Raw genomic sequence first — 57,671 nt, 5'->3', positions numbered from 1 at the left:
ATCGATTGAAAGCTTGGACGAGGCACGCTTTGCCGCTATCGATGCAGCCGTCGCGGCCTCAACAGGCGGGGTAGAGGATCGCCAGACGTTCTCCGACCGCATTGATAACGTGGTTCTTCATCCGGTGCTCGGACCGATTGTGTTCCTGGCGGTCATGTGGGCAGTCTTCCAAATCACGACCACGGTAGCGGCTCCGCTCCAGGACGGTTTGGAAACCCTTATTACCGGTAACTTCGCAGATTTGGTTACCCGCGGCTTGGAAGCGATGGGATGGAATCATCCGATTGTCACGGGGCTGCTTGTCAACGGCATTATTGGCGGTGTCGGTATGGTACTGACCTTCATTCCGCTGATGGCGCTGATGTTCCTGTGTCTCGCGGTGCTGGAGGATTCAGGATACATGGCGCGTGCGGCCGTGGTGGCCGACCGTTTCATGCGTGCAATTGGGCTTCCGGGCAAGGCATTCATTCCGCTCATCGTCGGCTTTGGTTGTAACGTGCCGGCGATTTCGGCGACACGTGTGTTGAGTAACCCGCGCCATCGTATCTTGACGGCGCTCCTGGTGCCGTTCACTTCCTGCTCGGCGCGCCTAACCGTGTATGTCATGTTGGGTGCGGTGTTCTTCCCGGATCACGCGGGCACAGTCGTCTTCGCAATGTACGTAATCTCGATTCTGCTGATTATTCTGACCGGCCTTGCACTGCGTAAGACTCTGTGGCGCACCATGCCATCGGAACCGCTGGTCATTGACCTGCCGACCTACCAGTTGCCGACCGCACGACTGGCACTATCTGTGATGTGGATGCGACTGAAGGGCTTCCTGCAGACCGCTAGTGGAATTATCGTCAGCACCGTTATCGTCGTCTGGTTGTTGATGTCTATCCCGGTTGTCTCTGGACATACGTTTGCCGATGAGGACTTGGCACCACAGGACTCCGCATATGGTGCGGTCAGCACAACTATCGCTCCGGTGTTCAACCCGGCCGGTTTCGGCACATGGTCCCTGACAGGTCCGTTGGTGACGGGCTTTGTGGCCAAGGAAGCCGTCATTTCTACCTGGGCGCAGACCTACGCAGTGGAGGACGTCACCGATTCTGAGTCGAGCGAACAGGCATCCAGCCCCCTGGCGGACAATATTCGACGTGACTTCGACAATGCATCGGATGGGCATGGTCTGGCGGCGGTGTGGGCATACATGATTTTTCTGCTCGCCTACACACCTTGTGTGGCCACGCTGGCGGCGCAGCGCCGAGAGATTGGCCTGAAGTGGACCGGCTTCGGCCTAGCTGCGCAGCTGTTTGTCGCATGGGCGCTGGCCGTGGTCGTGTTCCAGGCACTGAAGCTGTTCCTGTAAAACCTCGTAGATTCCTCGTGGTTTCGGTAAGACTGCTAAGTCATATTTGCTAACTAGAAAACCAAGCCAATTAGAAACCCGAGCTAACTAAAAACCAGGCACTGAAAGGAGCTATCGCCATGGGACTCTTTAATGCTGGGAAGAAAGCTACGGTTACTCGTCAGCCTTCGGAGGCGGTTCAGGACGCAATCGCGCAGGGTATTAGCTCCCGACGCAAGATTTGCGAAATCACAGGCCTGCAGCGTGCAACGGTAGACCTCATTCTCGACCGCATGGAACATACCGGCCAATTGCGGCGGGAGTCCCTCGGCGGTATGTGTCCGGGTGGTGGCTGTTCCAACTGTGGAATGTCCGACAGCGGTACGTGCACCGGTGGTAGTTCAAATAGTGGCCCAGTTGCGCTAGTACTGACACGCAGGCCACATTCGGCAGCCTAGTTCTCAGCCTGGGTTCGGTGTTCTCCGCACGCAATGCGGAGAATTTGGCTTGTCATGCGACAATGGCAGCTAGTATGACGAATTTTTCCAACAACTTTGATGAGGTCAGCGACGAAATGTCGCAGCAAGCAAGCACCTCGCACGAGATGGACGATTTTTTCACTGACGCTATCGATGCTGGCAAAGCCACTGATAGTGCCTCGGGGGATGGGTTCGCGGCGAACGTCGGCACGCATGGGGAACCTACTGTCGGTGATTTGGATCTGGAAGCGCGTTCCTCTCTGCGCCGCCTGACCAGGTCAGCAACACATACCGAGTCCGAAGAGGTGATGGTCGAGTACCGTCAGCTCCGACTGGAACGCGTTGTGCTGCTAGGTGTCTGGACATCCGGGACCCTGCAGGAAGCCGAAGTGGCGATGGAAGAACTCGCTGCACTGGCGGAGACCGCAGGTTCGGAAGTTTTAGAGATGGTGCTGCAGCGCCGCGATAAGCCAGATCCTGGTACTTACGTTGGATCTGGTAAGCTTAATGAGCTGCGCGATATTGTGGCCTCCACCGGCGCCGATACGGTCATTTGCGATGGTGAGCTGTCACCTGGCCAATTGGTGGCGCTGGAGGACCGGCTTGATGCCAAGGTCATTGACCGCACCATGCTGATTCTGGATATCTTCGCTCAGCATGCGAAGTCCAAGGAAGGTAAGGCACAGGTCTCGCTGGCACAGATGCAGTACCTGTACACGCGTCTGCGCGGTTGGGGTGGCAACCTGTCGCGTCAGGCTGGTGGTCGCGCGGGTTCCAATGGCGGCGTGGGGCTGCGTGGTCCGGGTGAAACTAAGATCGAAACCGATCGTCAGCGACTACGCCAAGATATGGCGCGGATTCGCAAGGAATTGGCTGGCATGAAAACTGCGCGTGAGATTAAGCGCGCACGTCGCAAGGCTGGTCACCTGCCACGCGTGGCAATTGTCGGCTACACCAACGCGGGGAAGTCTTCGTTGCTCAACGCACTGACAGGCGCTGGTGTGCTGGTGGAGGACGCGCTGTTTGCAACGCTAGATCCGACGACTCGTCGCACCAAGCTTCGCGACGGTCGCACGGTGATTATGACCGATACGGTCGGATTTGTGCGTCACTTGCCGACCCAGCTCATTGAAGCTTTTCGCTCGACCTTGGAAGAGGTACTCGAAGCCGACGTCATCATGCACGTCGTAGACTCCTCTGACCCATTCCCGCTGGAGCAGATTAAGGCTGTCAACAAAGTCATCAACGAAATCGCGGAGGAAGAAAACGCCGAGATTCCGCCCGAACTGTTGGTAGTCAACAAGGTTGACAAGGCCGATGGCATCACTCTGGCCCAGCTACGCCACCAGCTCGATGATGCGATATTTGTCTCTGCGCGAACGGGTGAGGGGATTGGTGAACTGGAGACCCGACTCGAGCTTGCTCTCAATGAGCTGGAGTCTCACGTTCACATGTTGATCCCCTATGACAAGGGCAATATTGTCTCCATGCTCCACGAAGATGCGACCGTGCTGTCGGAAACATGGACGGAGCAAGGCACCCAGATGGACGTGCGTTTGCCCACTAGCCTCGCGGATGAACTGTCGGCATACCACATCGAACCGTAGCGGGAACTGCGGTGGGCATCCACTAGCATTACAACCATGAATTCTACTTCTGACGCGGAGACCCAACAGGGAACCTCCGCAAATCCGCCTGCTGAAAATGCCGAACGTGGCCGTCTTTTCGGTTGGGATATTCACGGTGACGGTCGAAAGATTGCACCGGGAGCCGTGGTGGCTCCCAACGAACGCCTCGATTGGCCTCGCACGATTGGCATTGGCGCACAGCACGTCATTGCCATGTTCGGTGCAACTCTTCTGGTGCCGCTGTTGACCGGCTTTCCAGTCAACACCACACTGTTGTTCTCGGGTATCGGCACGATTGTCTTCCTGCTGATCACCCGAAATCGCTTGCCCTCTTACCTGGGCTCGTCGTTTGCCTTCATCGCGCCACTGACCGCGACACAGGCGCAGGGTATTGGTGTTCAGCTCGGTGTCGTGCTCTGCGCCGGCATCGCGCTCATGCTCGTTGGCTTCGTAGTAAAGTTCGCCGGCAAGCGTGTCCTCGATATGATCATGCCCCCTGCAGTAACAGGAAGCATCGTCGCTCTCATCGGACTTAACCTGGCGCCTGCTGCCACGGAGAACTTCGCCACTCAGCCGTTGGTCGCATTTGTCACGATGGTATCCATTGTCTTCGCAACCGTCGCTGGCCGCGGTATGGTCAGCCGTCTGGGTGTTCTCATCGGCGTACTAATCGGCTGGGTCTTCGCCGCTGCCACCGGAAATCTCTCGCCCGAGGCTACAGAAACCGTCGGCAATGCCGCCTGGATTGGTCTGCCCGCATTCCACGCGCCGGAGTTCCACTTCAATGCGATGCTGATTGGTCTGCCCGTCATCGTAGTGCTCATCGCCGAGAATGTCGGTCACGTTAAGGCTGTTGCTGCCATGACCGGCCGAAACCTCGATGACATCGCTGGCGATGCTCTTATTGCAGACGGTCTAGCCACCACCATCGCCGGTTCAGCTGGTGGTTCTGGTACCACTACCTACGCTGAGAATATCGGGGTTATGGCCGCTACCCGTGTCTATTCGACTGCCGCTTACTGGGTGGCAGCTTTCACGGCCATTGCACTGGCTTTCATTCCAAAGTTCGGCGCACTCATTTTGACCATTCCTACAGGCGTGCTCGGTGGGGCAACGATGGTGCTCTACGGCCTGATTGGTCTGCTCGGTGTGCGCATCTGGATGGACGAAAAGGTCGACTTCAACAACCCGGTCAATCTCACCGCTGCCGCCACCGCGCTGATTGCGGGTATCGGCAACCTCACCCTCGACATCGGTTCGCTGACGCTGGAGGGCATTGCTTGGGGTTCGGTCGGCATTATTATCGGCTATCCAATTTTAAACTGGCTCTATAACCGCATCGGCGAGAACCGCTCGTAGGCCACCCGTCCAGGGCAGGATCTTGTACGAATGCTTTACGACGGAACCCCCGTGACCGTTGCCACGATGTTCCGTCGTTAAGCATATTGCTTTTAATCGCTCAAATCTTGGGCGATCAGCTGTGCAATCTGCTCCACCGCAACTGCGTTTGTACTGGTGATTGTGACTTCATCGCCATATCCTGCGCCGAGTGCCATCAGCATCAGGGTTGAGGAAGCATCAGCCGGTTCGTTGTCGGGTTCGGGTGAATCAATGAGTTCGATCAGTATTTCTTCCTGAAATCGGGAGGCACGCTCAGCGATTACCGACGCGGGGCGGGCGTGAATACCCACCTTGGAGCCGACGTGGACGTGTTGCGTAGCCATGGGGCGGCACCTTGCCTTTCTGCTTATCGATTTCCTCGACACCTGTTCAGAGCTTAATCGCTTGGCAGGTTGGGATGGGGCATGTTTGGTGAAGTTTGCAGGAACGCTTCTGCGGACGCAGCTGGGTTTAGCGAAAGAATTTAGGCGTCCGCTGAAATGTCTGCTTCTAGGTTTTGATTATCGGTACTGACTTGCCGCGGACACAGGCTTTTAGCTGCCACAACGAGAATTGCTGCCACTATGCTGCCCAAGACGATTGCAGCAAGCCATGCGACAGGATTGTCGATTGCAAACAGCACGAAAATACCTCCGTGCGGAACGCGTGTGGCCGCACCCAAAGCCATTGAAGTGCCACCGGTGACGGCCCCGCCAATCACGATCGACGGAATCACTCGCAGCGGATCTGCGGCGGCGAAGGGAATCACTCCCTCTGAAATGAAGGCCGCACCGAGCACCCAGCCCGCTTTGCCGTTTTGACGCTCAGCTGAACTGAACAGCTTTGGTCGGAGTACAACTGCCAGCGATGTCGCCAACGGAGGTACCATGCCCGCCGCCATCACAGCGGCCATAATCTTCCATGATGCTGGATCTTCCGAGGCGATGTTTGCGACGGCAAAAAGATAAGCAGCCTTGTTAATCATTCCGCCCATATCCACGCACATCATTGCGCCGAGAAGACCACCGAACAGGAACGCCGCTGTCGTATCCAGTGATTGCAGCCACTGCTGCAGGGCCGTCATCAGCCATGCCAGCGGCATCCCGAGAAGCAGGTACATGGTGAGCCCAACGGCCATAGCCCCGAGCATAGGAATCACGACAACCGGCATCAGTGGTCGCAGCCAGTCCGGGACTTTCATCCTCAACAGTAGGGCTACAACTAGTCCCGCCAGAATGCCCGTCACCAGGCCCCCAAGGAAGCCGGCGCCAACCGTGACCGCGATGGCACCGCCAATGAAGCCTGGTGCAATACCGGCTCTGCCAGCCATGCCAAAGGCGATATAAGCACTCATTACAGCCACAATGACCTGCATGCCGTGGTTGCCGATTGCAAAAAGCACCGAGCCGAGATACAGCCACAGCCCACTACGGTCAACTAGCACGGTGCCGAGATTTTCTGTCGGCACAGCAATCGGGGCATCGAGTCCGATAACCTCCGGCAGCCGCAAATCCCTAGTCACGGCGTCAGCTACTAGACCAACCTGATGACCGCCGACGAGGAACCCCAGCGCAATCAACAACCCCGAAGCGGCCACGAACGGCACCATATAGCTGACACCGGTCATAATGGCGTCACGAACCCAGTGTCCGAAGGCTTTATCGCCGCTTAACGACGATTTACGCGCCCCCACCTTCGTCGTTGCTCGTACCCTCTCAGATGTAAGGTCTGCACCTGCATTACCGGTTTGCGAAGCGGCCTCTTTGTCGTGGTCATCCTTAGATTGCGGCGCCTTTCGGTCGTAGGCGCGAACGCGTGATTGTTCTGCTACCGCCTTCGCTTGTTCAATAACCGCAGTGGGTTCATTGACTGCCTTACGAATTGGCACTTTGACCTGTGGTTTATCGCTGAAGCGCTTAAGCCCCGTAACTCCAATATCGGCTGCGATTACTAGCACGTCGGCCCGGTCAATTGTTTCTGCGGGGGCTTCCTGGGTTCCTGCCGAGCCCTGAGTCTCTACAGTTAGCGTGACATCAGCCATGCTTTCTGCCGCGCCAGTAAGCGCTTCGGCTGCCAAATAAGTGTGAGCGATGCCCGTGGGGCAGGCCGTAATGGCGACAATATTGGTCTTCGCCGGAGGTTTTTTCGCTTTCCGACGAGGCGCCTTGGTGATGTGCTCGCTAATAATCCGGGCGGCCTCTTCATCGCTTTCAGCACCTCGAAGAGCTGCTCGAAACCCCTTATCGCGAAGTGCTTTTGCGAGTGCAGCCAGAATATCGACGTGGACATCGCTGTTGCTGGCTGGGACACCAATGAAAAAAAGCAGGTCCGCCGGCCCATCAGGTGTGGTGAATTCCGTAGCGCTTGTTAAGCGGGCAAACATCAGGGTCGGCATCGACCAGTCCTCATGGCGGCAGTGGGGGATGGCTATTCCGCCCGGCAGACCTGTCGGGGCCTTCTCTTCGCGTTTCAGGGCTGCTGCGACGATGCCGTCGCTGTCGGTGGCGCGGCCGGTCCCTACAGCTTTAGCAATGAGGTAGTTAAGGATCTTCTCCTTTTGTGGACCGACATCTAGGTCAAGGAACACTGTCGACTCATCGGCCAGGTATGATGCAATAGCGGAAAAATCTGCCGAAGAAGACATGGTTTTTTTAATGTTCCTTATCTAGGCATCGAAAAGCTAAGCGTTGAGCTGCCATAACCGGCCAGCCTCGGGGTGAACCTGTTCTGGATAGGGGATGGTCGTACCGGGAAGACTGGTTGCCGCCGCCCCATAAGCCACGGCGGTGGTTAGTGCATCTTGGTAGCTATCACCGCGTTCGCGGGACATAACGTAGCCGGCCAAAGCACAGTCTCCAGCACCGACCGTGGACTGAGCGACTATCGAGGGTGAGGTAGCAGCGAAACAACCGCCTGACTTCACTGAAAGTACCGCCCCTGCCTCGCCGAGAGTGGCAAGGACTTCGGAAACACCAAGTTCGTTCAGTGCACGAGCAGCTTGTGCTACGGGAAGATAGTTCCCTTCGGCTGCAGCGGCCTCAAGTTCTTCGCCGTCCTGATCAATGATTTGGCCAAGTTCGTAGGCGTTTGGCTTCATCAAAAAAGGCCGCACCTTCGGAAATGCGCGAACGACCTCAGACAGTGGGCCGTCGCTAGTGTCCATAGCAACACGAATATTCGGGTTGACCGAATACACCGCTTCGGTGCATTGAACGTAAAAATCCCGGGGGACGCCAGGGGGCAGTGAACCTGCGAAAACTACCCACGTGGCGCGTTTAGCATGGTGGATAAGCTTCTCCAGGACACGCCTACGGTGCGCTTTTGTCAATGTCATACCAGGGGAATTGAGCTTGGTGGTCGTCCCATCTGGCTCTGCGAGTGTGAGATTAACGCGGGCTTCGTTAGTCGTGTTGATGGCTTCATGGGGTATGCCAGAGACTTCCAACAGACGTGTGAATTTTCCGGAGTCTGATGCAGGGTAGAGCGCGAGCGTCTTTTCTCCCGCGTAGTGCAACGCCTTGGACACATTAATTCCCTTGCCGCCAGCCATGTCCTCAGCCATTGGTAGGCGGAACACTCCACCTCGTTTGAGCTCCGTATCGAGGCGAGCAAGTCGATCGATTGACGGATTTACAGTCAAGGTCAGGATCATGAAGCAACCACGACCTCGACACCTTGCTCCCTGAGATCGTTCACAAATTGCTCCGGGGCAGAGGAATCTGTAATCACGACGTCGATATCTTCCAATGCCGCAAAACTGACAAGGAAGTCACGGCCGAGTTTCGTCGAGTCCGCCATAACGATGACCTTGCGCGCATTCGTGATCATCGCGCGCTTTACCGCTGCTTCCTGCGGATCAGCAGTAGAAAGACCGTGGTCAATTGTCAAGGCATTAGAACCAATGAAAGCGACATCGGCACGCATAACCGCAAGAGTACGGAGTGCTGTATCGCCAGCAACCGCCTGAGTAATGACGCGGACTTGGCCGCCAAGGAGTTGAAGCTCAATGCGGTTCGATCCTGCGAGTGTGATGGCGTTGGGAAGAGAGTTTGTGACAACTGACCAACGGCGGTTATCAGGGGAGTGGACCATCAGCTCTGCAAGAGCCTCGGTGGTAGTTCCGGCATCGAGAAAAATTCCACCACCAGAGTCAGGTAGAAAATCGGCAGCACAGCGGGCAATAGAGAGCTTCGCGTCTTTCTGCGCGTTCTTTCGAGCGGCAACTGAAAACTCAACAGTCTGAAAAGAACGAGTAGCTACAGCGCCACCGTGTACACGGTGAACTGCGCCCTCTGCATCCAACTGAGCTAGGTCACGGCGAATCGTCTCTGCTGTGACATCGAAAGCTTCCGCAAGATCAGCGACCGTCACGCGCCCTTCGACTGCTGTCAAAGACGCAATCTTCCGGCGGCGTTCCTCTGCGTACATTCCCCGCTCCTTAGCTGTTAAGAATTCTCAGCTTTACTACCTGTTTCCAGTATGCCCGTTTGTGTCTGTTTCGGGCAACGAAAATGTGGGAAATTAGAGACTGCGTAGGACGCTGACAATCTTGCCGAGGATCTTGGCGTGCTCTGCGGGGAGCGGGTCAAATGCGCGATTATGGGGCATTAGCCACTTGCCAGCAGCGTCTTCGTGCCATTCCTTGACTGTTGCTTCATCTTCAAACAGGGCCGCAACAAAGTCGCCCTGTTCGACCACGTCTTGGGAACGGACTACCACCCAGTCTCCGTCGAGAATGCCTGCGTCAACCATGGAATCACCCACGACCTTGAGTAGGTACAGCTGACCAGAGCCCGTAATCTCCATCGGAAGTGCCATATGACTTTCCACATGCTGTTCCGCCAAAATGGGGTTGCCAGCCGCAATCTGTCCAACGATAGGAACGAAGATTGGCTCTGGCATGTCCTCTGGCATCTCGGGAGTTTGGGTGCTGCCAGTGGCCTTTGGTCCAGGCTTTACCGGAGTGAAAGTGCCAGCTGAGGATTTCGAATCCCTTACGTTTACCGCACGGGGTTTGTGTGGGTCGCGGCGGAGAAAGCCCTTCTTTTCCAACTCCTTGAGTTGGTACGCCACCGACGAGGTGGAATTCAAGCCCACGGCATCTCCAATTTCTCGAATGCTCGGTGGGTATCCGCGAAGTACGACGGCATCCGAAATGACATCAAGAATGCGACGCTGCCGATCGGTGAGTGTTTTAGGGTTCGCTTTCTTCTTTTGAGCCATGGAACATCCCTTCTCAAACTCTTTCGAATGAATGATAACTCAAAACTGTTCGAATCGTCGAGTATCGAACACCGCGCGTCCTTGAATTCTTTGGAGAAGGTCTACATAATCCGTGCTCGGAGGCCGTGGCGGTTTCGAAAATCGAAAATAAAACCGGATAGCGGTAGACAACGTTCGAACATGGTGTTATAAATCGAACATGACAAGTTGCTCGAACAGTCGTTTGATGAAAAGGTCTAGACGGATTCTCTGCATCCGCCCTTGGACATAGTCTCCACAGCGTCGGGAAACGGTCGTACAACTCTTATTCTCTCCAGGCCGGCAACGGTGGGAGAGTCAACGTTGGAAAGGGAGAAAACATGATGTCTACGGTTTCAACCGCACTAGGTGTTAGCAGCGCATCTGATATTGACTTTTCTCAAGTTTCCGAGCCCTCTGCTCGGACGACACGGAAAGCCCCGTTGGTGTGGGGTGAGCGTAGTGCGTCTTGCACACAGCACATCGTTCGGCCCGGTCAGCGTGCACGTATTGCACAGCGCAATCGCGATGGGGCTTCATCGGCGCGAATGCGGAGGGACAGGTCGCGGCCTAGTCATGGCTCGGTCAACTACGGGCGCCCGTCTCTATCCGTTAGCAGGGCGCAGCAGTCCAATCGTAGTGATGTATCCTCAGGCACTAACCTGACTCGTTTGATGGCGGTATGGGCTCTAGGGCTTGGTGCTTTCTTCGGAGTTTTCGGCAGCGTGGTCTTTGAACAAGGAGAAAGTGAGACAGTCGAAAGCACCTTTACGTCTACGTACGCTTCCTACTCCGCGCAATAATCATTCCGGTTTCCGGCGTTGGGGTTGGACGTAGACTGGAGGCTGTGTATTGCCAGTTTTGTCACCATGATCAGACACGAGTCTTGGACTCACGGTTAATAGATAACGGTATGGGGATTCGTCGCCGAAGAGAATGCCTGAATTGCGGTAAACGTTTTTCTACGATTGAACGCTCGCAGCTGATGGTCGTTAAACGAGATGGAATCCCTGAGGAGTTCAACCGTGAAAAGGTTATCCAGGGTGTTCGACGTGCGTGCCAGGGGCGTGAAGTATCAGAGTCTCAGCTGAAGAAGCTTGCACAAAAAGTGGAGGAGAGCCTCCGCGAGAAAGGCACGCCTCGGGTGGACTCAAACGATATCGGCCTTGCCATCCTTGAGCCGCTCAAAGAACTGGACGAAGTTGGCTATCTCCGCTTCGCTTCAGTGTACAAGTCCTTTTCCTCCGCTGACGATTTCGCGCAGGAAATTTCCAGCATGCGTAAGGGGAAAGGACCGCAGGCAAATGGCAACGAGGTTAGAAAGAACTAACGCAGTTTATCCACACGTTTCTTTACTCGGGTTAGGGATACGCTCTGGGCGGTACCCAAGCGTTGTGCGAAAAGGCTGACGCGCAGCTCTTGGATGAGCCACTGAATATCCCGTACCTCCGCGGAATTCGAACGTGCCTTAGGTAGCTGCTTAAGCTTTGCCGCCAAGTATTCGCGGGCCTCAGTCACCTCATCCTCACGTTCAGCATCACGATTCGGGTCACGGTTCATTTCCTCAAGTCGAATCTCCATCGCTTGGAGATAACGCGGCAAATGACGTAGGTGCTGCCAACCGTGCCTTGCCACAGCGCCCTTAGGGAACATGAACTCCAGCTGGCGACGCATATCGTCAATGGCATCGCCTTCCCACTTGTTTAGCTGATTCACCACCGAGACATAGCGAGGCATAGCCTGGGCTACGCCGACGACCAATTGGCGCACCTCTGAGGCAACACCAGAACGAACGCGTTCGAGTAGTTTATCGAATTCCTTCGGATCGCGGACGGGGCCACCGGCAGCCATCATACGGTCGCGGATCACGGCGACACGGCAGTCCTCGACAAGTCCATCGGCGCCCCCATGTGGCCATGCGTCCACGCCAACACGTTGTTGGAGTGGAAGCCCCTTAGTCATTTGTGCACCATTTACTGGGCACTCCCGCAGTAGCATTGTCAGATTTGTGGTCGCCAACGTCGCCTCTGCCTGCGCCTTAGTTGGTTTGACCTCGATGGCCACGCCATCCTTAGTGGTCACCAGCGTCGGATACATCGTGACGGACTGACCGTCGACAGTACTTTTGACCGTTTCTGAGACGGCGCCCAAGTTGTCTGAAGTCCACTTTTTCACAGCTTCGCGAGCTGCAGACTTCGAACGTTTCGACACAGCCGTTGAGACGGTCGTGGCATGCTTGTCTCGAAGCCCAGCAAGATCCCGGCTCTGATCGACGATCTTTCCATGGCGGTCTACCACTGCGTAGTTAAAGCGCAAGTGTGCTGGCAGCTTCGAAGGGGTAAAGTCTGCACCATTGATGCCCGAGCCTCCGAGTCGTCGTAAAGCATCGGCAAAAACATCGACGAAGCGGCCTGAGTACGGAGTCATCGTCTCCAGCGCTCGGCGTGCGAAATCCGGTGCGGGGACAACGGACTTGCGCATTGCCTTCGGCAGAGTGCGAATGTAGGCTTCTGCGAGCTCAGCGCGAAGACCTGGCACCTGCCAGTCGAAGCCATCTTCACGCAAACCCGCAAGAAGAGGCACGGGGACACGGAGAGTCACACCGTCATCAGGGGCGCCCGGTTCGAATTTATAGGACAGTGAGAAATCGACCGAGCCCTGCTGCCACATTTCGGGGAAGGCATTGTCATCGATGTCGCCGGCTTCGGGGTTGAGAAGCTTATTGGGATCAAAGTCCAGTAGATTCGGCTGTTTGGGTTTAGTTTTCTTCCACCAGCGGTCAAAATTGGCGGCCGTGGTGATAGAGGCGGGCAGCTTGGAGTCGTAGAACGCGTAGAGCACGTCGTCATCGACGACAATGCCGCGCGAACGCTGCTTTTCCTCGATCTTCTCGGCCTCGGCCAGTTTGTCTTGGTTGTTCTTGAAGAACTCGTGATGTGTGTTCCACTCGCCGTCGACAAGCGCAGAGCGAATGAAGATCGAGCGGGCGGCATCGGCATCGACTCGGTGATATGGCACCAGGCGATCAACCACCACAGGCACGCCGTAGAGCGTCGACTTCTGGTAAGCCATCGCTGCACCGCGTTTAGTCGACCAGTGAGGCTCTGAGTACTGGTGCTTGAGCAGATGAGGGGCTACTTTCTCTATCCACTGCGGCTGAATCGTGCCTACGTTGCGCGAAAAAGTGCGCGAGGTCTCGACGATTTCCGCAGCCATCACCCAGCGAGGCGGCTTCTTTGCCAACGCGGACGAGGGGTGAATGAGGAACTTCGTGTTTCGGGTGCCAGTAAATTCCTTGCCCTCGCCCTCGCGCGTACCAATCATCGATAACAGACCCGGTAACAGCGACTTTGCCACCTCGTCGGGATCGTCGACACCGCTTGTTGAGCTGCGGGCCGAAAGACTCCAGCCCAGCTCAGCCGTTGCCTGGTGGAGTTGACGCACCAAGTCCTGCCACTCGCGAACGCGCAAATAGTGGAGGTACTCGCGCTTGCACATCTTGCGGAACTGGTTACCGCTAAGCTCGCGGCGCTTTTCTTCCAGATACTCCCAGAGTTTCAGAAGGGAGTTGAAGTCGCTGGTGGTGTCTTTAAATCGGGCATGCAGCTGATCTGCTTGAGCCTGGAACTCCAGCGGACGTTCTCGGACATCCTGCAGCGACAAAGCAGCGACGATGACGGTCACAGCACCAAGCGTGGTGTTTTCGTAGCCCTCAACCAGCATGCGGGCAAGCCGCGGGTCGACTGGAATCCGGGCAATCTGTCGGCCAATATCGGTCAGCTCGGGAGCACCAGAGCTGGTGCGTGAACCAGATGCACGTCCTCTTCCAGACCCCGACGAAGTGGTAATAGCTTGCAGTTCAGTAAGCAGGTTGATGCCATCACGTACTGCTTTATGCTCCGGCGGCTGCACAAAGGGGAAGTCCTCAATCGCGCCTAGCCGCAGCGAAATCATCTGCAGCACAACCGATGCGAGGTTGGTGCGCAGAATCTCCGGATCCGTAAACTCGGGGCGAGAGAGAAAATCCTCTTCGCTGTAGAGACGAATCGCCACACCATCAGCCACGCGACCACAGCGGCCCGAGCGCTGATTAGCGGACGCCTGACTGATGTCCTCGACTGGCAAGCGCTGCACCTTCGTGCGGGTGGAGTAGCGCGAAATGCGCGCGGTGCCAGTATCGACGACGTACTCGATACCCGGCACCGTCAGCGACGTCTCCGCGATATTGGTCGCCAGCACAATGCGGCGCCCGGAGTGCGGAGTGAAGATTCGATGCTGCTCTGCATTAGATAGCCGACCGAACAGCGGGACGGCTTCCACACCCTTCCAGTGTTTACCCTCGATGGCTTCGGCAGCTTCCCGAATTTCTCGCTCACCCGAAAAGAACACCAGGATATCGCCGTCACCAAGCCGCATGAGCTCTTCACACGCAGCGATAACACCATCGATCTGCTCGATGGCGACTTCCTTTTCTTGCCCATTTTTCGCAACAACAGTCCGCACCAGTGGGCGATAGCGAATTTCCACCGGGTAGGTGCGCCCTGACACCTCGATGATGGGCGCAGGGTGCTCGTCGTCAGGCGCGAAATGACGAGCGAACCGTTCCGGATCAATCGTCGCCGAAGTGATAATGATCTTCAGATCTGGGCGCTGCGGCAGAATATGCTTTAAATATCCCAGCAGGAAGTCGATGTTGAGGCTGCGTTCGTGCGCCTCATCGATGATGATGGTGTCGTACTCACGCAATAGTCGGTCGCGGCCAATTTCGGCCAGCAGGATACCGTCGGTCATCAGTTTAATGCAGGTATCCTTGCCCACGCGGTCATCAAAACGCACCGCATAACCGACGTGCTGTCCAATCTTCTCGCCCAGCTCATGGGCGATGCGCTCCGCCACCGAACGCGCCGCAATACGACGTGGCTGAGTGTGACCAATCTTGCCCCGCACCCCGCGTCCCAGTTCTAGGCATATCTTCGGGATCTGCGTAGTCTTACCAGAGCCAGTCTCACCAGCAATAATGACGACCTGATTGTTCTCAATCGCCTCTGCAATATCGTCGCGGCGGGCGGACACCGGCAACTGCGCCGGGTAGGTGATGCGAGGAATCGCATTACGACGATCTTCTAACCGCTCCAGAGCAAAGTCGAGGTCTGCAGAGATTGCAGACAGCGCCTTCGGCGCGGATGCTCGCTTTAGCCGACGTCGGAAGGACTGGGCCTCCCGAATAGGTAATTGATCAGCGAGCTGGTAGAGCTCCTTTTTACGCGTGTCCTTAGCAGGCTTGCCAGAGCGCTGCGGCCTGGCGGAATTGCGATGGCGTGAGTGGTGGTTTCCCGACTGGACACGTGGAGCTGGTTTATCAGAACGGCTAGGAGTAGTCATGGTTGCCTACTAGATTAGCCGTGTCTTGGTAGACAACCCACATCTGTGCTGATTGGAGACGCTCAAGATGGTCCGATGGCAGCAGGAAGCGTCCTACTTTGCGGCTGCTAGCTCTTCGGCAACTTCCTTGCAGTCCTCGCGCCCACAGTGCTGTGTCTCGGTATCCTCCCAGCAGTCATCGCAGATAAGCACCTGTCGACGGCAGGTGTCTTCGTTGATGCAGTTCTGGAAGGTGTTTGTGGGCTTGCCGCAGTGGACGCAGTGGCCGAGTTGCACGTAGTCTTCGTCTTCGATGCCGTCGCCGAACTCCATGTGCATGCGCTTGTCGAAGACATAGAGAGAGCCTTCCCACAGACCCTTATTGCCAAACTTTTCGCCGTAGCGGACAATACCGCCGTCGATTTGGTAGACCTCTTCGAAACCGCGGTTCTTCATCAATGCGGAGAGAATTTCGCAGCGAATGCCGCCGGTGCAGTAGGAAATGACGGGCTTGTCCTTCATCCAGTCGTATTTGCCGGATTCCAGCTCGTCGATAAAGTCGTGCGTGGTCTTTACATCCGGAACGACGGCGTTTTTGAATTTGCCAATTTCGGCTTCCATCGCGTTGCGACCGTCGAAGAAGATGACATCGTCGCCGCGCTCCTCGACCAGTCTATTGACCTCTTCAGGCTTCAAATGTGTGCCGCCGCCAATGACACCTTCGGCATCGACTTTAAGCTCGCCCGGAGCACCGAAAGCGACGATTTCGTCGCGAACCTTGACGGAGAGTTTCGGAAAGTCATCAGCGCTGCCTTCGCTCCACTTGAACTGCATGGAGTGAAAAGCGGGGTACTGCTTGGTTTTCTTGATGTACTTCTTACAGGCATCGAGATCACCGCCGACGGTGCCGTTGATGCCGTGCTCGGACACCAGAATGCGACCTTTAAGCCCTAACGATTCGCAAAGATCGCGCTGCCACAGCATGATGGCACGCGGATCGGACAGCGGGGCGAACTGGTAGTACAGAAGAATCTTGCTGATGCTCACGGGGACTATTCTAGTCTGCTCTCCCAGTTATCCTATTTTCGGCGTGAGCTGGTGGTCTGGTTTAGTGCTTCTGATAGAGAGCCTTCTTCTGGTACTTGGGCTCGGAAGTAACTAGGACACCGAGGTTGCGGAAAATTGTTTCGTCCACGCTGCCCAGAATGGTGGTGGTGTGGACATCGCAGTTTCGAAGGTTCTTCAGCTCGGCGAGGGCTGCGCGGGCGTCGTCGCTGGTGGCCGCCGACACAGAAAGGGCGATAAGGACCTCGTCGGTATGCAAGCGGGGGTTGCGGCTGCCCAGGTGATGCGTCTTAAGCGTTTGAATTGGCTCGATGGCAGCAGGGGAGAGCAAGTGTAAGTCCGGGTCGATATTGGCGAGCTTCTTGAGAGCGTTGAGCAGCATTGCTGCTGAGCATCCGAGCAGCTCAGAGGTCTTGCCCGTGATGATTGTGCCATCGTGCAATTCGATTGCACTGCCCGGCGCCCCGGTAGATTTCTCAACCTCAAGTGCTGGTGCGACGACTCGGCGGGCAGCTGTCGACACGTTGGCCTTGCTCATAATCATGGCAATGCGCTGCGAAACTTCGTCGTCTGCGCTGTTCTTGTGTTCGTCGACAAGAGCCTTGTAGTAACGGCGAACGATTTCTTGGTTGGATGCCTCTCGGCACACTTCGTCATCGTCGATACAGTAACCGGCCATATTGACGCCCATGTCGGTCGGTGACTTGTACGGCGACTCGCCCGCGAGCTTCTCCAACAGGGTGCGCAGCAGTGGGAAGACCTCGACATCGCGGTTATAGCTGGTGACCTTGGTGTCATAGGCGGCCAAATGAAAAGGATCGATGAGATTGATGTCATCGAGATCAGCCGTTGCCGCCTCGTAGGCCAGATTTACCGGGTGTTCGAGCGCTAGGTTCCAGATAGGGAAGGTCTCAAACTTTGCGTAGCCGGAACGAATCCCGTGTTTGTGGTCGTGGTAAATCTGCGATAGACAGGTCGCCAGCTTTCCGGAGCCCGGGCCCGGCGCTGTGACAACGACCAAGTCCCGCGTCGTTTGTGCCCATTCATTCAGTCCGAAGCCGGCTTCGCTGACAATTTTCTCGGTGTTTGTTGGGTAGCCCTCGATATTGCGATGGCGGATTACGCTCAATCCGAGTCGCTGCAGGCGCTCAATGAAGTTCTTTGCCAGGGTGTTGTCGTCGGAAAGCTGTGTGACGACGACGCTGCCGACAACAAACCCGCGTTCACGAAAGACATCGACGAGGCGGAGCACATCGTCTTCGTAAGTGATGTCGAGGTCAGCGCGGACCTTGTGACGCTCCAAATCCTTGGCATTGATGCACACCATGATTTCCAGATCGTCCTTGAGGCGATCGAGCATAGCGATTTTATTGTCAGGTGTGAAGCCGGGGAGAACACGCGAGGCATGCATATCATCAAATAGCTTGCCGCCCATTTCGAGGTAGAGCTTGCCGCCTTCACCTGCGATGTCTGCGCGCCGCTTCTTAATATGAGCGGATTGCATTTCGATGTACTTCTCGCGGTTAAAACCGACAGCCTGACCCATGGTGCCCTTTCTGAAGTTGTGTCTGCGGGGAGCGCGCTAAATATTGCGAAATTCTACTGTGCCCATGGTAGTGATACCGCCTTGCGAATGTCGTATCGGTTACTGCTGTCGCGGGGGGGGGATTTTGGAAACTTTGGTTAATTAGGCCACGTGTAGGGGATTGTCTGATTAAAGTCCAGCATATTGATATTCAAAAAGAAATATGAAGAGGATGTGACATGCTCGATCGCCAGATGGCATCATCGTCGAATTCGGCAGAACCAACCGCACGCGCCCCGTACCAAGTGGGCAGGCGAGGCTTCCTCGTCGGAGCAACTGCCGTGTCAGCTGCGAGTATGATGCCTGCCGTAAGTGGTGCACCTAAGGCAAACGCCGCTCCTGCAAACGGGGCTTCTGCCGCCGCGGGGAATTCGACCACCAATTTGAATGTTGGTCGAGGAATGGCCGATATGACAGGCGAGCCACTCGGCGCTGGCATGAACGGGTATGCGGTCATGGATCAGACCACCTCGGGTCTGCGTCTTCGCCAGATGGCGCGTGCATTCATCTTCGGCGATGACAACGACAACCGTGTCGTCCACGTCACCGCAGACATGGGGCTCATGTTCCAGTCCATCCAGATGGAAGTTCTGCGGCGTCTCCGAGCTCTTTTCGGAGACCTCTACCATGAGGGCAACGTGCTTATCTGCGCATCTCACACGCATGTTGCGCCGGGAGGTACGTCGGGCCATCTCATGGTTGACCTGACTACCCTCGGATTCCGTCCCGTCACTTTCGAAGCTGTAGTCGTCGGTGTGGTCAAGGCTATTAAACGTGCACACGCTGATTACCAGCCGTCGACTATCCACCTGACCAAGGGGATTGCCAAGGATGCGGGTGTCAACCGCTCCCTGCAGGCATTTAAGCGTAACCCTGAAGAAGAGCTGCGTCGCTTCCCCGACGGAGTCAACCCGGAAAGCCATACACTGCACGTGAGTCGCGGTGGCCGCGAAGTCGGATTCATTAACTGGTATGGAATTCATCCGACCACCTTCGGTCCCGAGCACACCATCATCGACGGCGACAACAAGGGCTACGCAGCATGGAAGGTTGAGGTCGACCGCGGGGTTACCCACCGTGAGCCGGCCGATGCCCCCTTTGTCGCCGCATTTACCATGTCGTGCCCGGGTGACATCAGCCCGAACATGGGGCTCGTGCCAAATTCGGGCCCAGGCAACGGAGACGAAGCAGAGTCCGCCCGCATTCTCGGTCAGCGTCAGATTGACGCTACCCAGGGCCAGACCATTGCACTGCCAGGAGGCGGTATCTCCACTGTCCACAAGTGGGTCAACCTGGGCGATGTCGACATCGACGGCCAATTCACGCCCGACGGCCAGCCGCACCGCACTGGACCTGCAATCCTCGGTGCGGCCTTCGCAGCCAGTAGCCAGGAGGATGGCGGTGGAGAACCAGCCCTCGGGTTCAACGAAGGCGAGCGCGGCGGTACGCCGTGGGTGCACCAGCTCAATAACGTCGTACTCCCGAAAAACATCGGGGAGATTCAGGGCAACAAAGAGTGCCTGCTGCCAGTCGGCTACATCGATGGTCTTCTCCAGCAGACCCACATGTTCTCCATCACCCGCATCGGTGGCTTCACCTTGATCACCAATGGCCTTGAACCCACCACAATGTCGGGCTACCGCATGCGTCAGCACGTCGCTGAAGTCCTCGGTGTTCCAATCGATACTGTCATCTGCCAGGGCTACACCAACAGCTATGGCCACTACGTCGCTACCCCAGAGGAATACGATCAGCAGGACTACGAGGGCGGCGCAACGGCTTTCGGCAAGTACACGCTCAGTGCGATGATTTCCATTTATCACAATCTCGCTCACGCGCTTGCCGACGGCATTGCGGTCGAGCCAGGCCGTGCGGCAGGCGATCTCACCGGCATCATCCCGCCGTCGCCAGCAGGAGGAAAGGTTATCGATTCCGCTCCAATGGGCAAGAATTTTGGTGACGTGCTTGAATCCACGGCAAGCGTCACGGTAGGGCAGAAAGCCGTTGCCCAATTCGTCGCGGCAAATCCGAATAACGACTTGCGACTGGAAAAAGGCTACCTACTTATCAAGAATGACCGCGGTGAGATTGTTTCCGACGACTGGGACCAGGCAACTGTCATTGAATTTGCCAAGGACGGTATTTATACCACCGCCAAGGTCACTTGGGAGACCGGAGGAGTCGCGCCGGGCAAGTATGACATCATCGTGCGTGGTAGCGCGTTGGGTGTCGGTGATTCATTGAACGAATTCGAGGGAGTCGCTTCGGTGGAGCTCGTGTAAGAACGTCCAATTAAATACATTAATGCGCACAATGTGACTTATACTTTGGCCCATTAAAATCTCATCAAGGGCTTGTCTCACGTATAGTCCGTTGTGCGCATTATTTGTATGTATCCGTCAATTTGGCAGGAGCAGTCTGCTTCATGAATACCCCAAACAATCCATACAGCAACAACGATCCTTACGGTGACGGCAGCCGGGACAATGAGTCCAGTAACTATGACTCCCAGAGCCACGGTTTTCCCAACAATGGTTCGCAGGACTACAACCCTTACGGGTTCGATTCGGACGCACAACATGGCTCGCGTGGACCAGAGGATTCGCCACAGTGGAATCAGGCTTACGGTAGGGAACAGGCCTATGGCGATATTCCGTCCTACGGAACTGGTGAGCCAAGCGAGAACTATGGTGGCCAGCCCTATGGTGCGGGATCAAGCTACTGGCAGCAACCGGCAGGGGGGAATCCTGCAGCCGGTGCACTTGCTCCCGGAGTCAACATGCCAGGTGGCAATGAGCCACCGGTGAAGCCTGTGGCACAAGGGCCGACGAAGGTCGACATTGGAAGTGCCTTTTCCGCGGCGTTTCGTAGTCTAAATAGCAATTTTGCTTCTTGGCTTGGCGTCATGCTGACGTTCTTCGCCGTACTATTCGCCCTGATTGTTGGCGCAGCGGCAATTCTCTTTGCCTCTGGTGACTTCGATCCGGAATTTGAGCCGAACTATCCAGGCGATGTTCCGTTTGAGGATCTAGGGTCAATGTTCGCGACTGTCGGCGCGATGGCACTCCTATTTGCCGTGGGCATGTTCGCGATGCAGGCATTTATGTTGCGCGGTGCATTCGACGCTGTCGATGGGCGAGTACCGAACTACGGTACTTTCTTCCGTGTAAACCGGTGGGGGTCTCTTATCGGTGTCTACATTGTCACGTTCCTGGTGGGGTTGCTCGCCATGCTGCCGGGGATGGCACTCTTCATCGCTGGAGCATCCCTGTCTGCCAACGGCAGTGAAGCTGCCGCGGCAATGATCCCACTGGGCTACTTGGTTTTGTTGTTGACGTCGATATTCATCATGCCAATCACAGCGATTATGCCGCTCCTTGTTTTCGATGGTCGAGCAACAGCACTTGAGGCTCCGGTCGTCGCATGGCGCTTGGTGAAGCCTCAGTATTGGACGATGCTCGTTGCATTCATTCTGACGTCGATTGTTTCTTCCGCAGGTGCAATGCTCTTCTATATCGGCATGTTGTACACAGTCCCGCTTGCTCTCCTCGTGCAAGTACATATCTACCGTCAGCTCATCGGTGGCCGTCGAGTAGTTAATGAAGCCCAGGAGAATCCGGGTTATTACCCGCCACAGCAGTAGCCAAAAACGAACAAGAAAAAGCGCCCAAGGAACCGGTACAAATTGGTTCCTTGGGCGCTATTTCGTTAGCAGGTAATCCTGCGGGGGAGCGTTCGGCTATCAAAAGCCGAACCTATGCTCCGAATATTTAGCGGGCAGCCTCAGCGAAAACAGCCTGCGCAACACCAGAGACGGTGCCGGCAATCTTCACAGCTTCCCAGACCTGCTCCTTGGTCAGACCAGCATCGCGGACGACCTTTGCGTGAGAAGTCACGCAAGCTTCACAGCCGTTGATGGCAGAAACTGCCAGAGACCACAGCTCGAAGTCTTCCTTCTCGACACCTGGATTAGAGATGATGTTCATGCGCAGGCCAAATTTAACCTGTGCGTAGTCATCACCGAGCATGTGGCGAGTGCGGTAAGCAACGTTGTTCATGCCCATAACGGTGGCCGCACCAAGTGCAGACTCGAAAGCCTCGTCAGACAAGTGCTCCTTGGCTTCCTCAGCAATCTCGGAGAAAACGGTCTCGTTGCGGGTGGCAGCAGCGGATGCAAGCAGGGTACCCCACAACTGCTGCTCGGAGAGTTCCGTGGAACGGGTGAGAGTACCAAGGTTCAGCTTCATGTCCTTGGCGTACTCCGGTAGACCGGAACGAAGGTTATCGATGCTCATATGAGTTACTTCAGCTCCTGCTTCAGAACATCCATCTTGTCGATGTTCTTGGTCGGGTCATTCTTCTGCCAGTTACATGCGCAGACCTCTTCAGACTGAAGAGCGTCGAGAACACGCAGAACCTCGTCAACGTTACGACCGACAGCGTCCGGGGTAACGGAGACGAACTGAATGATGCCGTCCGGGTCAATGATGAAGGTTGCGCGGTCTGCAACACCGTCAGCGTTCTCGACGCCGAGTGCACGCATCAGGTCGTGGCGGATGTCGGAGAACATCGGGAACGGGATGTCCAGCAGTTCCTCGTGGGTTGCACGCCAGTTGAAGTGGGAGAACTCGTTGTCGCCAGAGCCACCGAGAATAACGGTGTCGCGGTCTTCGAATTCCTCGTTCAGCTTGCCGAATGCAGCAATCTCAGTCGGGCAGACAAAGGTGAAGTCCTTCGGGTAGAAGAAGACGACTTTCCACTTACCCTCGTAGGACTCATTGGTTACCTGCTCGAAGTAGTCATCCGGAGAAGAAGCGTTTGCATCACGCAGGTTGCCGCCCTTGAGAGCGGTTAGAGAAAACTCGGGGAACTTGTCGCCAACAGTCAAAATTGCCATGGAATCCTCCTGAATGTATTCCTTCTGGGGTCACACGCCATTATGCCTATGGATTCCCAAACCGTCAAGAGGAAAAAGTTAATAAGCTCGTGTAGGCTTATAGGTATGCGTAATAGAGATTATCGGCCCACTTTGCCTCAGTTACGTGCCTTTGTCGCGATTGCCGATACCGGTCACTTCGGTCAAGCCGCTGCCCGCCTCGGCATTTCACAGCCCAGCCTGTCACAAGCGCTTTCCACCCTTGAGCAGGGACTGGGGGTGCAGCTTGTAGAGCGTTCGACTCGCCGAGTGCTGGTGACGCCACTCGGTCGCGGTCTGATTCCTTATGCACGCCAAGCATCTGAAATTGTTGACGAGATCGTTGCTCGCGCATCTGGCCGTACAGATGATTTGTCCGGACCACTATCCATTGGTGTTATCCCTACGGTTGCTCCATACGTGCTGCCCAACTTCCTCCAGTTGGTTCGTGACGAGCTGCCAGATCTAAAGCCTAGGATCGTCGAGGAGCCGACCGAGCGCCTCATCGAATCACTTCGTTCCGGCACCATTGATGCAGCCATCATGGCACTGCCGTCCGATGTGCCTTCCTTTGAAGAGATTTACCTCTACGACGAAGAGTTCTACATCGTCGTGCCAGACGATCATCCGCTGGCAGGTAAGGAAGACGTAAAGCTTGAGGCAATCAGGGACTTGGACTTGCTCCTGCTTGACGACGGTCATTGCCTGCGCGACCAGGTGTTGGATATCTGTCGCAAGGTCGATGCTGTTCACGGCGAGACATCCAGCTTGGAAACACGGGCGGCTTCTCTATCCACCGTCGTGCAGTGTGTTGCCGGTGGGTTGGGGCAGTCGCTTGTGCCGGAATCGGCTGTCAAGATTGAGGCGCACCGTCCCGGCCTGGCTGTTGCGCGATTCGAAGGTCCGGCACGGCCGGGACGCACCATTGGGCTGGTTCACCGCGCATCATCGGTACGCGGCGGCGAGTTCAATCGAATTGCCGAACTGGTACGGCAGGCATACATAGACGCTATTGCCTAAAGCTCTCTTGGCGCATGTTGCGGTAGCGTACGAAGTAAGCCAAACCGGGCTGGCAGTTCCAGCCCGGTTTGGCGTTTATCCCTGAATAATTCGTAGCGATGCCAACCTGACTTCGCCGTATTCATCAGATGCAGCCAAATCAACGTTCGCTTCAAAGCGCCAACCGTGGTCACCCTCAGGATCATCGAGTATCTGGATCACATGCCATAGGCCCTCACCAGCCTTGCGGTCAATCGAAATCATATCGCCGCCGCGTGCCTTTGCATCGATGCCTAGGTCATCGTATTCATCGAAGTAGTCATCCATCGCGGCAGGCCAATCTGGTGCGTCGTCGAGGTAGTTGTCCAGGTCGGCCAGCTCCTCCTCCTTTTCAAAGGCAAAGAGCTGCACGTGGCGGAACATGAGATTGCGCACCATACGGGTAAATGCACGCTCATTGCCTGTAAGGGGCCGCGACTCGTCGGTGCCAAAAGCCGCTTCCTGGAGAGTTTCTTCGTCCAATGGCTTGTCCGGATCGGCCATCTGCGCCCATTCATCTACCAGGGAGTTATCCACCTGCACAACGAGCTCGCCGAGCCATTCCACAATGTCCCGGAGTTCCTCGTTAGCGGCTTCCGGTGGGAGAGTGTGTCGCAAAGTGCGCCAGGCATCGGTGAGGTAGCGCAAGAAAATACCTTCAGAGCGGGCAATTCCGTACTCAGATACCACGTCTGAGAAAGTCATGGCCTTTTCCACCATCTCGCGCACCACAGACTTGGGCGACAGCGAAAACTCACGCACCCACGGGTGACCTTGAGCATAGGTGTCGAATGCGCCCTCCAGCTCGTCGGCAAGCGGCATCGGCCATGTGATGTCTTCGACGATGTTCATACGTTCGGTGTAATCAACACCCTCGGCCTTGAGCGCGGCGATTTCTTCACCGCGTGCCTTTTTCTGCTGCGCGATGAGCAGTGGGCGAGGGTCTTCCAGAATTGACTCAAACACACTGATGACATCGAGTGCGTAGTTCGGGCTGTCCTTATCCAACAGTTCGAGCGCGGCGATGGCGAAAGGCGACAGCGGCTGATTGAGCGCGAAGTCACGCTGCAGCTCCATTGTCAGCTCGGGGCGGCAGTCATCGCCCTCGCCATGCGTGACGACGATACCCGCGGTGACCAAACCGCGGTAAAGCTCAATAGCGGTCAGAATAGCCTCATTTTGCTGGTGGCGGGTGTCGTGATTGGTGCGCAGCAGATGACGCATGTGTTCGTAGGTATCGCCACCACGTGCAATGACGTTGAGCAACATACCGTTGGTCACTGCAAAGTGGCTAGTCAGCGGCTCTGGTGGCTGAGAAACGATTTTGTCGAAGGTCTTCTCCGACCATGTCACTTCGCCCTTGGGAACGGACTTTAGCCGCAACTTCTTCAGTTTGGCCTCATCCTGGCCGGCACGGCGCCGCAGCTTGGCGTTTTCGATTTCGTGTTCAGGTGCTTCGACAACTACGGTGCCCTCGGTGTCGTAGCCAGCACGGCCGGCGCGTCCAGCAATCTGGTGGAACTCGCGTGACTTGAGAATACGGCTACGACGGCCATCGAACTTGGCCAAACCGGTAATCAGCACCGTGCGAATAGGCACGTTGATGCCGACGCCGAGGGTATCCGTGCCACAGATGACCTTCAGCAGACCAGTCTGAGAGAGGCGCTCAACCAAACGACGGTACTTCGGCAGCATTCCCGCGTGGTGGACGCCAATGCCCTGGCGCACCAACTTGGAAAGAACTCGACCAAAGGCCGTGGTAAACCGGAAATCGCCAATCTCTTCGCGAATCCGTTCCTTCTCCTCCTTCGTCAGCAGCTTCAGACCGGTCAGTGCCTGGGCCTGTTCAGCTGCTTGGCGCTGGGAGAAAAAGACGATGTAGATTGGGGCTTTGCCGGATTCCAGCAACTCCGCCAGCGTGTCATGAACTGGTGTGTAGACATAGTGGAAATCCAGCGGTACCGGGCGCGTCGTACCTGTAACGAGGTTGACGTCGAGTCCCGTCCGTTCCTTCAAGTCGGTTTCGAACTTCGAGGTGTCTCCGAGAGTGGCGGACATCAACAGGAATTGGCAACGGGAAAGCTCGAGCAAGGGCACTTGCCATGCCCACCCGCGATCGGGATCCGCATAGAAGTGGAATTCATCCATTACCACCTGGTCAATATCGGCGTCGGCCCCGTCTCGCAGGGCGATATTGGCGACAATTTCCGCAGTTGCGCAGATGATGGGTGCACCACCGTTGACGGTGGCATCGCCGGTCATCATACCGACATTCTCAGCGCCAAAGACCTCGCAGAGGGCAAAGAACTTCTCGCTGACCAAGGCCTTAATAGGCGCTGTGTAAAAGCTGCGCTGGCCACGAGCGAGGGCGCAGAAGTGGGCAGCAATAGCCACCATGGACTTGCCCGACCCTGTCGGAGTGGCAAGGATGACGTGGTCGCCACCAGCGAGACCAATAGCGGCCTCCTCCTGGGCAGGGTAGAGCGTGATGCCCTGATCCCTGGTCCAGGCAATGAACGAGTCCATAATCGCATCGTCGAAAAGGGACTCAGGAACCTCAGCTAGGTCGGGAAGCATTTCAGATAGTGACACGCTTCCCACCCTAGCGGTAACCCCGGATTAGAAGCGGAACCAGGGCTTCCAGCCGCGCCGACGGCGAGGCTTTTCCGGTTCATCGGATTCTTCGCTTTCCGCCTGCTCTTCCCGAGGCTGTTCTGACTCAGGCTGTTCGGTAGTGTCGTCTGCAGAAAACTCCACAGACCTATCATCCGCCGAGGCCGACTCGGGTTCTTCCGAGTGTGCGTCAGTGTCCTCTGATGTAGTTGCCGAGGAATCCGCGTTGGCCGGGGTCTCCGGCTCGTCGTCAAGCGAGGAAGAATCCTCTACTGGGCGCAGCGGTTGAGAAGCGAGGAACTTTTCGAACTCAGCGCCAATCTCGTCGGCCGAAGGCATCTCGCCGTTAGGTCCAAGCAGGGGAGACGTCTCCAGCTCTTGACGACGTTGAACTTCCTGGTCGTACTGTTCCTCGAGAAGATTGACCAGCTGAGAGACCTCGCCGGAATCATTCGTCTGCGTATTGAGCAGCTCCGCCACCCGCGCGGATTCCTTCTCCAACGCCTCAAGCGGGAGCTCGAGCTTGGCTAGTTTTGCTACCTCCTGCAACAGCCGCAGTGACGCCAGCGGATACTCAGAGGCCGCGACATAGTGTGGCACCTGTGCGGTGAAACCAAAGGCATCACAACCGCGGCTTGCGAGCTCGTACTCAATGTTCAGGCTCGCAGCACCCGGAACCTTGACGCGGTTTCCCCAGGTATGCATATCACCGAGTTTCCGCTTATCTGTGCCATGGGCGATGATGCCCAGCGGTCGGGTGTGCGGAACCGTCATCGGCGCCGAGTACAGCGACACAGTTCGACCGACATCGTAGCGCTCCGCCAAATCCGCAACGGCAGTCGAGAAAGCCTCCCACCGCATGTCTGGCTCAGGGCCAGACAGCAGTAAGAACGGCTTGCCGACGTTGTCGCGAACCACATTGAGCGACAGGTTCAAATCGGATACATCCACGATCTGGTCGCGGTTCATCGTCACAGCGGGACGGCGGGAACGGTAATCAATCAGCTCGTCGATAGAAAAGTTCACCAATGGACGGTGCTCGAGAGCATCCAAGAGGAAACTAGCTGATTCCGAGACTGCATTACCGGCATCCGCATAACCGCTAAGCGCAATGACCAGGGTCAGATGCCCCTCGCTTCCCGTTACGTCAGGAACCGGGAAAACTACCTCGTACATATTGCCCTGAGGCTTGTCGGTCGGATCACTCACGTACGACTACCTCCTGCATCACATTTTTCGTCATTTGAAGTAAGCAACCAGGATACCGCAGAAAATAATCCAGTTATCCACAAGTTGAAAGTAGTCCACAGATGGGCCGATTCTTCCGGTCGCGCACAAGCAAGGCTGTTGCGGATTCGATAACAATGAGAGCCACCAGATGGCGAGAGGATTGTCCGCTGTCGAGCTATCCCAATGGGGGAAAAGGGGTAAGGAATCAATGGGAAACAAAAAGAATTTCGGTGCAGGAAAGATGCCTGAAATTGAGCCGAGTGTCTTTCTGACGAACCTGCCAGGAATCGTTGGATTCTATCCGCGGGGGCAGGTAGTGATTGCGGCGTTGTACCGTCAGCAGGTCGAAGATTTCATCGACGGCAAGGTCGAGTTTGACCCGACAGCGCATGCTGGCCCGATGCTGATCAAGGATGTGGCCTCGATGGAGAGCAATCCTGACTTGGTGCGGGCAGCTGCGGACTTCTTGCTCGATGAAGGCTGCACTCACGCAGATGTGTTTATCATCGACGAATCCTGGGGGATTGAAAAGGACTCGACACCTATTACAGGCTGGCTGCGAGAAGGCGGTCTGCATGAGGTGCGTTTGGCGGGCGTTGCCACTATTGCTGCGGGGGAAGTTGTCACGGACGAGCAGGGAGAGATTGTCGGCATTGTCGGTGACAGTCTGATGACCGAGAATGCAAATCTAATCTCTCGGCAGGGAGAACAGATATTCAAAAACTATGAGGAGTACCGCAGTTATTTTCGAGGTGGTCAATTCCGCGACAGTAAAGACAGGGCTCTGATTGAACGCCTCCGGGAACGAGCGATAGCCGTTGAGCAGCCGAGGAAGCTTAAAATTGGTTCGGACAATCCCGCGCTCATTGAGCACTTCGACATGCTAAAAACCGCCGTGGAAAACGTGGCCGATGGTGTGATGGAAGCACATGAGGCGGTGCGCGATGAAAACGCAGGATATGCCATTGCTGCAGCACTGACCAACGTTACCTTGCGCGATATGTCAATGATTTTCATCACTACGCAGTTGGCGCAATCAATGGGAGAAATCTGGCGCGAGGCCGCAATTGTCCACCGCGGCAGCCTGCGTGCAAACGCTTTAGCGTGTTTTGCCATCGCAAAGTTCGCGGCTGGACTGGAGAACTATGCGCAAACAGCCCTCGATGAGGCAGCGGGGGAGCAACCGAATCATTCACTGACTCAGTTGCTGGAAATTGCGGTCGCCAATCAAATTGTGCCGAGGTGCGTCGGCACAATTCTTGGGGCAGCACAAGAGGTACTGCGCAGGGTATACAAGGTGAAAATGCCGCGAATTGAATAGCGACCCTGCAAGCTGTGCTGCCGTACCTAGCGGTGCGCCGAGTGGGCTCGGTCGCCGAGGGTCTTGGTGTAATCCCATGCATCGGCGACGATGGTTTCCAGCTCCGTGTGATTGGGCTTCCATCCGAGCTCGTCCATGGCACGCTGGGAAGAGGCAATAAGAGTTGCCGGATCACCGGCTCTGCGCGGTGCATCCTCAGCGGGAATCGGGTGACCGGTGACCTTACGGCAGGTTTCGATGACCTGGCGAACTGAAAAGCCGTCGCCAGAACCGAGGTTAAAGATACGGTGCGTACCCGGCGCGTTGGACTCCAGTGCCAATACGTGCGCATCCGCGAGGTCTTTGATGTGGATGTAGTCACGAACCGCGGTGCCGTCCGGAGTCGGCCAGTCATTGCCAAAGACCATAATCTTGTTGCGATGACCAAGCGCAACCTGGAGTACCAGTGGAATGAGGTGAGTTTCCACCTCACGGTTTTCGCCAAAACCGCCCCAGGCGCCCGCCACATTGAAGTAACGCAAGCTGGTAGCGCCGATGTTGTATGCCTTGGCGTAGGACGCGATGGCGTAGTCCATGGCCAGCTTAGTGGCACCGTAAGGGTTAGTCGGTGCGGTTGGCATGTCTTCGGTAATTGGTGTCTTCTCTGGCTCACCGTAGGTTGCGGCTGTCGAAGAGAACACCAAGCTATTCGTACCGGTATCACGCATCGCGTCGAGTAGCTTCAGGGTTTGGCCCACATTGTTGTGCCAGTAGTCGGAAGGAACTTCGACGGACTCGCCAACAAGCGATTTCGCAGCGAAATGAACGACACCGTCGAAGCTGTCGGAGGACAGAACCTCGTAGGCCTTGTCCGCCACATCACCTTCGACTAGGGTTGCGCCCTCCGGTACCGCATCACGGTTGCCAACAGAGAAATTGTCCAGAATGGTGACGTCGTGGCCAAGAGAAATCAATACTGCCGAGCAAACGCTACCGACGTAGCCGGCACCACCAGTGACTAGGAGTTTCATTTGGTAATCACCATGATCGCGTGAGACAGAGTATCCGGAATGTCAAGAGAATGATCACCGCGGGCGAGAGTCACGCGGCCAGCGGCAACCTCGGCAAGTGCTTCAGTACCCGGCATAATTCCGGCCTTGTGGAGACGCTTCATGTAGCTCTGCTCGACCTGCAGGATTTCGTTAATCTGGACGATTTCAATCGTGTACTCACCGGGGTTTAGGTCGGAGAGCCGGCGAACGTTCTCTAACGGGTTTGGTGACTGAGTCCCACCGAGGTCTTCCAAACCGGGAATCGGATTGCCGAATGGGGAGCGTGTGTAAGAGTCGAGCACGTCGAGAAGTTTGCGCTCGACCTCGTCACTCATTACGTGCTCCCAGCGGCAGGCTTCATCGTGAACCTTGTCCCATTCGAGACCAATGACATCCGTAAGTAGGCGCTCAGCTAGGCGGTGCTTACGCATGACAGCCGTGGCCAGCCTGCGGCCCTCGTCGGAAAGCTGCAAGCTGCGATCTGGAGCAACTACAAGAAGGCCATCGCGCTCCATGCGCGCAACGGTTTGGCTAACGGTCGGCCCCGACTGCTCAAGGCGTTCGGCAATGCGAGCACGCAAAGGAATGATGCCCTCTTCTTCGAGTTCGAAAATCGTACGTAAGTACATTTCCGTGGTGTCAACCAAATCCCTCACGGTTTTCCTCCGATAACGCAGTCTTAAAAGTTTTCACTCAAGTATTAGGATAACCACATTTGCGTAAGAAAGATGTTAGGGCTCGCAAATCCAGTGGCTTTGGTGCTGATTAGGCAGCGAAAAGCTTGGTTCGGTGGGCGCTGCTGAGATGTAAGGGAGCGTACGCGATGTCGAAAGTTCGACTTGCAGTCGAAAACGCCGACCGCCAGTGTGGATGAAACTCCCGCACGGGGGTCGGCATCGCAGTCCAGCTCTATCTCAGGGCTGAAATTGGGAACCCTATCGATGTCACCGCCATGTGGCGTTAGTTTGCGTACTCACGCAGCTTGTCAGCACGGTCTCCCTCGCGCAGCTTGGACATAACTTCCCGCTCAATCTGGCGGACGCGCTCGCGAGACAGGCCGAAGTGGCGGCCAATCTGATCCAGCGTGCGGGGTAGGCCATCGTCGAGACCGTAGCGGAGCTTAATAACTTCCTGCTCTCGAATCTCGAGAGTGGACAGAACCTTGCGGACATCGTGGTGACGCAGGGAAGCGACAACTGCCTCCTCAGCATCAGTTGCCTCTGAGTCCTCGATGAAGTCTCCCAGGGGAGCTTCCTCGTCAGTGCCCACTGGCATGTCCAAGCTCACCGGATCGCGGGACTGACGCAGCAGCATCTCAATCTTGGCTTCTGGAATGCCGGATTCCTCTGCCAATTCCTCATTCGTAGCCTCACGGCCGAGCTGCTGGTAGAGCTCACGCTTGATACGAGAAATCTTGTTGACCTGCTCAACCAAATGGACAGGGAGGCGAATAGTGCGCGACTGATCAGCCATACCGCGGGTAATAGCCTGGCGAATCCACCACGTTGCGTATGTGGAGAACTTGAAGCCCTTGGTGTAGTCGAACTTTTCCATGGCGCGGATGAGGCCCAAGTTGCCCTCCTGGATTAGATCCAGCAGCGGCATACCGCGGTTGGTGTAGCGTTTCGCCAGCGAGACCACAAGACGGAGATTGGCTTCGAGTAGGTGGGCGCGTGCAGCCTTACCTTCCTTCGCCAAAATCTTGACATCACGCTTCTTTGCACGGGTCATTTTCGCGCCGGTCTGCAGCAAATGCTCGGCGTATACACCGGCTTCAATGCGCTTAGAAAGTTCCACCTCTTCTTCAGCGCTGAGAAGAGCAGTCTTTCCGATGCCGTTCAAATACACACGAACCAAATCGGCGGACGGGTTGGAGTTATTGCCGGTGCGGCGCCCCTTGTCCCTTGTCTGACCTTCCAGTTCGTCATTTTGAATATCGGCACTCTTCATGAATCTGCCTCCTGGATTTTTAAGTGGACTCTATAACTACAACGCACGGAGTTACGAAAATGTTCCCGTGAAAGGTGATGAATGTCAATAGGGTAATTTTGCCATGCAAATATAATGTTAAGAAAAACTGCCGTCACTAGCATTCCACAAGAACTGTAAAGGGGCCATCGTTGACTGATGCGACCTCCATCATTGCCCCAAATTGTCCTGTTTCGACCGTCAAGCCACGATTGCGCAAGTTCTCGACAATTTTTTCAATGACAGGTTCGGCCTCTGGGCCCGGAGCCGCGTCGACCCACGACGGCCGCCGTCCCTTCTTTGTCGCCCCCATCAACGTGAATTGGCTAACGACGAGCACCTGGGCGCCAGCATCGACAGCGCTGAGTTCGCCATCCAGGATGCGCAGCTCCGCGATCTTGCGGGCCATCGTTTCCCAAGCATCAGCAGAGTCCTCGCGGCCAACGCCTACGAGCGCCAAAATGGCACCAGTATCGCCTCCGTCAACGTGGCCAACAACGGAACCGTCGACAGTGACTGACGCGGATTTAACTCGGGTGAGAACGGCTTTCATTTACTGTTTATCCTCCAAGAGCTCGGTGGGGAGAATCAGACCATGGCGAAGCAGGTCAACGACGATGGGAACTAGGGCGTCTTTGATGGCAGGTACGTCGGACTCATCGAAGGCTCCAAACATTGCCATGATGTCGATGACGGAGCCCAGAGCAGCTTCGGGATGCAGCGCACCCAGAATGGTTGCCACGGACTCATCGATTGAGTGTGTCCAGGCGGGGCCATCGGTGCGTGAGATGCGCGTATCGAACTCAGTGAAGCCCTGGCCGCTTTCGACGTCGGCAAGCGAAACGCGTTCGATGGCGACACCGGGGCGCACGGTAAAGGAAGCTTCGAGGATGGTGTCGGCAGTTTGTGTACGAAGCCATTCGGCGCGGCCGAGATACTCCTCGGCTTCGGCGGCGAAGGGAGCGGCCAAAGGCTGCGGCATTTCCTCGCACACGGCGGAAGTCGGGCCGTTGATGCGTTGGACTGTGATGTAGCCGAACCCGATGCCTGTCACGCCGCTGTTGCGAAAGTGCTCCAGCCAGGCACGAGAGCGCTCGCACCCCTCTGGGCTGCGGGGGTCGATGGACTCGTCTCGAAGCCAGGTGCCAATGTATTCCGCCGGCGTAGCGAGATCCCGTTGCGTTACCCACACCTCGAGGCCCTCAGCAGGGAGCCAAGAAGCGATGCGCTGTTGCCAACTCTCGCCCTCGATATGGGCCCAAGCGCCGAGTAGATGCGCCGTGCCGCCGTCGGTGAGATGGTCGGCCAGACCGCGGATCATAAGCTCGGTGGCACCGTCCAGATTCAGTCCTGAGTCACGGTAAACATGTTCCACACTTGGCAGTCCTACGACGAACGGCGGGTTGGCCACAATGCGGTCAAACTTCTGGCCTGCAACCGGTTCAAACCACGAACCTTCGAGAGCCTGTGCTTGGTCGAAACCATTAGCTGCGAAAGTAGCGCGGGCAAAAAACAGCGCGCGGGGGTGAATGTCTGTCGCGACAATCGATTTTGCATCAGGTTGGGCAAGGCTCTGGATGCCACAACCGGCACCGAGGTCGAGTACGGATACCACCGCCGAGGTCGACGAAATATCGAGGAGGGAGCGGGAAGCCCGCCCTACGCCTAGGACATGATCGGGTCCAGGAACGTGATCGTTCATAGAGGCGTCGCGGTCGGAAAAGATAATACGGTCGACTCCCGCAATCTCGACCGGGCGCACATCGATACACACCTGTGCGTTGCTGGCGGTGCCGGCAAGTATGCCGCTGTCCAGCAACTTGACCGTCAGCTCAGCTCCAAATAGCTGCTCTGCGTCGGCGAAATCGCCCAGGATGAGAAGACGCAACGCGGTCACAGTATCCGCAGAAACGCCGTCTGTCTCGGTAAGCAGAACATCGACAACGCCGGGCTCACCGCGGTCCAGCGCGGCTAACCCCTCGGCTCCTAGGACTCGACGCAGTGACTCGCTGGAAAACTCAAGGCGACTAAGTGCGGTGGCGAATTCCTCTGCACAGTCGACAAAAGCACGAAGCTGCTGATCAGTCGGTGGGGTGAAGGTGGAGGGGGAAAAGGTCATCGTAGGCACTACCTTCGTCGTAAAGCGGGGCGGAGGGGCTAGTTAGGGGAGCTTGACGACGGATCATCGTCTTCCGGCATATCGATGACATTTGCGTCATCGAAGGGATTTGAGGTGGTCTCGGTATCGGACTGCGGCGGTGCGTCGGTGTCTTCGGTACTGGCGGCAGAACCGAGCGCGCGCATCTCCGCTTCCTTGAGGGCGCGCTGGCGCTGCTGCTCCTCCCATTTGCGGTTTTGCTCGCGTACAACTCCTGGCTTGTAGACGCGCGGTTTGCGCTTGTCAGCGGGTTCTCCAACGCCATTGGCGATGACAACCGCGATCCACGGCATGGGTACGGAGACGACCATGAGAATCGCCGCAATCCACGGCACATCCCACCACAGGTAAAAAGCGCCGGAAAGAAGTAGCAATGGAATGCGAGACCATTGCAGGGCCGCGTAGACGTGGCGGCGGTGGTCATAGTTGCGAATCCTTGAGCCGCGGGCGTCGGTAATCAACGCCGCGTCTTTCTTGCGTCGCCGGGAACTTCCGCGTTTCGGCAGCGCGGAGTCGCGACGGTCATTGATTCGCGCCATGGTTGTCTAGCATACGCCTGTGGCGTGGGGGTGTCTCAACTAGCTATGCCCGTTGCAGCTGCATGCTCGCGTAGTCGCAGCGGTGTTGTGGATGGCTGTGGAAGGTAGCAGTCAGCAGCGGCCAGCACCTGGGTCGCTAGGCATAATTTGACCAATGGGGCACAATTGGAATCTGTGAGCACTCCATTGAAGACGACAAAGACGATTGAACGCACCGATACCCGCGTCGATGAGTCGACGAGGGACGACACTCCGAAGTTCTTCCATTACGTCAAGAAGGACCAGATCGTGAGCTCCGCGGTCAACGGCTCCTACGTCGTTGCTCTGTGCGGTGAAACCTTCCCAGTGAAGAAGTCGGCGAAGCCGGGTTCACCGGTATGCCCTGACTGCGAGCGGATTTACAAGTCCCTGCGTCGCAAGTGAGCGGGCTTCGTAAATGGCAGCAGGAGGCCCTCGACAAATACCTGGCGACTAACCCCAAGGACTTCCTTGCAGTGGCGACACCGGGCGCGGGTAAGACGACCTTCGCTCTGCGTATCGCCAGTGAGTTGCTGTCGCGGCGGATTGTCGAGCGCATTATCGTCGTAGTGCCTACTGAGCACCTGAAGGTACAGTGGGCTGCCTCTGCTGCTCGTTCGGGGATTGCGTTGGATCCCAAGTTCTCCAACGCCAAGGGTGTGGTAAACCCTTCCTACCAGGGAATTGTTGTGACCTACGCCCAAGTCGCAGTGCATCCGTTCAAGCACCATGCGGTAGCTACCGCTCGTCCGACATTGGTGATTCTGGACGAGGTGCACCACGGCGGTGATGCCAAGAGTTGGGGCGACGGCATTTCTGAGGCCTACGGCGATGTCGAACGCCGCCTGTGCCTAACCGGTACGCCGTTCCGCTCCGATGACGCGGCAATTCCGTTTGTTCGCTACTCGCCCGATGGCGATGGTTACTCGCGCTCCGTCGCTGATTACACGTACGGCTATTCCAATGCGCTTGCCGACGGCGTCGTGCGCCCAGTGGTCTTTTTGGCGTACTCCGGTGAAGCTCGCTGGCGTGATAGCGCGGGTGATGAGTTCGCTGCGCGTCTGGGTACCGTGATGAGCCCAGAGGAGACCACTCGAGCTTGGCGCACCGCGCTTGACCCAAAGGGTGAGTGGATGCCGTCGGTGCTGCGGGCAGCGCACACCCGTCTCTCGCAGATGAGGCAGCATATTCCCGATGCCGGTGGCCTGGTTATCGCCTCCGATGCGGCAACTGCCCGTGCGTACAAGCGCATTCTCGAGCAGATTGCCTCCACACCGGTGGCGTTGGTGCTTTCGGATGAGCCTGGCTCGTCGGAACGCATTAAGACCTTCTCCGAGTCCACCGACGAGTGGATGGTGGCTGTGCGAATGGTCTCCGAAGGCGTGGACGTGCCAAGGTTGGCGGTCGGCGTGTACGCGACTAGTTCCTCGACTCCGCTATTCTTCGCGCAGGCTATTGGACGATTCGTGCGAAGCCGCATGCCGGGGGAGACTGCGTCCGTCTTCTTGCCGTCGATTCCGGTGCTGCTCGACTTAGCCTCGCAGATGGAGGTGCAGCGCAACCACGTGCTCGGTAAACCGGATCGGCCTTCGGAGGGCTGGGAAGATGACTTGGTCGCCGAAGCCAACCGGCGTAAGGATGAGCCCGACGAACTACTGCCGGCCTACGAATCCATTGGCGCGGATGCTGAACTCGACTACCTGATCTACGACGGTTCCTCCTACGGCACCGCAACCGTTGCCGGTTCCGCTGAAGAAGCCGACTACCTTGGCTTGCCTGGGCTTCTCGACGCTGAGCAAATGCGACTCTTGCTGCGTCAGCGGCAGGACGAACAGCTTAAAGCCGCCAGTGCCCGAGAGAAGGAAGCCCGCGAGGAGGCGAGGGAATCGTCGTCAAGCGGAGGCGAAGGCGGCGCGATCCACCGCATTGAGGGATCGGCGTACCCGAGGCCGCAGAAGGTGGCCAGTGAGGTGTTGCCGAAGTTGCGGAAGGAACTCAATACGCTGGTGTCGATGACGGCGGCGCGAACCGGTAAGCCACATGGTCAGGTGCATAACGAGGTTCGGCGCGCCTGTGGTGGCCCGCCGACTGCGCTGTGTACAGAGGAGCAGTTGCGCGATCGCATTAGCTACCTGCGTAATTGGTAGGGTTTCAAGCGAACTGAGCAATCTATGGTGGAGAGAAGAATGTCGGCAAGCAGTGATAAGTCGAGGCCGTCGGAATTGACCGGCGGTGGTTTGTTGGCTGTACCAGGCAATGACAGTCGGACTATTGGCGTGCTGGCACTAATCTTTGGTGTCGGCGGGCTCTTGATGTCCTGGATGATCGTTGGTGGCATCCTCGGTGTCTTTGGCATTGTTCTGGGCATCATCGCGATGGCGAAGGCGTTGAGCGCGAAGAAGCGCGTGCAAGCTGCTGGGGGAGACGCGGTCATCAGCGGTTCGTTCGGATTGGGCGTTGTCGGCATTGTGACGGGCATTGCAGCCGTCGTGGTGTCGCTGATGCTGTACTGGTCGACATCAGACGCGATGTCGAAGTGCGAGAAATTCGAGCGCACCTCTGGAGAGTATGCCGAGTGCATCTCTAATCAGATGGGGACTGACCAGCCAAAGAAGCAATCGGAGTGAGTTCGGACGCGAAGTCAATGGCGGTGTTACTTTGTGCCCGGAGTTTTCGGTTCATGCCAGATGCGCAATGAGGAAATGAGCTAACCCCGTAATCCACCCCCGAAGTCCAACTGCCTGCAGTTTCGGTCGGGGGTTTCTTAGTGAAATCTCATATTGGGCCGAGTGTTGGTAATGATATTGGTGTCAGAAAGTACCCACATTTGGCATCCCCTACATGCGGTTAACGTTTGAACATGCGTGCAATACAGGATGTCTGCTGATTATTAAATAGGAGCGTGAATCGTGGCAGCGACATCTACGCGCGACAACTCCCCGGAACTGTCACCTGGCCAACAAGACCGTGGTTACCTCAGCCGGGAGCTTTTCCGTAAGCGCACCGGTCTAGGACTCGGTATCATCCTGTCCTTGCTCGTGTACTTCTTTATGCCGGCTGAGCTCGATCACAACCTGCGTGCAACCGCAGGTGTAGCAGTGCTTATGGCCGTGTGGTGGATGTCCGAGGCTATCCCGATTGCCGTTACGGCTCTGCTGCCGCTGGCGCTATTCCCGATTCTCAACCTCGCGGAGATTAAGGATTTCTCGGGCAAGTACACAGACCCGACCATCTTCCTCTTCATGGGCGGCTTCCTGTTGGCACTGGCGATGCAGCGTTGGAACCTACACAAGCGTGTCGCATTGTGGGTCCTGGTGTTCATGGGGTCGTCACCAAAGATGCTGATTCTAGGCTTCATGGTGGCTACTGGCTTCCTGTCGATGTGGGTATCCAACACGGCCACGGCCGTGATGATGCTGCCAATCGGTGTGTCCGTGCTGAGCCTGATTGTCCGAATGCTGCACGATGAGAAAGTTGCTGCAGAGGATGCGGGATCTGCGAGTGAATCGGTCGCCGAAACCCCCGGTGGAGATGCGCTGGAGGAGGCGGAGGAGTCGTCGTCAAGTTACGACCCGATGCCAAAGTCGAACTTCGGTATCGCACTGATGCTGGGTATCGCTTACGCGGCATCGATTGGTTCGTTGGGCACGATTATTGGTACTCCGCCGAACGCGATGCTGGCGGCCTACATGGCGGAGCAGGGTGTCAACATTGGGTTTGGCCAGTGGATGCTGCTGGGTGTCCCGGTGGCGGTTGTGCTCATGCTCTGTGCATGGTTCCTGCTGACAAGTGTTCTGTTTAAGCCGGAGATTGCGCATATCCCAGGCGGGCGCGAACTGATGCGTGACGAGCTCAAGCGTCTCGGCCGTATGTCGGCGGGTGAGCGTCGCGTGCTCATGGTGTTTATCGCGGCTGCGCTGGCGTGGGTCTTTGTTCCGGTGCTGCTGCCAGACACCAAGATTGCCGATGCGGTAATCGCGATGACGGTAGGTATTGCACTGTTCCTGATTCCGGGTGGCCCTGATGGCGTGAAGCTCATGCGCTGGGAAAATGCGTTGGAGCTGCCGTGGGGTGTGCTGCTGCTGTTCGGTGGTGGCCTGGCGCTGTCCTCGCAGTTCGGTGCCTCTGGGCTGTCGGACTGGATTGGTGAGCAGCTGTCTACCCTCGGCTGGATGCCCGTGGCTGCACTCGTGGTTGTCGTCGGCGCCGTTGTGCTGTTCCTGACCGAGTTCACGTCTAACACCGCGACGGCCGCGACCTTCCTGCCGCTGGTTGGTGCGATGGCAATCGGCTTGGGCCACGACCAGATGATCTTCGCTGTTCCAGTTGCACTGGCGGCTACTTCGGCGTTCATGATGCCGGTTGCAACACCGCCGAACGCCATCGCCTACGGCTCCGGCTACGTCAGCATGGACAACATGGTCAAGACCGGTGTTTGGCTGAACATCGTTGCGCTGATTGTGATTTCTGTGGCTTCGCTGACGCTGCTGCAGTGGGTATTCGGCGTCGTGTACTAGCTGGGTATGTAGTAGCCGGTATTGGATGGTGGTCCAGTTTGCTGGACCGCCAGCGGACTGCTTCGCCTAGCGTTGCTTAGATGCTCCTTCGCCCCGTTCCACCTTGGTGGTTCGGGGTTTTGCTTTTTGCTTTTGCCTCCAGCCGGCCCTACGCCGTTCAGTCCGGCAGTAGATTCGTGCACATGGCAGCTAGTCCCACAATTGACAACCGTAAATATTACAGGCTGCAAATGTGAAACTGTCGGAGTTTATGACACTTTCAGGCCATTTCTGTGGGCCGTTTTGTCATAAACGCAGTCACTAACTCGCTAGCCCAGCCCCTGAAGAAAAAATCGGGCTCAAATAAGGGGTGAAACCTTATCCAGGCCCAATTTTCTGGGCTTAGCAGTTAGCCCAATTACGACTCCAGGTTAAAGCTTTACTCCAAGTAGTCACGCAGAACCTGCGAACGCGATGGGTGACGCAGCTTGGACATCGTCTTGGACTCAATCTGACGGATGCGCTCGCGTGTCACACCGTAGACCTGGCCAATCTCGTCAAGAGTACGTGGCATGCCGTCGGTAAGGCCGAAGCGCAGACGGACGACACCGGCTTCACGTTCGGAGAGAGTCTCCAGAACGTCGCCAAGCTGATCCTGGAGGAGCGTGAAGCTCACGGCGTCCACGGCGATGACTGCCTCGGAGTCCTCAATGAAGTCACCGAGCTGGGAGTCGCCCTCGTCACCGATGGTCTGGTCTAGCGAAATGGGTTCACGAGCGTACTGCTGAATCTCGAGAACCTTTTCCTCGGTGATATCCATTTCCTTAGCGAGCTCTTCCGGAGTGGGCTCGCGGCCCAGGTCCTGGAGCAGCTCACGCTGGATACGGCCGAGCTTATTAATGACCTCGACCATGTGAACCGGAATACGAATGGTTCGAGCCTGGTCGGCCATTGCACGAGTAATGGCCTGGCGGATCCACCACGTTGCGTACGTCGAGAACTTGTAGCCCTTGGTGTAGTCGAACTTCTCGACGGCGCGAATCAGGCCGAGGTTGCCCTCCTGAATCAAGTCGAGGAAAGCCATGCCACGGCCGGTGTAGCGCTTTGCCAGGGACACCACAAGACGGAGGTTGGCCTCGAGTAGGTGATTCTTGGCGCGCTGACCGTCGCGAGAAATCTCGCGCAAATCGCGCTTCTGAGCGTAAGCGATGCGCTCGCCGGCTTCCTTGGCCTCGTCAATCTTGTACTGCGCGTACAGACCGGCCTCGATGCGCTTAGCCAGACTGACCTCTTCCTCGGCAGTCAGCAGTGCGACCTTACCAATCTGCTTGAGGTAGGCGCGGACAGAGTCCGCAGAGGCGGTGAGGGCAGCATCCTTGCGGGCCTGACGCAGACGAGCGGACTCGTCCTCGTTCCAGACCTCGTCGCCCTCGTCCTCTTCATCCTCGTCTTCGTTTTCGTCCTCGTCGTCCTCTTCTTCATCGTCGTCGAGGTCGTCTTCTTCGAGGTCGTCGTCATCCAGATCGCCGTGAAGATCATCGTCTTCGAGATCATCATCCAGATCCGGGTCGTAGTCCCGCTCCTGATCCAAGTCGTGGTCGAGTTCCTCGTCCTCGAGCTCTTCGTTCTCAGTTGCGTCGAGAGCCTGCGCGTCCTTCGCCTTCGCTGCAGCAGCCTTTGCCGCAGTGGCCTTCGCGGCCGTTGTCCGCTTAGTTGCCTTCTTGGCTGCGGCCTTACGTGTGGTCTTCTTAGCGACCGACTTCTTAGCCGCCTTCTTCACGGTCTTCTTGGCCGCTGCCTTCTTAGCGGTCGCCTTTTTCGCCGCAGTCTTGGTAGCAGCTGTCTTTTTGGCAGCCGTCTTCTTGGCAGCAGTTTTCTTCGCGGCAGTCTTCTTTGCCACGGTCTTCTTCACTGCTTTCTTGATGGCCTTCTTTACAGCCTTCTTTGCAGGAGTAGCTGAACCGGTGCCACTCCCGGTGGATTGGTCCTGAGCTTGCCCCAGTTCGTTGCCTGCCACGAACGCCCTTTCACGATGTACGTTGTGTGCGCCGCCAAAGCCGCCGCCAGCTTCTCTCGGTCAGAGAGAAGCTCAACGCGCCAGTGGTGCGCCTTTACTTCGTCTGCAGCCAGCTAGCTGAATGGGAAACATTCAGAGCTGGCCTTTTCGTGCCACGGTCATCAGTGTTGCTTTTCTGGCTCCTAGCGAAGAAGTAATCGGTGAAAATCCTCATCGAAGCAGTGCGCCGGAATTCGATTTTCCCAATCCTCCTCGAGCCTGTTGATTATTCAACCTTGCCGTGAGTCAACTTCTTATTGTAAACCAATTCTGAAAACCGCCGCCACGGGGCATGGGTTCAACGACCTGTCACGCCCGCCCCGTAGGCACCGATCCCCACCCAAGAAATGAAACTGCTTAAGGGTAAATCCCCTGTTCAGCAGCAAAGGCGGCGCCAGCGATACCCGCATTATTATCCAAACTTGCGGGGACAACTGGAGTCTTACATGTCAACCGCCGAATCCACTTTTCGTGTTCGCGACTGATTCCGCCGCCGACGATAATCCGTGACGGCCAAAATAGTGCTTCGTAGGTCTTTAGGACCTTGCTCACGCGCTCAGCCCACTCTTCGAAGCCGAGCCCCTCCACATCTTTAACTCGCGCGGACGCAAAGTGTTCGGCCTCCATGCCATCGATGACGAGGTGGCCTAACTCCGAATTGGGGTAGAGCAGTCCATCATGAATAAGTGCGGAGCCGATGCCGGTACCAAAAGTCAGTAACAACACGGCGCCAGTCTTATTGCCCGGATCGCCAAACTGGACTTCAGCAAGGCCGGCAGCGTCAGCGTCGTTAAGCACGTGCGCCTTGTTGTTGGGCAGGTACTTAGCGAAGAGCTCTTGGCAGTTCGTATTAACCCAAGAATCGTCAATATTGGCGGCCAGCAAGGCAATCTGATTCTGTACGACGGACGGAATCGTGATGCCGACATCGGAATCCCACTGCGCAATGTCCACAATTTCTGCAATGGTCTTCGCAACTGCTTCCGGAGTCGCCGGCTGTGGCGTGAAAATTTTAATGCGGTCGCCAATAAGCTGCCCAGTATCAAGGTCCACGCGGCCACCCTTGATTCCGGATCCTCCGACGTCGATGCCAAATCCAATTCGTTGTCCCATAGCTCAAATTGTACGAAACAGACACAATGGGGGCATGAGCATTAACTCGCGTGGCACCGAACAACTGGCTAGCAGGGCGGATAATAGGGGGTTTACGGCACCGAATAGCCGCGGGGCCGTGCGGCCCAGCGTCAGGGAATTGCGTGATCGCGCGGTACTTATCGCCCGCACAGCCGCAGCGCATATCGCCAGTCGTCGGGTCGAACTCGGCTCCGATGGCGTTTTAGCAAGTTCCGAAACGAAGTCCTCAGCTGTAGACCCCGTCACCGTCGTCGATCGTGAATCTGAGGAGCTCATTCGTTCGCTCATCAAGGCGTTTAGCAGCTCCGACCGCATTGTGGGCGAAGAAGGCGGGCTTGACGACGGCGCGGGCTCTCTAACGCAAACTACTGACGCGTCCGAAGCGGTGACTTGGATTGTAGACCCCATCGATGGCACAGTGAATTTCCTCTACGGACTGCCCAATTTTGCTGTGAGTATCGCCTGCGCCGTAGGCGATGAGGTAGTGGCGGGTGCAGTGGCAAATGTGTCCTCGGGAGAGGTTTACAGTGCAGCAAAGGGAGAGGGCGCTCAGGTTTCTCGGCGGGACGGCACTGTGCAGGCACTTAGTTGTTCCCCAACGGCCGAGCTGGAAAAGGCACTTGTGGCAACGGGATTCAGCTATTCCGCTAGTCTCCGGCAGGTGCAGGGCCGGATAGCGTCGCAATTGCTAGGGGAGTGTCGAGATATTAGGCGCATGGGATCGGCGGCGCTGGATTTGTGCATGGTGGCGCACGGCCGTGTTGATGCGTATTACGAACACGACATCAAGATTTGGGACTATGCAGCAGGTTCTCTGATTGCGGCTGAAGCAGGCGCAAGAATCAGGATTCCTGAATTCACTCAGTGTGCCAACGCTGCTGGACGGCCGGAGGGAGACCCCCTCGACTTCGGTGTCGGTGCGGCGAATCCTGACGTTGCCGATGCGTTCTTCGAGGCATTGGATGGTGCGACCGCGAAGGCTAGGAATTAGTTCGTCGGTCTAGGAGCAGGTGCTCGAGCCTAACGAGCTCAACCCCTCTAAGTCGGCCTGTTCGCCACGGTTCAATGCGGACATCGCTCCTTCAACCTGGCTGGCTACTTCGAGGTCCTTAAACCCCTTACCCAACGACACATCGACAGTTGCATCCGGCCGACCATCGTGGATGAGCTCAAAACAGGGGAAAAGAGCGTGAAGCGCTGCGGCGTGGCCATTGAACTCCTCGCCATAACGCAGCTGGCCAAAGCAGCTGAGATCCTGGTTTTCCACAATAGGGTCGTTACCGTAGGGAACCTGCTCATCGAGAACAAAATCGAGCTGCCGCAATTGCTCGGCGACGGTTGTGGCCTGGCCGACTTTGCCGTTGGCGTTATAAACGCGCACATGAACATCCGACGGCGGAACGATGTGTTCTCCGATTAGCGTGGTGGAGGAAACCGGGGTGCCAGCCGCGGGGAGGGAACAGGACACAGGATAACTTGCCGGTTGGCTGCGGAATGCCAATATCCACAACGTAGCCGCAATCACTACAGCAACTACGGAAACCACCACGTAGGGAACAATTTTTCGTCGATGTGATGCGCTCGAAGTGCTCGCGGGGCCTGAACTCATAGCCATCATGTTATCGTCTCCTCGGCTAATGGGCATAGAAACCTGTTTTGGCCTGCAGAGATGACAGAATGCGTGAATTGCCTTAATATCCGCTGAGAAAGGCACTGGAGAGTACAGGGTGTCAATCGTCTCAGCGCGTTGTATTCTCCGAGAAAAAGTCAGTTCACAATGTCTAGCAAAGGTCCGGAAAGAAGGTTTGGGACATGGCTGTAAACTACGATGCCCCGCGTACTCGTGAAACCGAAGAGCTGGAGACCGATTCCCTCGAGGGCCTTCAGGCTGCATCTGCTGAGAAGGAAATCGACGACACTGACGACGGCGAAATTGTCGAGCCGTTCGAGTTGCCGGTCGCCGACATCGCGGGTGAAGAATTCGATATGGATGTTGCCCCGAAGGGGGAGGATGAATTCACCTGTGGCTCCTGCTTCATGGTGATGCACCGCTCGATGATTGCAATTGATAACGGCGATGGTTTCCCCATCTGCCAGGACTGTGCTTAGTCCTCACACAACCGGGATAACTTCCTAGGAAAAGGAAAACCGCCACTGCCACGGCTATGGCGGCGCGGGGCCGTCGGAAAGCGTGTAGCGGCGGTGAGAGATTGTGACCTAGCGGTCGAAGAGACTGTCGAGTAGTGCCTCGGGGCGGCGGGTGGACACCAGCCAATAGGGGGTAGGGTCGTCCGGATCGTCGAGGACTAGCAGCACCATCGTGGGAATCCACGTGTGCGTAACCAGGAATGCTGCCGGATCGAGCTGACGGCCCAACGCATTGCGCTGCGCGGACTTCGGGACCACTAGGGATTTTGCAACAACCGATGCTGGCAGAACTGCCGTGCCAGCGTGAAGCCAGCGCTCACCAGTGCTATCCACTTCCACGGACACCGTAGTCTTCGACATAGTCAACAGCACCCACACGCCCACGGCCAGGCAAATAACGCCGCCGATGACAAGCCAAATCGGTGAGCGGTTAAAGCCAATCTGGGCCGTACATACAAAAACGGCGAGAGCGCCGAGTACCCAGAACCACCAAGGAACCCAGAGCTTTTCGGAATAGACAATCGATGAATCTCCGCTCGAGCTCATTGTTATTGCCGCATCTTCAGAGACGGATGCTGAGCTGTCGTCGCGACGAGGCTGCAGGTTATCTTTTCCACTCACGGTTATCCATTCTAGGGCACGGCTATGCTCGGTACTGACAAGGCCGAAGTGCGGTTCTTAACAGACGCGACAGCGAAGGATATACAAAGAGATGACTTATGCCCCGGTGCAAGTGAAAAAGCTCGCTAAAGACGCAGTGATTCCCCAGCGTGCGCATGCCGATGATGCCGGTGTGGATTTGAGCTCAGCGGAGGATGTCGTCCTAGCACCCGGGCAGCGGGCACTCGTCGGAACCGGTATTGCCATTGCCTTGCCGGCGGGCACAGTGGGATTGGTTCATCCACGCTCTGGATTGGCTTTCAAAAAGGGGCTTTCCATCGTCAACGCTCCCGGCACGATCGATGCCGGGTACCGTGGTGAGCTTAAAGTCTGCCTGATCAACTTGGACCCCACCAACGCGGTGGAGATCGCCAAGGGTGATCGAATCGCACAGTTGGTTGTGCAGAAGGTCGAGCTTAGCCCGCTGCTGGAAGTCGATGAACTCGATGAAACTGAACGCGGTGCGGGTGGCCACGGGTCAACCGGAGTGTCCACGACGCTTTAAAACGTCTCTGACAGCGCGAGAACCCCATCAAGTGTGGTTCAATGCGTGAAGAGCTCAATAAAGCGTTTACAAAGGCGTATACAAAGATTTCTTTTTAGCGAGGTGTCAATAAACCACCATGTGGCCATTTGGAAAGAAGAACCAGCCAGAAGAACCAGCTGCCGAGGCAGAGGCCGTTACCACCGAGTCTGCGACGCCAGCTTCTGAGGAAGCTGCCGCAACCCTGCATGACGACGCGTCGGAAGTCGCCGCGGAGAATGCACCAGCAAACGGCCCCTTCGATGTCAACAGCGCTAGCCCGACGCAGTTTGATTTTTCGGACTTCGCGAAGGCCAGTTTGAATCTCGGTTCGATGCTGCTGCCTATTCCTCACGTTGGTGATATTCAGGTGGAGATGGGGCCGACAGGTCCAACTATGCTGCACGTCGCCACTGAGCATGGCCGTGTAACTCCTGTAGCATTCGCTGCTCCGACGTCGGGTGGCCTCTGGGAGGAGTCTGCTCAGGAAATCAAGGACGGTCTTGAGTCCGATGGCCTCGATGTCCACGTCGAACAGGGGCCGTGGGGTTCTGAGGTCGTTGGCCGCACCTCCGATATGGAAATGCGAATCATCGGCGCCGACGGCCCGCGTTGGATGCTTCGCATGACGGCCTCCGGACCGGCTGATCGGGCGGAGAAACTTGCGGATCTCGCCCGCGGTCTCCTTGCCCGTAGCTTCGTCTCTCGCGGTGAGAACCCGATGCCGGCAGGTCAGCCGCTTCCGGTTACGCTGCCGTCCCAGATGGCCGAGCAGATTCGTCAGGCATACCAGCAGCAGGCCCAGGCTGCTCAAGCTGAAGGTGAACCTGGGCAGGTGCCGGGCGCTACTGGTATCAACCCGGATGGCTCCACTAATTAGTTTGGTCAACTCGCCAGCAGAGAGAATCTAGCTGCTTGACCAGTTAGAAGAGGATTTGCTAGTGCTACTGTGCACTGCCCGCCGCCGTCACCCGACGGCGGCTTTTCTCTTGTCAGCGGGTAGTATCACACTGCGTGAACATCGAAGTGACTATTGACCGTCCCGCTGCCGGCGGAGAATTCATTGCCAGCTATGACGGACGTATCGGTTTCGTCACCGGCGGCATCCCCGGCGAACGCGTTGTTGTCGAGATTGCCAAACCTGATGCCAAGCTGTGGCGCGGCAATGTCGTTGAGGTTCTGGATGCCTCAGAACATCGAGTTTCGCAGCGTTGCCAAGCAGCTCAGCAGGGCGCGGGTTGTTGCGACTGGGGTTTTATTGATCCTGAGCACGCGGCGCGTCTCAAGGCTGATGTCTTGACTGATTGTCTCCGCCGTCTGGGACGTTTCACCGCCGACGAGCTGCCAGCTATCGATGTCGTTCCACTTGCGCCCACTTCCCACTGGCGAACGCGCGTGCGGCTAGGTGTGGATTCCCAGGGGCGAGCGGGGCTGCGGCGTTCTCGTTCCCACGATCTTGTCATCGGCTCCGAGTGCGTCCAAACAGTTCCCAATCTCATCGCTGGCTTTTCGACGGCCGGAACCATCCCTGTTGCTAAGCCTGCTCGCGGTCGAGGGAGCAAGAAGCCGAAGCCAGGAGAACTCCATGTGGCCATGGACACGGAGGGTAACCGAAGTGCTGTGTACGTTTCCGGCAGCGGCAGGAACCGCAAGCAAACGTTGATTGAAGGCGAGCCAACTACACAGCACACCGTTCACGGAATTACTTTCGATGTGCCGACGACCGGTTTTTGGCAAGCCCATTGCCATGCCCCTGAGTTCTATGGATCGCGCATCATCGACCTGTTGGTTGGTCAGTCTTTCTCCTGCGGTTGGGATCTTTACGGTGGCGCAGGCGTTCTGTCGGCGGCACTGCGCAAGCTAGTTGACGCAGAGGGTTCAATTCTCTCTGTCGAGGGTTTTGCCGCGGCCGCGACGGCGGGGCGCAAGGCTTTCACTGCAGCTGACCACAGTGGAAATGCGTCGCCTGCGGCACCAGTCCGGTACGTAACCGGGGATGTCACCAAGGTAGTGCGCCGCGAAGTTGCTAATGCGGAAACACCAAACCCGGATATCGTCGTTCTCGACCCTCCGCGCTCCGGTGCTGGTAAGGATGCCATTGCCGCTATTGCAGAAGCCAAGCCACGCACGGTCGTACATTTCGGTTGCGATCCGGCGACTTTTGCCCGCGATGCCCGGTACTGGGCTGACTACGGCTACGCGTTCAAACACCTCGAGGTCGTGGACGCATTTGGTCTAACGCATCACTTTGAAACCATCGCGGTGCTGGAGCAGCTGTAGCTAGAGTGGCTGCCGCATGGGCGCAAGAACGTTGGCGCCGATCACGTCGGCAAGCAAATGTGCCTGCCATGGGCGGAAACCCTGTTCGCTGAGGTGAGCGGAGATTTCGGTAACGGCTGGCAGGCCGCCAGCGTAGTTGTCGTGGTGGCGGAAAACGAATGAGCCGACTGCGCGGCTGTGAATCCACCACACCAGTTCACGTGTCTGCGCGGAAGTGATGAGTGTATCTTTGCGCAGATGTATTTGGGCACAGACGTTGTCGATGCAGTCTCGCGTGGTTTCGAAAATCTCGGCGGCTTGTGGGGCATGTTCAGCCCAACGCCGAAAGTGGGGCATCTGGTTGGGAGCCTGCTTCTGGGGCTTCGGCCATGACGACCTGGGTTCCTGACGGGCTTCATTAACGACCTTCAACCAAGCGTCCGCAGCACCGCGACGGCGACGTGGAAATCCACGGATTGCAGTCAGTTCACGCTGCGTACCGGGGAGTTGTTCTGCGATTGTACGTAGAACGCTGTGACCCATGACGTGTGTTGGGGAGACATCACGGCGCTGCGCGATTTCGTCACGCTCAGTCCACAGTGCACGGGCGACGTGAAGTTGTTCGGGAGTGCGCAGCTTCCCAATCCCTTTGAGCCCCTGCCACGAGTGTCCGACGTGCAGACCATCGAGGTATTTACGGTTTAGAGCGAGTTCGCGTTCGCATTCCTGTTCCAGCCATTCCAAACGGTCGAGCTCAGTCAGCGCCTGACAAAGAACCTCGGCGAGTTCGATGAGCAGCTCGACATCCAAGGCTGCGTAGTCCAGCCAATCTGCTGGCAGTGGACGAGTAGACCAATCCTCTCGACCGTGCCCCTTGGCAAGTCCAACTCCGAGGAGTCGCTCTGTCAGAGCTGCTAAGTTGACTCGCTCCAGGCCGAGAAGGCGGCCGGCCAGCTCAGTGTCAATGACTTTGGTGGGGTAGAGACCCAGAGCTGCGAGGCAGGGAAGGTCAGAATGAGCGGCGTGAATAATCCAGGTCAGGTCGTTGACTGAGGAACCGAAAACGGCCATCGCCTTGCGACCATCTTCGGGATCGATGAGAAAGGTGCCCGCTCCACGGCGGCGAAATTGAAGCAAGAAGGCGCGGTCGTCGTAGCGATATGCCGAAGCTCGTTCAGTATCGACTGCGAGCCAACCGTGTCCTTTGGCCAGCTGCTCACCGGCGTCAATAATGTCGTCGATGGCAGAAAGCACGCGTGGAGTTCCCTCGGCTGGGGCAAGTCTTACTTCTACGTCGGGACTAGTTTCCACGTCGGAGCTCATCGCACGCCTCTTCGGTCGTCGGTATCAGCAGTCGCCGGTATCAGCCCAGCAGGGAAACGCCGACGGGTGGCAGACCAGCGACGTTCGCTAGTACCTGAGCGAAGGATTCAACGTGGGTGCGCAGGTCGGTGCCACGAGCAGTCCACGATGCGCGCATTTCTAATTGAAAGGCCTGTGGCTTGCCGCCGATCTCGCCATAGCGGACAGAGTTCGTAGTAGTCACCGTGCCACCCAAGTTCGACAGTTCGGCGTTGTTCTCAGCCAGAGCCTCGGTGAGCCATTGCCAGGCAACCTGGGGAAGCAGCGGATCTTCCGCGAGGGAGGCGTCCATATCCGCCTGGATGTATGCAACCAAGCGCATGTCACCGTCCCAGGTTTCCTCACTGCGGGGGTCATGGAGCAAAATTAAACGACCAAAGGCATCGTCGTCCGAGGACTCGGGGACGATATCAGCTTCGGGCTGCGTGACCTCAAGCGAGACAGCGTGGCTAAACGGTGCCAGCTTCTGCGGTGGCCGAACGGTGCCCAGAGCAATCTCAGGTCGCAGTTCAGCAGAGTGCATTGACTGGACCGCGGCGCGGAAGTTCTGTGGCATTGAATCGGTTCCATTCACGCGCCTGAACTTAGCCATATGACGCTTGCGTTAGTGGGAGGCGCGCCGAAAAGAGAGGGAAGCGACCAAGCGGTTCGTTGAAAACGCACCGTAGGGCGAGCGATTTCCCTGTTTTTAGTACCCCACACATCAATTTCTAAGGTAAGTGGGGCATGATTGTCCGTATGAACAATCGTCGCACTTTGACTGATGCCCCGATTCTTGATGCAGCTTACGGTCGAACTCCGTCGCGCCGCCCGGTGTGGTTTATGCGGCAAGCTGGTCGTTCACTGCCTGAGTACCGTGAGGTGCGCAAGGACATCGGTATGTTGGACTCTTGCTTCCGCCCGGAACTGCTCGCTGAGATTACTATGCAGCCGGTACGTAGGCACGACGTTGATGCTGCGATTCTTTTTTCCGATATCGTCGTGCCGCTGAAGGCTGCGGGTGTCAACCTGGATATTGTTCCTGGCCGCGGTCCAGTAATGGATACTCCGGTGCGCTCGGAAGCAGACATCAAGGCTCTACCGGAAGTCACGGAAGAGCAACTCGCTCCGGTGGCCGAGGGTATCGGCCTCATTCTGCAAGAGCTGAATGATACCCAGGCACTCATTGGTTTCGCCGGTGCACCGTTCACCTTGGCGTCGTACCTGATTGAAGGCGGTCCATCCCGCAATCACGAGCGCACTAAGGCGCTGATGCACTCGGACCCTGAATTGTGGGATCACCTGATGCAGAAAATCACTCCGATGGTGATTGCTTTCCTGCGCGCGCAGATTGGCGCTGGTGTGGACGCTATTCAGCTCTTCGACTCCTGGGCTGGCTATCTCACCGAGCGTGATTACCGCCGCTTTGTGTTGCCGTACTCGAAGGAAATCTTCCAGGCTGTCGCCGACGCCGGCATTCCGCGCATCCACTTCGGTGTGGGCACCGGCGAGCTTCTCGGTGCGATGGCTGAAGCCGGCCCAGAAGTCATGGGCGTCGACTGGCGCGTGCCACTGGACGTTGCTGCCAACCGCATTCGTGCCACGCTTTCCGACGTTCACCGAGGCGCAGACCCGGCGGAAAACAGCCTTGCATTGCAGGGCAACCTTGACCCGGCGATTCTCTTTGCCGGTGAAGATGCAATGACCCAAGAGATTCAGCGCATCTGCTCTGAGGCGGACCGTGCAATTAAGCGTGGTGACGCCCGTGGACATATCTTCAACTTGGGTCACGGGGTGCTACCGAATACCGATGCCGACGCGATTACGCGCGCCGTTGAGATCATTCACGCAACGTAAAAGCCGACGCAACAGGCGTGTAAAACACGCACTAGCTAATTTCCTACAAGTCTTATCGACCGTGCCCGCTCGAGGCGCGGGCATAGAGAAAGCGTACGAAATACCGTGGTTGCACAACCTTCTACCATTGCCGTCATAGGTGGCGGTATCTCCGGCCTGAGCGCAGCGTATGAGTTGCGTAAAAAGCTCGGACCCGCCGCAAGAATTATTGTCATCGAGTCCAGTGCACAGGTCGGCGGCAAGCTGAAGACTCGACCAGGAGCTAACGGCCCTCTTGAGGCGGGCGCTGAGGCGTACCTGGCGTTCCGTCACGATGCCACCGATTTTTTCAAGGAACTCGGGTTGGCAGATCAGCTAGTCGCCCCTTCGGGGCTGCCTTCCAAGCTCTACATTGGCGGTGAACTCAAGGACCTTCCGCGTAACACGGTCACCGGTATTCCAGGAAGTTCAGAAGGGTTGGGCTACCTCCTCAGCGAGGCCACCCTCGCCAAGATTGATGCCGAGTCGAACCCCGAGCTCACTCCAGCCTTGCACTGGGTACTGGGTGACGACATGAATGTCGGCCAGCTGGTCGCGGCGCGGCTCGGTGAGGAAGTCGTTGACCGCATCGTCTCCCCGCTGCTCGGGGGCGTCTACTCAACCACCGCATACGATCTGGGTCTGCGTGCGACCATCCCACAGCTGGCGGCAGCGCTTGATGAAATGGCTAGTGTCGGTGACCATGTCAGCCTCACCGGCGCTGTCCAGCGCGTTCTGGAAGCACGTAAGGAGGCGCAGCAGGCGCGTCTGAGTAGTGAGGCTGCGACAGATTCGACGAAGACGAAGCGACCGGTGGTCTTCCAAACGTTCCGCGATGGCTTCGAGGTTCTCTACAACACGCTTGTCGACGAATCGGGAGCCGAACTCCTCTTGTCGACGAAGGCTACTGGTCTGCGCCAGCATGACAACGGCTTTGAGGTGACAGTGGAACTGCCGTCGGAAAGCGGCACGAGCATTAGCACTATCGACGTCGACGGTGTTGTCGTGGCGGCACCTTCTGCAACCACATCGGAGCTGTTGAGCAATCTTGCGCCAGAGGCGGCCGAGCTCATTGGTGGGGTAGACACGTCGAACTCGGCGGTGGTCGGTATGTGTTTCGACTCGTCGGAAGGACTGCCGGAGATCAACGGCGTGTTGTGCGAGATTGGTGCTGACCTGTCCGCGAAAGCTTTTACAGTGTCGTCCCGGAAGTGGCCACATATTGGTGAGCGCTACGGTGCCGTTGTGAGGGCAAGCTTCGGCCGTTTTGATGATGACTCGCACGTGCATCGTAGCGACGAGGACCTCATCGCCAGGGCAAAAGCAGATTTGGCTAAGGCGACTGGCTTTGATGCCGAACCGACAGCGGTTTTCGTCCAGCGTTGGTGGGCGGGGATTCCACGCTTCGATATGGGGCATGGAGGCCTGATGGATTTTGCTCGCCAGGATTTGGCCGAGGTGCCTAAGCTTGCAGCAACAGGGGCGTGGCTCAGTGGCCCGGGCATTCCGGAATGTATCTCCAACGCCAAGGCTGCGGCCAGCAAGATTGCTGCGGAGCTGGCATAAAGCTGCGAGATTGGTGCTGAGTACGAAACTGGCGCTGACCCATCGTTTTTAAACAAACCTTTCAACCGAACTAGGAGACAACTAATGACCAAGCTCGATTTCAAGAAGCTCAACGACACCATCCGCTACACCATGTGGTCTGCCTTCAAGGTGACCCCAGGTGCACTCGGTGATAACCGCGAAGAGGCAGTGGCTAAGACCAAGGAATTCCTGGCTCGTTACGAAGACACTGATCTGATCATCCGTGGTTTCTACGATGTTTCGGCCATGCGTGCTGAAGCCGACTTCATGTTCTGGATCCACGCAGAGAAGCTGGAAGACCTGCAGGCGTTCTACAACGCCTTCCTGCGCGAGACTCCGCTGGGCAAGGCATCCACTCCGCACTGGTCGAACGCTGCGCTGCACCGTCCAGCTGAGTTCAACAAGTCGCACCTGCCGTCGTTCATCATGGGTGAAGAGCCGGGACGATGGATTGCGGTTTACCCCTTCGTTCGTTCCTACGACTGGTACCTGCTGGAGCCGACCGAGCGACGCCGCATCCTTGCTGAACACGGTATGGCCGGTCGTGACTACCCGGATGTGCGCGCCAATACTGTCCCGGCGTTCGCACTCGGTGACTACGAGTGGATCCTTGCATTCGAGGGGCCGGAGCTCGACCGCATTGTGGACTTGATGTGGAAGATGCGTTACACCGAGGCTCGTCTGCACGTCCGCGAAGAGATTCCGTTCCACACGGGACGTCGCGTCGATGACATCGCAGAGATCATCAACGTTCTGCCGTAGCTCACGCAATCAACGAGAGAATCAGCAGCGCCGCTGGTCAAGCCCCGTTAACTGACGGGATTTTGACCAGCGGCGCTGCTTCTCTATCTAGTTATTCAGCCGTCTTGTCCGGTTCGAGCGTGAGTGAAATTGAATTGATGCAATAACGCAGGTCGGTCGGAGTATTGTATCCCTCACCCTCAAAGACGTGGCCGAGGTGAGACTTGCAACGACTGCACAGCACTTCGGTACGGACCATACCGAGGCTGGTGTCTCGGCGCTCAATAATCCGGTCTCCAGCTAGTGGAGAGAAGAAGGATGGCCAACCGCAGTGAGAGTCGAACTTCTCGTTCGACCGAAACAGCTCGTAACCACAGGCCCGGCAGCGGTAGACACCTTGAGTCTTGGTATCGGTGTACTCACCGGTGAAGGCGCGTTCAGTACCTGCCTGACGCAAAACCTGGTACTCCGCGGCACTGAGGCGTTCGCGCCATTCTTCTTCGCTCAGATTCCAGTCTTCGCTATGCGAATCAACCATTCTGAATAGCCTCCTCAGACTTGAGATCAGATTCCTGATTAGACTTCCTGCCTGCTATCTTCCAGTCGCTCAGCCAGCTGAAGCCGGATGCAAAGCTACGCCCATTGACGGCATCCACAATCGTCATTCGAATGAGTGCTGCCGTGATGGAGAGAATAAGAACGGCCCATCCAATACCGCCGATTGCAACCGTGAACCACGGGAAAAAGAGGTCATCTTCATCAATCCACCAATTGGCGTAGAAGAAACAGAGTACGACTCCGAGTCCTGCGCCCCAATTCAACATGACTGTCGAACCAATATTTCCTTCATTGTCGCGAGCCAAAACCAATGGGCGAAGCACGGTGAGAACCATTGGCAAGAGCGTCATCGAGTAGTACTGCTGGCCCAGGCTGGAAAGGAAGAACGCGCCGGTGAAGAGAACTCCGGAAGTCGTAGCAATCCAGAATTTCTCATCCCTTTCGAGCCAGCGAAGAAGGAGCACGACGGATACCAAGACGAAAATGCCGAAAAAGATCTGCCACAGCAAAATCAGGGTCGGATGGGCACCTAGCCAAACAAGCTGTCCAGTCAGTGAAGCATTTGCAAAGTCACGGACAACTCCCAGGTAGGGGACGGTGATATCTAGGTAGTCACGTGGTTGGACCATGAGCGGCCACGCAATGACATTGGCTGCAATTACCACTCCGATACTGGTCAGTACCGTAGAGAACTGCCTGCGCATGAACGGTAGGAACAGCATTGGCAAGAAAACAGGTTTAATGGTGATTGCGATACCGATGATCAGGCCGGCCAGGATATTGCGCCGCTCGGTCAGAGCAATAAAAAACAGCACTAATGCAAGGAAGAGTGAACCGTTGACGTTCGTAAAATCAAGGGTGTTGGTAACGGGTTCCGTGAGGTAGAGCAGTGCTATCGACGCTGGAATGATGGGGCCAGAGCGCGCAATACCAAGCCACCTCAGCAGCAATACAATTGCCGCAATGATTGCAGCTGACTGAAACACCGCAAACCAGATTCGGCCCGATTCAAGCGAGCCGAACAAATCAATCGGGGCTAAAAGTAGGGTAGCGCCTGGGGAATACAGATAGTGCGGATCGGCTGTTACGTAGTCTTCCGAATAAACGGGTACCTGCGATACGAATCGATTAATTGCCGACCAGACGGTCGTAAAGTCATCTGTGCCAGAAACGTCTTTCGGCAAAACCCAGGTGCGGTGAAAAATCACCACAGCTGCGATAGGCCACAAGAAAGCGCTGAGTCCTCGCGACACGTGCCGAGACAGAGGGCGTGGAGCCACCGAATTTGTCTCTGGCGTGTCCTTGGACGTTTGCGTTAATGCCGTTGCGCTTGCGCTCACGTCGATTTTTGGTTTACTCACAATACTCCACCCTACTGGGTGAAGCTGCGGGAATAGCGTAGGAAGATGTGTGAGTCGGAACGTAGGATATCCCGCACTTCAAAAGCCTGCGGGTTCGTCGAGTTCGAGTCCTCATCAGGGTCGTTCTCGCCGAAAGTCAGGGGGCCGTTACCCACCCACATCGGCGACAATGTCAGGAACAGTTCGTCGACGCACCCCTTTTTGAATGCTTCTCGATACATCGTCGATCCACCCTCTACGACAATGTCCCGATACCCATGTTCAGCCAGCCACGTTAACGCCGCTTTTACCGAGGGGTTAGGGAACTTAACGACGCGAGCCCCGGCCGACTCCATCTTTTTAGCTTTGTTCTTGTGAGCGGCTCTTGCCTCTTCATCATTAAAAGCATCTTTAGTCGGGGTGAAGATTATCGGAGGATTGACTTCTGCATTCGCGAAAAAGTCAGATTTTATATCTAAATCCAACGAGCGCGAAAGTGTGGACATCGCCACGTGCTCGGAGCGACCTAGCTTCTGTCGAACGGCCTCTAGGTACTCCGGTATCTCAACTGGCCCGTACCCCTCGGACGCAATGGTGCCTGTACCAACGAAAACGACGTCGGCAAGCGCGCGAAGCGTGTTGAAAACCGTGGCATCGGTGTCGTTGCCAAGCTGGCCAGAGGTGCCTTCGACGGCGCCGCGTCCGTCCAAGCTGGTGACGGCGATGGCCGTGACGGTGGAGGTGTTGTGAGACACCGCCGCTGTATCATGTGTCGTTTGCGCAGGTCGAGAAAGAAACTGCAGAATTTCGTCGGTCGATGGGCTTACGGAGGTGAGTGTAGCCATACCGCCGAGGTTAAGCCGACGATTGCAGAATAGGCAAGGCCTGGCTTATAAGGGAAGTATTATAATCGTTGTCATTTATAAGGATTGGACTTATAGTAGGGGCATGCGACTAACAGATACTCTTGAGAAGGCATTCAACGACCAGATCACTATGGAGCTCACCGCTTCCCACGTCTACCGCCAGCTGGCAATCGAACTGGACCTGCTGGATTTCTCCGGCATGGCAGAGTGGATGCGTGCACAGGCGGATGAGGAAGTTGATCACGCGAACCAGTTCATCGCACACCTCGATGCTCGCGACAACCACCCGCAGATTGGTGCTGTCGACGCACCGGAGGTGAAGGTCACTTCCGCAATCGATGCATTCCGCATTGCTCTCGAGCATGAAGAGAAGGTTTCGGCATCTATCCGTAACCTCCGCAAGCTTGCTGATAGCGAGGGTGATCTCGACTCCCGCCCGCTGCTGGACAGCTTCGTGGTTGAGCAGATTGAGGAAGAGGACACCGTGCGTGGCATCATCGGTCGCCTGGAGATTGTTGGCGACAACGGTGCTGGCCTGCTGCGTATCGACCGGGAGCTTGGCGCTCGCGACGCAGCTTAACCTCGAGTTCAGTTCACAAATTTGATAGAAAAGACCGCTCCAGGGCTAAGTTCCTGGGGCGGTCATTTCTATTCGGCTGGAGTCTCAATCGATGGGCTCGGCGTCCAGTCAAACCTAAATTCGTGGAGCTGCCATGTGCTGATCATTCATAGTCCCAAGCGAGTGAGCTGCTCAGCAAAGCCCGCCGAATTGGAAAACTTGGCAGCCGAGACGCCCGGTGAAAGACATGTCTTGCTACTTAACACGGGGGAGCGGTACGGCTCAATGAAATTGGTTGCTTGACTGGGGTTAAACGAAAACTCCCTCCCGGATGCCCGGGAGGGAGTTAGTCTGAGCGGATGACGGGACTCGAACCCGCGACCCTAACCTTGGCAAGGTTATGCGCTACCAGCTGCGCTACATCCGCAAATACGTTCGCCCATAAGGGCTTACGTGGTGCGCGATACTAGGATTGAACTAGTGACCTCTTCCGTGTCAGGGAAGCGCTCTCCCACTGAGCTAATCGCGCTGGTGTAAAGCTATATAGAAGCTTTCAAGCGCAACCCCCTTCTGAGAGAAGGGGGCTTTGCACTGAGCGGATGACGGGACTCGAACCCGCGACCCT

Annotated in this window: 49 protein-coding genes and 2 tRNA genes (1 of these 51 only partly in view); 22 read left to right on the top strand and 29 right to left on the bottom strand. The window is 56.7% G+C overall.

Going from position 1 to position 57,671, the window contains the following annotated elements:
* From feoB to HMPREF2847_RS10010, 4 genes are all read left to right on the top strand, one after another.
* A protein-coding gene (gene feoB / locus HMPREF2847_RS10020; RefSeq protein WP_070852308.1) for a ferrous iron transport protein B crosses the window boundary here: on the top strand, positions 1–1,354 show its 3' portion. The gene continues 632 nt to the left of window position 1, outside the view; 1,354 of the gene's 1,986 nt are visible here — the last part of the coding sequence; the start codon falls outside the window, past its left edge; it ends in the stop codon at positions 1,352–1,354.
* A 119-nt stretch (positions 1,355–1,473) separates the two neighbouring features.
* A complete protein-coding gene (locus HMPREF2847_RS11515) occupies positions 1,474–1,791 on the top strand; it encodes a FeoC-like transcriptional regulator (RefSeq protein ID WP_076772076.1) in 318 nt (105 codons plus the stop codon).
* A 74-nt stretch (positions 1,792–1,865) separates the two neighbouring features.
* Entirely contained in the window at positions 1,866–3,419 is a 1,554-nt protein-coding gene (hflX, locus tag HMPREF2847_RS10015; protein ID WP_070852307.1) for a GTPase HflX, read from the top strand.
* A 36-nt stretch (positions 3,420–3,455) separates the two neighbouring features.
* Positions 3,456–4,799, top strand: coding sequence for a uracil-xanthine permease family protein (locus HMPREF2847_RS10010; RefSeq protein ID WP_222866773.1), 1,344 nt, complete (start codon positions 3,456–3,458; stop codon positions 4,797–4,799).
* 92 nt (positions 4,800–4,891) lie between these two features.
* Here the strand turns inward: HMPREF2847_RS10010 and HMPREF2847_RS10005 are convergent, their stop codons facing one another.
* The 5 genes from HMPREF2847_RS10005 to lexA all read right to left on the bottom strand — a co-directional run bounded on the left by HMPREF2847_RS10005 (position 4,892) and on the right by lexA (position 10,043).
* Entirely contained in the window at positions 4,892–5,164 is a 273-nt protein-coding gene (locus HMPREF2847_RS10005; RefSeq protein ID WP_038628774.1) for an HPr family phosphocarrier protein, read from the bottom strand.
* 140 nt (positions 5,165–5,304) lie between these two features.
* Positions 5,305–7,464 carry a PTS fructose transporter subunit IIABC gene (locus HMPREF2847_RS10000; RefSeq protein WP_083327364.1) on the bottom strand — a complete coding sequence of 720 codons (2,160 nt, stop codon included), beginning with the start codon at positions 7,462–7,464 and terminating at the stop codon, positions 5,305–5,307.
* Positions 7,465–7,500: 36 nt separating this feature from the next.
* A complete protein-coding gene (locus tag HMPREF2847_RS09995) occupies positions 7,501–8,472 on the bottom strand; it encodes a 1-phosphofructokinase family hexose kinase (RefSeq protein WP_070852306.1) in 972 nt (323 codons plus the stop codon).
* Entirely contained in the window at positions 8,469–9,248 is a 780-nt protein-coding gene (locus tag HMPREF2847_RS09990; protein ID WP_016422628.1) for a DeoR/GlpR family DNA-binding transcription regulator, read from the bottom strand. The genes HMPREF2847_RS09995 and HMPREF2847_RS09990 overlap by 4 nt, the downstream gene beginning before the upstream one ends.
* A gap of 93 nt (positions 9,249–9,341) precedes the next feature.
* The gene (lexA, locus tag HMPREF2847_RS09985; RefSeq protein WP_005509663.1) at positions 9,342–10,043 is read right to left on the bottom strand and encodes a transcriptional repressor LexA; all 702 of its coding nucleotides are present in this window, start codon (positions 10,041–10,043) and stop codon (positions 9,342–9,344) included.
* Positions 10,044–10,908: 865 nt separating this feature from the next.
* Here lexA and nrdR point away from each other — a divergent pair.
* The gene (nrdR, locus tag HMPREF2847_RS09980) at positions 10,909–11,391 is read left to right on the top strand and encodes a transcriptional regulator NrdR (protein ID WP_070767330.1); all 483 of its coding nucleotides are present in this window, start codon (positions 10,909–10,911) and stop codon (positions 11,389–11,391) included.
* Here nrdR and hrpA read toward each other — a convergent pair.
* The 3 genes from hrpA to HMPREF2847_RS09965 form a co-directional block, all read right to left on the bottom strand.
* Entirely contained in the window at positions 11,388–15,443 is a 4,056-nt protein-coding gene (hrpA, locus tag HMPREF2847_RS09975; protein ID WP_070852305.1) for an ATP-dependent RNA helicase HrpA, read from the bottom strand. The two genes, nrdR and hrpA, sit on opposite strands and share 4 nt — an antisense overlap.
* A 93-nt stretch (positions 15,444–15,536) precedes the next feature.
* Positions 15,537–16,469, bottom strand: coding sequence for an oxygen-dependent tRNA uridine(34) hydroxylase TrhO (locus HMPREF2847_RS09970; protein ID WP_070852304.1), 933 nt, complete (start codon positions 16,467–16,469; stop codon positions 15,537–15,539).
* A gap of 61 nt (positions 16,470–16,530) precedes the next feature.
* A complete protein-coding gene (locus tag HMPREF2847_RS09965; RefSeq protein ID WP_038628787.1) occupies positions 16,531–18,033 on the bottom strand; it encodes a DUF1846 domain-containing protein in 1,503 nt (500 codons plus the stop codon).
* 218 nt (positions 18,034–18,251) lie between these two features.
* On the opposite strand from HMPREF2847_RS09965, the gene HMPREF2847_RS09960 reads away from it, so the two are divergent.
* The gene (locus HMPREF2847_RS09960) at positions 18,252–20,354 is read left to right on the top strand and encodes a neutral/alkaline non-lysosomal ceramidase N-terminal domain-containing protein (protein ID WP_070852303.1); all 2,103 of its coding nucleotides are present in this window, start codon (positions 18,252–18,254) and stop codon (positions 20,352–20,354) included.
* A gap of 143 nt (positions 20,355–20,497) precedes the next feature.
* Positions 20,498–21,715 carry a hypothetical protein gene (locus HMPREF2847_RS09955; protein ID WP_070852302.1) on the top strand — a complete coding sequence of 406 codons (1,218 nt, stop codon included), beginning with the start codon at positions 20,498–20,500 and terminating at the stop codon, positions 21,713–21,715.
* A 127-nt stretch (positions 21,716–21,842) separates the two neighbouring features.
* On the opposite strand, the gene HMPREF2847_RS09950 is transcribed toward HMPREF2847_RS09955, so the two are convergent.
* Positions 21,843–22,367: an alkylhydroperoxidase, AhpD family gene (locus HMPREF2847_RS09950; protein WP_070767335.1), complete on the bottom strand. Its 525-nt coding sequence runs from the start codon at positions 22,365–22,367 to the stop codon at positions 21,843–21,845.
* Between the two features lie 5 nt (positions 22,368–22,372).
* Positions 22,373–22,969 (bottom strand): peroxiredoxin, encoded by a 597-nt coding sequence (locus HMPREF2847_RS09945; protein WP_016422637.1) that lies wholly within the window; start codon positions 22,967–22,969, stop codon positions 22,373–22,375.
* A 105-nt stretch (positions 22,970–23,074) separates the two neighbouring features.
* On the opposite strand from HMPREF2847_RS09945, the gene HMPREF2847_RS09940 reads away from it, so the two are divergent.
* Entirely contained in the window at positions 23,075–24,007 is a 933-nt protein-coding gene (locus HMPREF2847_RS09940) for a hydrogen peroxide-inducible genes activator (protein WP_070767336.1), read from the top strand.
* Between the two features lie 75 nt (positions 24,008–24,082).
* On the opposite strand, the gene HMPREF2847_RS09935 is transcribed toward HMPREF2847_RS09940, so the two are convergent.
* Both HMPREF2847_RS09935 and HMPREF2847_RS09930 read right to left on the bottom strand, forming a co-directional pair.
* Complete coding sequence (locus tag HMPREF2847_RS09935; protein ID WP_141765090.1) at positions 24,083–26,602, bottom strand: DEAD/DEAH box helicase; 2,520 nt, start codon at positions 26,600–26,602, stop codon at positions 24,083–24,085.
* 42 nt (positions 26,603–26,644) lie between these two features.
* Positions 26,645–27,847: a PAC2 family protein gene (locus HMPREF2847_RS09930; RefSeq protein ID WP_070852300.1), complete on the bottom strand. Its 1,203-nt coding sequence runs from the start codon at positions 27,845–27,847 to the stop codon at positions 26,645–26,647.
* Positions 27,848–28,028: 181 nt separating this feature from the next.
* Between HMPREF2847_RS09930 and HMPREF2847_RS09925 the strand changes: the two genes are divergently transcribed.
* Entirely contained in the window at positions 28,029–29,189 is a 1,161-nt protein-coding gene (locus tag HMPREF2847_RS09925; RefSeq protein ID WP_246819373.1) for a DUF4192 domain-containing protein, read from the top strand.
* A 26-nt stretch (positions 29,190–29,215) separates the two neighbouring features.
* Here HMPREF2847_RS09925 and galE read toward each other — a convergent pair whose 3' ends face one another.
* The 6 genes from galE to HMPREF2847_RS09895 form a co-directional block, all read right to left on the bottom strand.
* Positions 29,216–30,199, bottom strand: a complete 984-nt coding sequence (galE, locus tag HMPREF2847_RS09920) for a UDP-glucose 4-epimerase GalE (protein WP_070767340.1) — start codon at positions 30,197–30,199, stop codon at positions 29,216–29,218.
* Positions 30,196–30,876 carry an iron-dependent transcriptional repressor DtxR gene (locus HMPREF2847_RS09915; RefSeq protein WP_070767341.1) on the bottom strand — a complete coding sequence of 227 codons (681 nt, stop codon included), beginning with the start codon at positions 30,874–30,876 and terminating at the stop codon, positions 30,196–30,198. The genes galE and HMPREF2847_RS09915 overlap by 4 nt, the downstream gene beginning before the upstream one ends.
* A gap of 304 nt (positions 30,877–31,180) precedes the next feature.
* On the bottom strand, positions 31,181–32,170 hold the full coding sequence (locus HMPREF2847_RS09910; RefSeq protein ID WP_038628815.1) for a sigma-70 family RNA polymerase sigma factor: 990 nt from the start codon (positions 32,168–32,170) through the stop codon (positions 31,181–31,183).
* Positions 32,171–32,306: 136 nt separating this feature from the next.
* The gene (dtd, locus tag HMPREF2847_RS09905) at positions 32,307–32,741 is read right to left on the bottom strand and encodes a D-aminoacyl-tRNA deacylase (protein WP_070767342.1); all 435 of its coding nucleotides are present in this window, start codon (positions 32,739–32,741) and stop codon (positions 32,307–32,309) included.
* Positions 32,742–34,307, bottom strand: a complete 1,566-nt coding sequence (locus HMPREF2847_RS09900) for a DUF7782 domain-containing protein (RefSeq protein ID WP_070852299.1) — start codon at positions 34,305–34,307, stop codon at positions 32,742–32,744.
* Between the two features lie 38 nt (positions 34,308–34,345).
* Positions 34,346–34,885, bottom strand: coding sequence for a DUF3099 domain-containing protein (locus HMPREF2847_RS09895; protein ID WP_070601510.1), 540 nt, complete (start codon positions 34,883–34,885; stop codon positions 34,346–34,348).
* A gap of 174 nt (positions 34,886–35,059) precedes the next feature.
* On the opposite strand from HMPREF2847_RS09895, the gene HMPREF2847_RS09890 reads away from it, so the two are divergent.
* The 4 genes from HMPREF2847_RS09890 to HMPREF2847_RS09875 all read left to right on the top strand — a co-directional run bounded on the left by HMPREF2847_RS09890 (position 35,060) and on the right by HMPREF2847_RS09875 (position 39,420).
* Positions 35,060–35,308 (top strand): DUF3039 domain-containing protein, encoded by a 249-nt coding sequence (locus HMPREF2847_RS09890; protein ID WP_070601509.1) that lies wholly within the window; start codon positions 35,060–35,062, stop codon positions 35,306–35,308.
* Entirely contained in the window at positions 35,305–37,050 is a 1,746-nt protein-coding gene (locus tag HMPREF2847_RS09885) for a DEAD/DEAH box helicase (RefSeq protein ID WP_070767345.1), read from the top strand. The genes HMPREF2847_RS09890 and HMPREF2847_RS09885 overlap by 4 nt, the downstream gene beginning before the upstream one ends.
* 39 nt (positions 37,051–37,089) lie before the next feature.
* The gene (locus HMPREF2847_RS09880; RefSeq protein ID WP_070767346.1) at positions 37,090–37,530 is read left to right on the top strand and encodes a hypothetical protein; all 441 of its coding nucleotides are present in this window, start codon (positions 37,090–37,092) and stop codon (positions 37,528–37,530) included.
* Between the two features lie 282 nt (positions 37,531–37,812).
* A complete protein-coding gene (locus tag HMPREF2847_RS09875; protein WP_070601507.1) occupies positions 37,813–39,420 on the top strand; it encodes an SLC13 family permease in 1,608 nt (535 codons plus the stop codon).
* A 418-nt stretch (positions 39,421–39,838) separates the two neighbouring features.
* Here the strand turns inward: HMPREF2847_RS09875 and HMPREF2847_RS09870 are convergent, their stop codons facing one another.
* Both HMPREF2847_RS09870 and ppgK read right to left on the bottom strand, forming a co-directional pair.
* The gene (locus tag HMPREF2847_RS09870; RefSeq protein WP_070852298.1) at positions 39,839–41,416 is read right to left on the bottom strand and encodes an RNA polymerase sigma factor; all 1,578 of its coding nucleotides are present in this window, start codon (positions 41,414–41,416) and stop codon (positions 39,839–39,841) included.
* A 396-nt stretch (positions 41,417–41,812) separates the two neighbouring features.
* Positions 41,813–42,568 carry a polyphosphate--glucose phosphotransferase gene (ppgK, locus tag HMPREF2847_RS09865; RefSeq protein WP_070852297.1) on the bottom strand — a complete coding sequence of 252 codons (756 nt, stop codon included), beginning with the start codon at positions 42,566–42,568 and terminating at the stop codon, positions 41,813–41,815.
* 34 nt (positions 42,569–42,602) lie between these two features.
* Between ppgK and HMPREF2847_RS09860 the strand changes: the two genes are divergently transcribed.
* A complete protein-coding gene (locus HMPREF2847_RS09860; RefSeq protein ID WP_187401060.1) occupies positions 42,603–43,580 on the top strand; it encodes an inositol monophosphatase family protein in 978 nt (325 codons plus the stop codon).
* 9 nt (positions 43,581–43,589) lie between these two features.
* Here HMPREF2847_RS09860 and HMPREF2847_RS11355 read toward each other — a convergent pair whose 3' ends face one another.
* The gene (locus HMPREF2847_RS11355; RefSeq protein WP_168168382.1) at positions 43,590–44,198 is read right to left on the bottom strand and encodes a LytR C-terminal domain-containing protein; all 609 of its coding nucleotides are present in this window, start codon (positions 44,196–44,198) and stop codon (positions 43,590–43,592) included.
* Between the two features lie 203 nt (positions 44,199–44,401).
* Between HMPREF2847_RS11355 and HMPREF2847_RS09850 the strand changes: the two genes are divergently transcribed.
* Positions 44,402–44,698 carry a DUF4193 family protein gene (locus HMPREF2847_RS09850; protein WP_016422655.1) on the top strand — a complete coding sequence of 99 codons (297 nt, stop codon included), beginning with the start codon at positions 44,402–44,404 and terminating at the stop codon, positions 44,696–44,698.
* Positions 44,699–44,806: 108 nt separating this feature from the next.
* Here HMPREF2847_RS09850 and HMPREF2847_RS09845 read toward each other — a convergent pair whose 3' ends face one another.
* Positions 44,807–45,283, bottom strand: coding sequence for a DUF3093 domain-containing protein (locus HMPREF2847_RS09845; RefSeq protein WP_070852295.1), 477 nt, complete (start codon positions 45,281–45,283; stop codon positions 44,807–44,809).
* Positions 45,284–45,449: 166 nt separating this feature from the next.
* Between HMPREF2847_RS09845 and dut the strand changes: the two genes are divergently transcribed.
* From dut to HMPREF2847_RS09830, 3 genes are all read left to right on the top strand, one after another.
* A complete protein-coding gene (dut, locus tag HMPREF2847_RS09840; RefSeq protein WP_070832304.1) occupies positions 45,450–45,902 on the top strand; it encodes a dUTP diphosphatase in 453 nt (150 codons plus the stop codon).
* A 118-nt stretch (positions 45,903–46,020) separates the two neighbouring features.
* Positions 46,021–46,800 (top strand): DUF3710 domain-containing protein, encoded by a 780-nt coding sequence (locus HMPREF2847_RS09835; protein ID WP_070852294.1) that lies wholly within the window; start codon positions 46,021–46,023, stop codon positions 46,798–46,800.
* Between the two features lie 134 nt (positions 46,801–46,934).
* On the top strand, positions 46,935–48,200 hold the full coding sequence (locus tag HMPREF2847_RS09830) for a class I SAM-dependent RNA methyltransferase (protein WP_070852293.1): 1,266 nt from the start codon (positions 46,935–46,937) through the stop codon (positions 48,198–48,200).
* Here the strand turns inward: HMPREF2847_RS09830 and HMPREF2847_RS09825 are convergent, their stop codons facing one another.
* Positions 48,201–49,502, bottom strand: coding sequence for an HRDC domain-containing protein (locus tag HMPREF2847_RS09825; protein WP_049193026.1), 1,302 nt, complete (start codon positions 49,500–49,502; stop codon positions 48,201–48,203). It abuts the gene before it with no gap.
* 40 nt (positions 49,503–49,542) lie between these two features.
* Positions 49,543–50,097, bottom strand: coding sequence for a DUF3000 domain-containing protein (locus HMPREF2847_RS09820; RefSeq protein ID WP_016422661.1), 555 nt, complete (start codon positions 50,095–50,097; stop codon positions 49,543–49,545).
* A gap of 170 nt (positions 50,098–50,267) precedes the next feature.
* On the opposite strand from HMPREF2847_RS09820, the gene hemE reads away from it, so the two are divergent.
* From hemE to hemQ, 3 genes are all read left to right on the top strand, one after another.
* Entirely contained in the window at positions 50,268–51,377 is a 1,110-nt protein-coding gene (gene hemE / locus HMPREF2847_RS09815) for a uroporphyrinogen decarboxylase (RefSeq protein ID WP_049173035.1), read from the top strand.
* Between the two features lie 105 nt (positions 51,378–51,482).
* The gene (gene hemG, locus HMPREF2847_RS09810) at positions 51,483–52,961 is read left to right on the top strand and encodes a protoporphyrinogen oxidase (protein ID WP_049173033.1); all 1,479 of its coding nucleotides are present in this window, start codon (positions 51,483–51,485) and stop codon (positions 52,959–52,961) included.
* Positions 52,962–53,045: 84 nt separating this feature from the next.
* Positions 53,046–53,744 (top strand): hydrogen peroxide-dependent heme synthase, encoded by a 699-nt coding sequence (hemQ, locus tag HMPREF2847_RS09805; protein ID WP_049173031.1) that lies wholly within the window; start codon positions 53,046–53,048, stop codon positions 53,742–53,744.
* 91 nt (positions 53,745–53,835) lie between these two features.
* Here the strand turns inward: hemQ and msrB are convergent, their stop codons facing one another.
* From msrB to HMPREF2847_RS09790, 3 genes are all read right to left on the bottom strand, one after another.
* On the bottom strand, positions 53,836–54,261 hold the full coding sequence (gene msrB / locus HMPREF2847_RS09800; protein ID WP_048733231.1) for a peptide-methionine (R)-S-oxide reductase MsrB: 426 nt from the start codon (positions 54,259–54,261) through the stop codon (positions 53,836–53,838).
* A complete protein-coding gene (locus HMPREF2847_RS09795; RefSeq protein ID WP_222865028.1) occupies positions 54,254–55,510 on the bottom strand; it encodes a glycosyltransferase family 87 protein in 1,257 nt (418 codons plus the stop codon). The genes msrB and HMPREF2847_RS09795 overlap by 8 nt, the downstream gene beginning before the upstream one ends.
* 143 nt (positions 55,511–55,653) lie before the next feature.
* Complete coding sequence (locus tag HMPREF2847_RS09790; RefSeq protein WP_049193029.1) at positions 55,654–56,466, bottom strand: dihydrofolate reductase family protein; 813 nt, start codon at positions 56,464–56,466, stop codon at positions 55,654–55,656.
* Between the two features lie 103 nt (positions 56,467–56,569).
* Between HMPREF2847_RS09790 and HMPREF2847_RS09785 the strand changes: the two genes are divergently transcribed.
* Entirely contained in the window at positions 56,570–57,067 is a 498-nt protein-coding gene (locus HMPREF2847_RS09785) for a ferritin (protein WP_070438323.1), read from the top strand.
* Between the two features lie 333 nt (positions 57,068–57,400).
* Here HMPREF2847_RS09785 and HMPREF2847_RS09780 read toward each other — a convergent pair.
* Together HMPREF2847_RS09780 and HMPREF2847_RS09775 are read right to left on the bottom strand one after the other, a co-directional pair.
* Positions 57,401–57,473, bottom strand: a tRNA-Gly gene (locus HMPREF2847_RS09780).
* 27 nt (positions 57,474–57,500) lie between these two features.
* Positions 57,501–57,575, bottom strand: a tRNA-Val gene (locus HMPREF2847_RS09775).
* Positions 57,576–57,671: the final 96 nt, after the last annotated feature.

Origin of the sequence: Corynebacterium sp. HMSC074C03 (genome assembly GCF_001838285.1) — a bacterium.
GTDB lineage: Bacteria > Actinomycetota > Actinomycetes > Mycobacteriales > Mycobacteriaceae > Corynebacterium > Corynebacterium amycolatum.
The sequence above is the reverse complement of the archived record's forward strand: the minus strand, read 5'-3'. Positions and strand labels throughout refer to the sequence as shown.

Bases quoted from the DNA above. Each gene is read 5' to 3' on its own strand.
- msrB (WP_048733231.1), bottom strand. From the start codon at position 54,261: ATGGTTGATTCGCATAGCGAAGACTGGAATCTGAGCGAAGAAGAATGG.
- HMPREF2847_RS09950 (WP_070767335.1), bottom strand. From the start codon at position 22,367: ATGAGCATCGATAACCTTCGTTCCGGTCTACCGGAGTACGCCAAGGAC.
- HMPREF2847_RS09955 (WP_070852302.1), top strand. From the start codon at position 20,498: ATGAATACCCCAAACAATCCATACAGCAACAACGATCCTTACGGTGAC.
- hemE (WP_049173035.1), top strand. From the start codon at position 50,268: ATGATTGTCCGTATGAACAATCGTCGCACTTTGACTGATGCCCCGATT.
- HMPREF2847_RS09825 (WP_049193026.1), bottom strand. From the start codon at position 49,502: ATGAGCTCCGACGTGGAAACTAGTCCCGACGTAGAAGTAAGACTTGCC.
- dtd (WP_070767342.1), bottom strand. From the start codon at position 32,741: ATGAAAGCCGTTCTCACCCGAGTTAAATCCGCGTCAGTCACTGTCGAC.
- hemQ (WP_049173031.1), top strand. From the start codon at position 53,046: ATGACCAAGCTCGATTTCAAGAAGCTCAACGACACCATCCGCTACACC.
- HMPREF2847_RS09910 (WP_038628815.1), bottom strand. From the start codon at position 32,170: ATGAAGAGTGCCGATATTCAAAATGACGAACTGGAAGGTCAGACAAGG.
- HMPREF2847_RS09990 (WP_016422628.1), bottom strand. From the start codon at position 9,248: ATGTACGCAGAGGAACGCCGCCGGAAGATTGCGTCTTTGACAGCAGTC.
- HMPREF2847_RS09880 (WP_070767346.1), top strand. From the start codon at position 37,090: ATGTCGGCAAGCAGTGATAAGTCGAGGCCGTCGGAATTGACCGGCGGT.
- HMPREF2847_RS09850 (WP_016422655.1), top strand. From the start codon at position 44,402: ATGGCTGTAAACTACGATGCCCCGCGTACTCGTGAAACCGAAGAGCTG.
- HMPREF2847_RS09960 (WP_070852303.1), top strand. From the start codon at position 18,252: ATGCTCGATCGCCAGATGGCATCATCGTCGAATTCGGCAGAACCAACC.
- HMPREF2847_RS09935 (WP_141765090.1), bottom strand. From the start codon at position 26,602: ATGCTTCCCGACCTAGCTGAGGTTCCTGAGTCCCTTTTCGACGATGCG.
- HMPREF2847_RS10000 (WP_083327364.1), bottom strand. From the start codon at position 7,464: ATGTCTTCTTCGGCAGATTTTTCCGCTATTGCATCATACCTGGCCGAT.
- HMPREF2847_RS11515 (WP_076772076.1), top strand. From the start codon at position 1,474: ATGGGACTCTTTAATGCTGGGAAGAAAGCTACGGTTACTCGTCAGCCT.
- HMPREF2847_RS09790 (WP_049193029.1), bottom strand. From the start codon at position 56,466: ATGGCTACACTCACCTCCGTAAGCCCATCGACCGACGAAATTCTGCAG.
- HMPREF2847_RS09965 (WP_038628787.1), bottom strand. From the start codon at position 18,033: ATGGGTCAGGCTGTCGGTTTTAACCGCGAGAAGTACATCGAAATGCAA.
- HMPREF2847_RS10010 (WP_222866773.1), top strand. From the start codon at position 3,456: ATGAATTCTACTTCTGACGCGGAGACCCAACAGGGAACCTCCGCAAAT.
- HMPREF2847_RS09940 (WP_070767336.1), top strand. From the start codon at position 23,075: ATGCGTAATAGAGATTATCGGCCCACTTTGCCTCAGTTACGTGCCTTT.
- HMPREF2847_RS10005 (WP_038628774.1), bottom strand. From the start codon at position 5,164: ATGGCTACGCAACACGTCCACGTCGGCTCCAAGGTGGGTATTCACGCC.
- lexA (WP_005509663.1), bottom strand. From the start codon at position 10,043: ATGGCTCAAAAGAAGAAAGCGAACCCTAAAACACTCACCGATCGGCAG.
- dut (WP_070832304.1), top strand. From the start codon at position 45,450: ATGACTTATGCCCCGGTGCAAGTGAAAAAGCTCGCTAAAGACGCAGTG.
- HMPREF2847_RS09900 (WP_070852299.1), bottom strand. From the start codon at position 34,307: ATGACCTTTTCCCCCTCCACCTTCACCCCACCGACTGATCAGCAGCTT.
- HMPREF2847_RS09820 (WP_016422661.1), bottom strand. From the start codon at position 50,097: ATGCCACAGAACTTCCGCGCCGCGGTCCAGTCAATGCACTCTGCTGAA.
- ppgK (WP_070852297.1), bottom strand. From the start codon at position 42,568: ATGGGACAACGAATTGGATTTGGCATCGACGTCGGAGGATCCGGAATC.
- HMPREF2847_RS09995 (WP_070852306.1), bottom strand. From the start codon at position 8,472: ATGATCCTGACCTTGACTGTAAATCCGTCAATCGATCGACTTGCTCGC.
- HMPREF2847_RS09945 (WP_016422637.1), bottom strand. From the start codon at position 22,969: ATGGCAATTTTGACTGTTGGCGACAAGTTCCCCGAGTTTTCTCTAACC.
- hrpA (WP_070852305.1), bottom strand. From the start codon at position 15,443: ATGACTACTCCTAGCCGTTCTGATAAACCAGCTCCACGTGTCCAGTCG.
- HMPREF2847_RS09860 (WP_187401060.1), top strand. From the start codon at position 42,603: ATGAGCATTAACTCGCGTGGCACCGAACAACTGGCTAGCAGGGCGGAT.
- HMPREF2847_RS09845 (WP_070852295.1), bottom strand. From the start codon at position 45,283: ATGAGCTCGAGCGGAGATTCATCGATTGTCTATTCCGAAAAGCTCTGG.
- HMPREF2847_RS09785 (WP_070438323.1), top strand. From the start codon at position 56,570: ATGCGACTAACAGATACTCTTGAGAAGGCATTCAACGACCAGATCACT.
- galE (WP_070767340.1), bottom strand. From the start codon at position 30,199: ATGAAACTCCTAGTCACTGGTGGTGCCGGCTACGTCGGTAGCGTTTGC.
- HMPREF2847_RS09895 (WP_070601510.1), bottom strand. From the start codon at position 34,885: ATGGCGCGAATCAATGACCGTCGCGACTCCGCGCTGCCGAAACGCGGA.
- HMPREF2847_RS09835 (WP_070852294.1), top strand. From the start codon at position 46,021: ATGTGGCCATTTGGAAAGAAGAACCAGCCAGAAGAACCAGCTGCCGAG.
- HMPREF2847_RS11355 (WP_168168382.1), bottom strand. From the start codon at position 44,198: ATGAGTTCAGGCCCCGCGAGCACTTCGAGCGCATCACATCGACGAAAA.
- hflX (WP_070852307.1), top strand. From the start codon at position 1,866: ATGACGAATTTTTCCAACAACTTTGATGAGGTCAGCGACGAAATGTCG.